Source organism: Marinobacter maritimus, from assembly GCF_007671675.1.
Classification (GTDB): Bacteria; Pseudomonadota; Gammaproteobacteria; order Pseudomonadales; family Oleiphilaceae; genus Marinobacter; species Marinobacter maritimus.
In genome coordinates this window covers 57,672-115,342 of sequence record NZ_VCGW01000005.1, presented here as the reverse complement: position 1 = coordinate 115,342, position 57,671 = coordinate 57,672, and the positions used below count along the sequence as shown (strand labels likewise).

Here is a 57,671-nt window from a genome sequence, read left to right as displayed (position 1 = left end):
ACACCCGTGACTCCCGCATCAAGATGGGCTTTTTGCCCAATACCATAGGGTTTAACTTCAGCAAAGCCATGGGTGATCTGACTCTGGGAGGTCGCTCATCATTCTGGACATCGATCAACGACAGTCTGGACTCGCCAACTGACACTTCTATTGACGTGCGCCAGTTTTACGCCACCGTAGACGGTAGCTTTGGCCAAGTTTTGATCGGTAAAGATTTTGGTCTTTACGCGCGCTCCAACATTTTCCTTGATGAAATTCTGATGGGTTTTGGTTCTCCGGGCGCGGCTGGTGGTGTGTCTTTCGGTAACATCGGTGCTGGATATCCGTACCCGACTCCATCAGCCCAGATAACTTATCGTGCTCCGGAAATGTCCGGCTTAAATGTTGCTGTTGGTGTTCTTGATCCGGCAGACACGGTTACTGGTACAAATGATGAGAATTCTGCTCCGCGGTTTGAGACGGAGATAACCTATAGCACCGATATGAACGGGTTAGGGCTGACCGGTTGGCTCAATGGCCGGTACCAATCAGCCGAAAATGGCGGCATTGAGGTTGACAGTAGTGGTGTCGGCTATGGTGTTAAAGCCTCGTTGGCTGGATTGACGCTAGCAGCATCGGGTTTTACCTCGAAGGGTGATAACCCGGTACTGATTACCAACGGTGCAGTCACTGAAGATGACGCCGATGGTTTTCTGGTTCAGGGATCCTACACCTTCGGCCCCAACCGCGTAGTCTTGTCGTATGGTGAGACTGACGCTGAAATTCTGAACCTTGAAACGGAAAGCACGACTTTGGGCTTCTTTCATGATGTGAACAGCAACTTTAAGCTGGTTGCCGAGTACAACATGTTTGAGGGCGAAAATCGCACAACAGGCACCACCAACTCTGACATCAACACCATCGCGCTTGGGGCCATTGTCACGTTCTAGTCATCGTATTGTGCGGGCGGTAGAGTTGGCGCTCTATCGCTCGCGGCACAAGGATCTAGAACTAAAGTGCTGGTTTTTTGGTGGTTGCATGCAGGCAGGCGTTTGATTTTGCCAATGGAGTAGTCTGATCAATGGCTTACGATCATTTCGGCGCACCCATAAAAAGCACTGAAGTCTCATTGGCGAAGCCGGTGGAGTCCGTAGAATTATGGAGACCTTCTTTTTCTGCGGAAGTAGCCCCGATGCCGCCAGTAACGACAATGTCTGCTGTCCGTGTTGCCAGCACCTGCATTCGCGAGCCGTTTCTGGCTGCGAATGATCTTGCCAGTCAGCTTAATCACCCAGATCTTGGGTGTGTTCTGTTCTTCTGTTCAGCAGAATATGATCTTGATGGGCTGGGCCCGGCTCTCGCCCAGGTATTCCCGGATGTGCGCCTGTCGGGCTGTACATCGGCGGGTGAAATTACCACGCGCGGCTATGATCGTGGATGTATCACGGCGATTGGTTTTGACAGCCGTTTTTTCTCAATTGACTGCGCATTGATCCGGGAAATAGATCGCTTCTCCCTGCAGGATGCGCAAAATGTCATTGACGGCCTGCTGACGAATTGTCGTAACGCCCGAATTGCGCCCATCAAAGGTAATACCTTTGCCATCACCTTGCTGGATGGGCTGTCCAGCCGTGAAGAGCTGGTGCTTGCAACGCTGAACGCGGCACTTGGCAGCATTCCGCAATTTGGCGGTTCAGCGGGTGATGATGAACGTCTTGCAAACACGCATGTATTTTACGACGGCCGTTTCCACGCCGGTGCGGCCATGGTTCTGTTGGTTAACACCCCCCTGGACTTTCGCGTGTTTTCCAGCCATCACATGACTGAAGGCCACGAGAAGCTGGTTGTTACACGCGCCTGTTCTGACAGCCGAACGGTTTATGAATTGAACGCAGAGCCGGCCGCTGAGGCTTATGCTCGTGCCGTGGGCGTAACAGTCGATAAACTGGACCGCACCGTTTTTGCACTGCAGCCATTGGGTGTAAAAGTCGGCGGCCATTATTTTGTACGTTCGATTCAGTGTGTCAATCCGGACAAAAGCCTGACGTTTTATTGCGCGGTGGAGACGGGCATTGTCATGACAGCCATGGCGCCCGAATCTCTGTTGGACAGTGTGCGGGAGCAGCTCGAAATCTCGGAAAGCATGGTTGGGCCGCCGTTGATTACCATTGGTTGTGATTGCTTTTTACGCCGCCTGGAGGCCGAGCTAACCGGTGAAGTCGAGGCGGTGTCTGAGTTTCTACGTCATCACAAGGTAGTGGGTTTTAACACCTACGGTGAGCAGTTCAACGGAATGCATATTAATCAAACGTTCACGGGGGTGGTTATTGGCCAGCCTGATTCCCGTTCCCTCTAACTCCCAGTTGCACCCGGATGCGACTCTGCGTGAGCGCATCGCTACGCTTGAAGCCGATAATGAGCGGCTGCGTAAAATCCGCGACGCGTTAATCGTGCGGGTGGAATCCGGGATGGCAGACAAACCTGCACCCTACGCGGCGTTTGAGCATTCGGTCGTGCTGGCGGAACAGGTGCGCGAGCGCACAGAAGCACTTAATCAGGCAATGGAGGAGCTTCGTGGTAGCAATAAGGCACTGAACCGAGCTCGTGAAGAGGCGGAAACAACCCGCCAGCGCTTGAGTGATGCCATCGAGAGTATTGCCGATGGATTTGTGCTGTTTGACCATCGCCACCAACTGGTGCAAAGCAATAGCCGCTTTCGCAGTTATTGGCGCCATGCCGGTGTTGCGATGCCAACCCCAGGTACCACTATTGAGAGTGTGCGGGAACTGGCGTTTGCGTCGGGTTTGATTGTGGAAGAACACCGCGAGCCCGATTCAGAAGGTGTCGTGTTTCTGCTTTCCAATGATCGTTGGGTGCAAATGACTGAACGACCCACCCGTGAGGGTGGGTTGGTGGTGTTGTATTCGGATATAACCGACGTAAAAAACAGCGAAATGGCCCGTCGCATCAAGGCACTTGAAGAAAGTGAGCACTGGATTCGAGTGGTCACTGACCATGTTCCGGCGTTAATTGCCTACGTTGGCGCAGATTTGAGTATTCAGTTTTGCAATCAGGTTTACGAGGCCTGGTATGGCCGCAACGGCGAGTCGCCCTTGGGTATGCGGCTTGATCAGCTGCACTCGGTGGAACTGTATGAGCGGCTGCTGCCACAGATGCTGGAAGTGTTGGCTGGCCATAGTGTGAACTTCGAGTTCGAAGAAACTGGCGACCAGGGGCAGGTGCGCTTCATGTTGCGTTCCTATGTGCCCAATTTCGATGAGTGCGGTGATGTGGTCGGGTTTTTCGTGCTCATTCGTGACATTACCGAGCGCCGCAAAACGGCCTTGGCGCTGGAGCAGGCTTATGACGATCTTGAACACCGGATCAAAGAGCGCACCTCGGCGCTGACGGAGAGGCCAACAGCCAGCTGCGTCAGGAAATCAGCGAGCGCGCTTCTGCAGAGGCGCGCTTGCAAGAGGCAAAATTGGAAGCCGAGCAGGCAAACCTGTCGAAAACAAAATTCCTGGCTGCTGTCAGCCATGATCTGCTGCAACCCCTGAATGCTGCCAGGCTGTTCACCAGTGCCCTGTTAGAGCAATCGTTTGGCCCGAAAGCCGAAAGCCAGGTGCGTTCGGTCAGCGCTTCGCTGGATGACGTGGAGAGTCTGCTGGGCACCCTGGTGGACATTTCCAAACTGGACGCCGGTGTGATTAAGCCAGATGTGACCGCGTTTGATTTGCGTGATCTTCTCAATAACATCGCCCGCGAATGCCAGCAAATGGCTGTTGCGGAAGGCCTAAGACTCGATTTTGTGGCGTCTTCGGCGATTGTGGAATCGGACTCGCAGCTATTGGCGCGGATTCTGCGCAACTTTTTAACCAACGCCATTCGCTATACTGGCAGTGGCCGGATTTTGTTGGGGTGCCGGCGCCAGAAAGATCACATACTGCTTCAGGTCTGGGACACCGGGCCGGGTATTCCTCAGGACAAACTGAACGAAATTTTTCAGGAATTCAAACGCATCCGACCTGAGGGCTCGCGTCCTGACAAAGGTCTGGGTCTTGGCCTTGCCATCGTGGATAAAATTGCACGCATGCTGGGCCACGACGTTTCAGTGTCGTCGGCGGAAGGGAGGGGGTCGGTGTTTAGTGTACGCGTACCCATGGGCCGACTTCAGCCCAAACGCTTAAGTGCTGCCGGCAAGGGGGTTCATAACGCGATGGCGGATCAGGGCCTGGGCGGCGCAAGGGTTTGGGTGATTGATAACGATCACGCAATTTGTGCAGGTATGAAAACCCTGTTGGAAGGCTGGGATTGTCGGGTAACGGGTGCCACGTCGCTGGCGGATTTGGAGCGCCAGCTAGACCCGGTTGGAAGCCCGGTGGATCTGATCCTTGCTGACTATCATCTCGATAACGATGAGACTGGAGCGGATATTGTTGCCAGCATTAATGGGCGTCGTCGTCATCCGGCCCCAGTGGTAATGATTACTGCGAACTACACCAATGAGCTCAAACAGCACATTCGAGATCTCGGTTATGTGTTGATGAACAAACCGGTCAAGCCGCTGAAGCTCAGAAGTACCCTCAGTCATTTGATTAGTCTGCAACGACGGGAGCCGCGTTAAGTAGCCTCGCCCCCCGCCGTGTGCTTATGAACCGGCCCGAGCATTAACGCTTCAGGTATTCGCTAAAATCCACATCACTGGCGGACAAGATGGCCTGTACTCGGTTGTGCACGCTGAGTTTGCGCAAAATGGCCGATACGTGCGCCTTGACGGTGGTCTCAGCAATATTGAGGTTGTAGGCAATTTGCTTGTTCGACTCTCCTTTGGACATCCGCTCCAGTACCAGTAATTGGCGCCGGGTCAGGGAATTGAGCAGCTCAGGAGAAATGGGGTTTTCATCGTTACGTCTGCGCCGGCTGGCGGCCTCTTTGCCAGAGCGGATAATATCCGAGGGCAGGTACACATTGCCGTTGAGGATTTGCTGAATAGCTTCTGTCATCTGAGCGCGCGGCGATGATTTGGTAATAAAACCCACTGCGCCGTATGTAATGGCTTGCAGCACCACCTGTTTTTCCTCTTCTGCCGAGACAATCACTACGGGAATGGTTGGCGCTTCGTTGCGCAAGGTGATCAGGCCATTCAGGCCGTGCATTCCTGGCATATTCAGGTCCAGTAGGATCAGGTCCAGATCATCATTTTCCTGGGCGACCTTAAGCGCGCTGTCGAGATCGTCGGTTTCAATGATTTCACTACCTTCAAAGCCCGAAGCGATGACGTTACCGATGGCTTCCCGAAAAAGCGGGTGGTCGTCGGCAATCAAAATCTTGAATGCAGGCTCCATGGTGGTATCTACCTGTCTATTTTCAGTATCGGGAACTTTCCCCGAATCGTGAGAGTGGGTTTCGGAACACAATACGGCATTGAGTTGGTTAAGCACGGCAGCCCCCAGTTCAGAAGGTCGTTAGCTCGGCAAAACGGCGCTAAGCTCCGGGTTATTATTGTGATACTTCCATTACACGCCACCCCGGCCCTTAGTTGAATGCGACCATCGCACCAAAAAACAGCCACCAAAGTACTATGCTTGCCCGTCACCGGGGTTCGTATTGTGTAGGAATAAATCTACCACATCGAAAGTCGGGTATGTCTGGACTTGCCGCGGTCGCTTTCCTCATTTTCGCTCAGTGTTTTGGATTGGTCGCGCTGGCCGGGCCGGTCAGGCCGGTTTGCTACTTAGTATTTTAGTTCTTTGTGGCCGGAAGCCGGCGGTGGCCAAAATAACCAGAACCAACGTAACCCCGGTAATCACTCCCCAGGCCAAAGGATTCCACTCCAGATACAGCGAAAACCGAATCGCTTCTATCGCGTGGGTAAAGGGATTGAACTGGCATACCCAATACAGCCAGGGGCTTGCCTCATTCATTTTCCAGAGTGGGTACAGCGCGGAGGACATAAAGAACATCGGGAAAATGACAAAGTTCATCACCCCGGCAAAGTTCTCCAGCTGCTTGATCCACATGGCAATTAACAGACCCATTGCACCAAGCATCAGGCTCGTCAGAATCAACGCTGGGAGTACGGCCAGATAGCCCCAGAGTGGTGGCTCTACATCGACGAACAAAGCCAACATGAGGAAAACATAGACCTGGCCAACCGATACCACGCCCATCGCCAATAATTTGCTGATCAGCAGAAAGGGGCGAGGCAAGGGGCTCATCAAGAGTACCCGCATACTCCCAAGTTCCCGGTCATAGACCATAGAGAGCGCGCCTTGCATGCTGTTAAACAGGATGATCATGCCGCACAGCCCGGGTGCAATGTAGGTCTCGTAGGTAATGTACGTTTGATAGGGCGGAATAATGGAAATGCCAAGGACCGCGCGAAAACCGGCGGCAAACACGACCAGCCAGAGCAGTGGGCGGACCAGCGCACTGGCAAACCGGGTGCGTTGTTGCCAAAAGCGCAGCCATTCACGGAACTGGATGCCGATAAAACAATGCCAGTACTGAGCAGGTGTCATGGCGCGCTTCCCGTCAGTGATTCAAATGTCTCCGCAAGGCTCTTGCTGCCGTCGGCAGAGTAAATTTCGAGGCCTTTCTCGTCTGCCAGTAGCTGGCCCTGGTGCAGAATGAGCACCCGGTCTTGCTGGTGTACTTCATCAATCAAGTGAGTGGCCCAGAGGACCGTCAGGCCATCTTTTTTGCAGAGCCTGCGCACATGATCGTTAAGGGCCCTGCGGCTGGTAACATCCAGCCCGGCGGTAGGCTCGTCGAGCAAAAGCAGTGAGGGACGGTGCAGCAGGGCGCGTGCAATTTCTACCCGCCGCCGGTGACCGCCGTTGAGCTCCCGAACCGCATCGCCCGCCCGGGCAAGTAATCCGAACCGCCGCAGTTCCTGGTCGCCGCGGCTGCGGGCCTCCCTGCGCGAAAGCCCATGAAGGGCGCCGTGATACATCAGGTTTTGCCGAACCGAGAGATCCAGGTCCAGCGCGTTCTGTTGGAACACCACACCTATTTGGCGCATGGCATCAGCTGGCTGCTTTTTCAGAGACTGCCCGGCAAGCAGTATATCGCCCTGTTGCAGTGCCAGCAGTCGGGTAAGCAACCCGAACAGCGTGGACTTACCAGCACCATTAGGCCCTAGCAATGCATGGAAACCTCCGGAGGTCAGAGTGAAATCGACCTCCTTGAGCACAGGCTTATTGCCATAGCGAAAGCTGATGTTACGGGCTTCCAGGGTCATGAATTGGGATCGATGACCACGCCCCAAGGGTAGCGGCCCACCTTGATGGATTTGATGACTTTCAGAGCTTCTACATCAATAACCGATACATCCCCAGACACACCGTTGGTGGTGTAGAGCTGAGTTTCGTCTTTATTCAGATCCAGTTGCCACACGCGGCTTCCGACCAGCAGGTAATCCAGAATTTCGTAGGTTTTTGCGTCGACCACAGCCACGTGATTGGAGGGGCCTAACGCAACAAAAGCGTATTTTCCGTCAGAGGTTAACTCGATACCCACAGGCTGAACTCTGTCTTGGTTGACACCGGGCACTTTGAACGACATTTCGTGAATTTGTTCGAGGTTATCAACGTCAATAATATGCACGGTGCCGCCGATTTCTGCCGAGGCCCATGCAACTTTACTGTCGTTGCTGAATTCCACATGGCGTGGCCGTTGGCCAATCACTATGTTTTTATCAATTTCAAACGTTTCGGTGTTAATCCAGTGCAGCATGCTGGTGGTTTCTGAGGTATTCACCGCCCATTTTCCGTCCGGGCTAACCGCCATGCCTTCTGGTTCGATGCCTACGTCGATCTGGGCCAGAACCTCTTTGGTGGTAACATCTACCACCGTGACAATAGCGTCGTCCTCATTGGCGATATAAAGATGCTTGTTGTTGGGATGCAATGCGAATTGCTCGGGATCTTCGCCGGAGGGCAGGGTGTCGACAATCTTGCGGGTGGCCAAATCCAGCACTTGAACAGTGTCATCGTCGCTGGCGCAGATATACAGTTTGGTGAAGTCCTTTGACAACAAAATACCGCGTGGCCGTGCGCCAACCTCGATGGTGTCGACAACTTGCTGTGATTCCGTATCAATAACAGACAGGGTGTTGTCTTTTTCATTGGATACGTAAGCCAAACTTGCCAAAGCTGGCGCGGATAGCCCTACCAAGGCAGCCAAAGCGGTTTGTCTGAATAGCGATTTCATTGGAGAGCTCCTTGTTGTTCTCGATGGCGAGCGCAAAGGCGGTCAGCCGTTGATACGACACGCGCTTTCTGGCTCATCGAGCCCGAGGGTGTCCATTTCCGTTTTCGGATGAATAAAGCCTTCGATCGGCGCACTCGCAACCAACCCCCTCGGGTGTACCAGCGGAATGGGTTGACGAAGTTGGCCATTCCACAAGCGGTAGGTCAGCTGGCGGCCTTTGAACGCCGCCAGCTGAAAGCGGTCGCTGAAAATAAAGCGGCGAAGACTCTTGGGGTCGGCTTTACCAAGCTGGGTAACGGCTGTTCCCAAAGAGCGAACCGCCGCCCACGCCGCGTAATCTTCGCTTGTCATGTCGCGGCCGGCCAAATCATAAAAACGGCTCTGTAATTGGGCGGCGCCCCAGCTTTCAACAACGCGATGCCAGGCCTCAGGTGACATGCCCTGTGTGCCGACTACCGGCCTTGGCAACCAGGTGTTGAACGGCACGTATTCACCAAAATCACCACGCACATCAGCCACTACCACCGCAGCGTAATCGTTCGCCTGGGTGAACAGTGGCAACTCTTTGGATGCGGTGCGACGCAGATCGGCATCAAAGGTCCAGGGTTTGTCCTCCATGATTTTCACCCCGAAGCGCTTGGCTGAGCGGCGAAATGCGCTGGCCCAAGCCTGGTCTGCCGCGGTGGGTCCAGTAATCAGAAAAACCCGGCTCCAGCGTCGCATTTTCAACCACTGTCCCAGAGCGTCGGTCAGCATTGCGTAGCTTGGAAGAGTGTGCAGAAGATTCGGGTTGCATTTGCTAGCGCGCAGCGCATCGTCTGGGCTACCGGAATTGAATACCAGCGTATCTGTGGCGGCTTTATCCATTATCGCTGTCAATGTGCTGGCAGGCGCATTAATGACAAACAGATCAACCCCTTGTTGCTGCAACGCCTCAAAGGCTTCTACCGCCGCCTGCTCTGATTCGGCCACTTTGGGTGTGAGGGTGTAAGTGTGGCCCATGAATTTCCCGGTGGTGCTGTTATCGTTAATCGCCAGTTCGGCGCCTCGCAGGCCGGCATCCTCGGGCTCGGGAAGCACGTTGGACAGCACCGGACCCTGGTCTGGCGCCCACTGTACATACCCTATCTTCACAGCGATCGTTTCAGAGGCATGAAGTGGTAGCGCGCTCAGAAGGCTAAAAACGAGCGTGACGATCAAAGACGCGGGTCGGAACATGAGGCCCTCCGGGGTTTTTATTGTCTGACCAGCTTAGAGAAGGGAAAAAGTTCCGGGAATATTCAGAAAGTAGCAAACTGGCAGTACTAAAGGACTATTCCGGTCTGAAGCAGCCTGTTTAGCATGGTTGGTAGGGTTTTCAATGTGCTTGAACGGATCAACTAATGACGGCCTTTCGCAAAATTTTTCTGCTGATGCTGGCGCTTTTCACAGCGATTTATGTATTGGGTGCGGTGTTTTATGTGCACCAAGCGCGTTATGACATTCAGCGCGAGCTGACTGCAGTAACCAGTCTGGCGCGCGCGTCAGGGGCGCCGGAAACCTTACCGCCCGGCGTCGCCGAAACCCTGCGCCACATGCGCCCTGCTGAGGTAACCGGGCTATCATCCCGCCAGGAGGTACCCGGGTGGTTTGAATCGATGGTAGTTGGTAACCGTGGTTTCACGGTGGTTAACGGCTGGCGCATTGACCCGGTTGACGAAGCTGAGGAGATCTGGGAAGGATTTTTGCTGATATCAGCATCATATGCCGTGGGCATGGCGCTGTGTTTTATCGCACTGTTCTGGATGGTGAGGCGGGGGATACGCCCACTTGCCAACTTGGCCGGCGCCATGGCTGCTGTGGCCAATGGCAAATTGGGCTCGCGCTTGTCGCGGCAAAGTGTTGTAGAACTGGACGCGTTGGCGCTGCGCTTTAACAATATGGTGGCGGCGCTTGAGAGCGAGCAAAAAACCGTGAGCTGCCTTTTGGAAGAGCTGTTGCAGTTACAAGACAAGGAACGCGAGCACATCGCTCGGGTGTTGCACGATGACCTGGGCCAGTACTTAACCGGCATTCGCGCCCAGGCCAGAAGTTGGGTTTACGACCCTGACTTGAATGAGCGCCAGAGGCAGCAGGCCAGGGATCTGGCAGGGCACTGCGAAACCGTTCAACAACATTTTCGGCACTTACTGCAGGATTTGCATCCGTTGGCGATGGAGCAGTTTGGGCTGGCAGGCGCCATTCGCCATTTGGTGGAGCAGTGGCAACACCTGAGCGGACTGGATTGCCAATTAACCATGGACGAGCAGTTGGCGGAGTTAAGTGGTACTCAACAAACGCATCTGTACCGTTTCTTGCAGGAAGCGTTGAACAATGTGTCGCGGCATGCCAATGCCACTTGCGCCAGGCTGGCGGTACAACAGCATGCCACCGAGCTACACGTTGAACTGCATGATAACGGAGCGGGCTCTGACAACTTCCCCGAAAAAATCGGGCTTGGACTGCGCTCAATGCGCGAACGCGCGCGATGTCTGGGTGGTCGAGCTCAATTTTTAAGTAAGGTCGGTGAAGGCACTCGAATAAGACTGACGGTGCCGTTGGGTCTGGCCCGTGCCAGTGGAGGCATACGATGAAATTGATGATTGTTGACGATCACCAAGTGGTTCGGCAGGGTATCGCCAGCCTTCTGCGCGCGATGATTCCTGGTCTTGCGATCACTGAGGTTGAAAATGGCCAGGAGGCCCTTGGCTGCTATGCACAGATCCAGCCGGATGTGTTGTTGCTGGACATGGGGCTGCCGGACATCTCCGGGTTAGAGGTAGGCCGGCGCATCCGTCAACGCTGGCAAGGTGCAGCTATTCTGTTTTTTACCATGCACGATGAACTGCCTGTGGTACGTCAGGCGCTGGACGTAGGCGGTTTGGGATTTGTGTCGAAAAGCTGCGCGCCCGAGGAGCTTGCTGAAGCCGTCAGGCGGGTGGCTGCCGGTCAGCCGTACATCGAGCATCCTATAGCGACTCGTCTCGCGATGAACAGCGAGCGACCTGTAGACCAGCGTTTGAAAGACATGACTCAGCGTGAAATGGAGGTGCTGCTGATGTACGCCCGGGGTGAATGTATCGCCAGGATCGCCGAAAGGCTCTGTATCAGTAATAAAACGGTGTCGAATCATTTGGCGCTGCTAAAAAGCAAGTTGCAGGTCGATTCGTCAGTGGAACTGATTCACCTTGCCGTGGATGCCGGCCTGGTTCGCTATGGTGGAAGGGGCATGGGCCAAAGGCCCTGACCCTGTGTGGATGTCTTCACCAGTCGAACGGACAGCCGGTGCAATTCTCCATATAAGTGCCCTCAAAGGTCGCGTAGTGAATACGGGTGTTCGTAAGATCAGCTTGCGCCAGATTGGCCAGCCCCAACTTGGCTTCCTGAAGGTTTGCCCCCTGCAGGTTTGCGCCTTGCAGGTTTGCTTTTGGTAACCACGCGATCTCAAAGCTGCTAAACGACAGATTGCTCCCTTGCAGCGTCGCCCCCGCGAATCGTGAAAAGGCAAAGTTGGCGCCGGTGAGGTCAGAGCCGCTAAAATCCGCTCCTTGAGCGAACAGATATTCGCCTTGCATGCCTTGAAGTTCGGCGTTGCGCACTTTGGCACCGCGCATACTCCCCCGGTAAATCTGCAGCCGATAACCGCGGATGCCATCAAGATTGGCGCCGTCAAGGTTTGCACCACGCAGACTGGCGTGATTGAGATTGGCCTCCCTCAAGTTAGCGCCTTTGAAGTTGGCACCGCGCAGATCCATGTTGGAAAGATCGGCGCCCTGAAGATCCGCCCCGGGACATTGGGTTTTCTGCTTCAGCACACAGCCATTGATAATCGGTGGTTGATCTTCCTCGGCCATGTAATCAGCGGCCATAACCGGCGTTATAAAAAGTAGAATAGAAGCACCGATGAGCAGCTTCATAAAACAGACTCCACAGGTAGAGTGGCTGGAAAAGGGCCCAGTGTGCACCACCGGGCCCATGGAAAAGGGGCGGTCAGTTAGATGCTTGTGCCCAGGAAGGTAGCTTGAATACCCAGAACGAGCCGCCCTGAGAAATTGGCTTGGTCAGCTCGGCCATATCGCCGCCCCACAGAGGCACCGCACCGCCGTAACCGGAGGCAACCCCAACGTACTGCTCACCGTCCATTTCCCAGGTAACAGGGGATGAAATGATGCCGGAGCCAGTCTGGAACTGCCAAAGGACGTCGCCGGTTTCCGAGTTAAAGGCTTTCAGATACCCGTCGCCAGTTCCTGTAAAAACCAGCCCACCCTTTGTAGTAAGTACGCCGCCCCACAAGGGCATATTCTCTTTATGCTCCCATTCAATCTCGCCAGTCACCGGGTCCATGGCTCGCAAGATACCGACGTGGTCATCGTACATACGCTTGATACGAAAACCTTGGCCCAAGTAGGCTGCGCCTTTTTTATAGGTGATTTCTTCAGTCCAGTAGTCTTCCTTCCAATGGTTGGCCGGAATATAGAAAAGACCTGTGTCGGGGCTATAGGCCATGGGGTTCCAGTTTTTGCCACCGAGGAACGGTGGCGACACTTCAACGGATTCACCACGGGTTTTCCCTTCTGGCACGGGTGGCGGTCGCTGCCCTTCTACTTCAACTGGTCGGCCATCATCGCCAATGCTTGATGCCCAGGTAATATTGTCGACAAACGGGAAGGCTTTCTTGAAATCGCCGTTGGCACGATCAACAACATAGAAATAGCCGTTACGGTCGGCATGGCCCGTGGCCTTGACCGTTTTGCCGTCTTCGGTGTATTCAAACAGCACCAACTCGTTATTACCGGAAAAATCCCAGGCGTCGTTTGGTGTGTGCTGGTAGAACCATTTCACTTCGCCGGTGGTGGGGTCTACACCTACCTGGCCGGAGGTATAAAGGTTGTCATAGTCCGCCGGATTGCCACCAGGAGATGTGCGCTTCCAGGTATTCCACGGGGCCGGGTTGCCAGCACCAATTATGATGGTGTTGGTTTCGGCATCGAAGCTGGCGCTTTGCCAGGGTGCGCCGCCGCCATGGCTCCAGGCTTCGACCTTACCGGTTTCGGTTGTGGGGTCATCTGGCCAACTGGGTGCGCGAGGGTCGCCGGTGGGCGTGCTCTTTTCACCATTCAAGCGGCCATAGTGACCTTCCACAAAGGGTCGCATCCAGACCTCCTCGCCGGTATCCGGATTGCGTGCATAGAGTTTGCCCACCACACCGAATTCATCGCCAGAAGAGCCGTGTATCAGCAGAACCTTGCCGCTCTTCTGATCTTTGACCAGGGTTGGAGCGCCAGTCATGGTGTAGCCTGCCTCGTGATCGCCAAACTTCTCGCGCCACACCACCTTGCCGGTATCTTTATTCAGCGCCACTATGCCGGCGTCCAGCGTGCCGAAAAAAACCTTGTCGCCGAAGATTGCTGCACCGCGGTTGACCACATCACAACAGGGGCGAATACCCTCGGGCAGGCGATGACTGTACTCCCAGAGCTGTTTACCAGTTTTCGCGTCCAGGGCGAAAATTCGTGAGTAGGACGCGGTCACATAAATAACCCCATCATGCACCAGTGCCTGAGACTCCTGTCCTCGCTGTTTTTCGTCACCAAACGAGAACGACCAGGCCGGAACCAGGCGTTCCACGTTGTCACGGTTCAGTGTGTTCATGGGGCTGTAGCGCTGAGCTTTTGGACCAATGCCGTATCCCAGCACGTCGTGTGTGGTTTCGGCATCGTTGGCAATGTCTTTCCAGGTGACCCCCGCGGCATAGCTTTCGGTAGTGACCAGCCCGGTTGCAGATCCGAGGAGCAAAGCCAGACCGATCCCGTGGATCAGCGGATGTTTTTGACGGTGAATCTTCATACTCATTTCCTCACGTTGTTGTTGTGGTGTCTTCGCTGTTGGTGTTGACGCATTGAGTATTAGCTGCGAGCCGTGAGCGCAGCGACGGCAAAGTTCACTTGATAATCGGGAAAATGCCATGAAAAACCGGGAAAAATGCCCACCTACGTGCTTTGTCGCTGATAACGCAGAAATTTCAGGTGAGGCACTGAAGCTATCGTGCTTTGGCCTTCGCCCTGATTGCCTACGACTAAGGAACTAAGGCGAAGCCCCCAAAGTGGCATTCGGATTGTCGCCCCGGCTTTCTAGACTGGTTATCAGCAACTGGCATCTCATAAGTCCAATCGCCAGCGTACGAGGAATCAACAAAGGTAAGTGCAATGAAAATCTTCTTCTCACTCAAAGCGCTGACAACGGCGGCCCTGCTGGGAACCGCGGGTTTTGTATTGGCGCATGGCAATGTCACCCCGCAGCCAGTGGATACCGGCAACCTTCCTGTTCTGGGAGACGAACTTCTGGCAGAAAACCCGTTCCGTAAGGGCGGCTCACATGGTGATGCAAACTCTCTCGCAGTGGAGATTGGCGAAAGCGCCTATGCTGGCAACTGTGCCGGCTGCCACGGTATCAGGGCGATGTCTGGTGGGTTGACACCAGATTTGCGCGAGCTTACAGAATGGGACGACGAGTACTATATGGGTCGCGTTCAAAATGGTACCGATCGCGGTATGCCTGCGTGGAAGAAAACCCTGGACCAAAATGCTATTTGGGCAATTCGGACCTACGTTGAATCCTTGCCAAAGCCTGAGTAAATGGCGCTGGTTTCAGAATTCAAAAGGGCTGTTTTCGGGTCGGCTATATGCCGGCCTGCCGTCGTTGGGGGAGTGACAATGAAAGCGCTGTTTCGAGTTTTCGCATTGATGCTGCTGTTGCAAACGGGCTTTGCCCAGGAAGTGAACGACGGGAACGCGCTGCTGAACCGGCCCGCAGAGCGCACTTACGACATTATTATTGAGTCCGGTTATTTGAAGGTGGGGGTTTACCAGAATTTCCCACCTTATTCTTACACTGTGAACGGTGAACCGCAGGGTATTGATGTGGAACTTGGCAAGCGCATTGCCGCGGCCATGGGTGTGGATTTCAAAGTGCACTGGATCGTGCCGGATGAAAACCTGGGAGACGACCTGCGCAACAACGTATGGAAAGGCCATTACCTGGCGAAGCAACGCCTTGCCGATGTGATGATGCGCGTGCCTTACGACAAACAATACGCCTATATGCAGGATTCCACCGGCGAATACATGAACGAACAGGTGGTGCTGTTCGGGCCGTACCAGCAGGAAACCTGGCAAATTGCTTACAACCCGAAAAAGATGGACTCGGTGGAAACTGTCGCAATGTTCCAGTACCACCCGATTGGTGTGGAAATTGACACCTTGCCGGATTTCTATCTCTCGTCCGGGTTAAATGGTCGCTTGCGTGAACAGGTGCGCCATTACGCAAACGTTGGGGAAGCCTTCAGTGCCATGCGCGATGGCGAGGTGAACGCCGTCATGGGCATGCGCGCAGAAATCGACTATCAATTGTCAAAAGCCGAAAACAGTCAGTTCAAGCATGCGGGTAATGGTTTCCCGGGTATTAACAAGCAGGTTTGGGATGTGGGTATGGCGATCAAACACACACATCGACAGCTGGGCTATGCCCTTGAGGAGATCGTTGGCAAACTGGTGCAGTCTGGCGAGCTCAGCGAACTATTTTCTCGGTTTAGCCTGAGTTATAGCATCCCCCAATATTATCGGGAGTTCCTGAGCGACGAAGCGATTGCACAAGCTGAGAGTCGGCCCTGAAGTCGATTGTGACTAACGCATTACCCTGGAATTGGACTAAGCCCACGCCTTCAGCGTGGGCTTTTCTATTTGGGTCGTACGACCAAGTGATGAGAAAACCACTGCTGGGGAATCATTGTTGATTCGGCAGGCAAAGCGAAGAATCTGCATAGAGGCGGGAAAACTTCCCGGTTCACCGAAAACCGACAACAAGAGACTCGGAGAGCGCAACCATGAGATTGAACAGATTCGGCATTCGCATTGCAGTCAGCACCCTTGCGTTGGCAGTGTCTTGCGGCGCCCAGGCCGTAACCGACGAAGACATCCTCAACGATGCCAACACGCCAGAAGACGTTGTCACCTATGGTATGGGTACTCAAGGGCAGCGGTTCAGCACGCTTGCAAATCTGAACACAGATAATATCCAGTATTTGCAGCCCGCCTGGGCATTTTCCTTCGGCAGCGAAAAGATGCGCGGCCAGGAATCCCAGCCCCTGATAAAGGACGGTGTGATGTACGTGACCGCCTCCTACTCCCGCGTTTACGCCATTGACGCAAGAACCGGCGAAGAGCTTTGGCAGTACGATGCCCGCCTGCCCGACGGCATCATGCCTTGCTGTGATGTGGTTAACCGCGGCGTAGCCCTTTACGGCAACAAAGTATACTTCGGCACTCTGGATGCCAGGCTTGTGGCACTGAACAAGGATACAGGCAAGCCTGAGTGGATTAAGAAGGTGGCGGACTATCAGGCAGGATACGCCATCACTGCCGCTCCAATTATTATAAAAGGCAAAATAATTACCGGGGTAGCCGGCGGTGAGTTCGGCGTTGTTGGCAAAGTGGAAGCTTACGATGCTGAAACCGGTGACTTGGCCTGGACGCGCCCCACAGTCGAAGGCCATATGGGGTATGTGTATGAGGATGGCGAAAAAGTTGAAAATGGCATTTCTGGCGGCGAAGCCGGGCGCACCTGGCCCGGCGATATGTGGAAGACCGGCGGCGCAGCACCCTGGCTGGGCGGCACTTACGATCAGGATACCGATACGCTGTTTTTTGGCACCAGTAACCCATCGCCGTGGAACTCGCACCTGCGCCCGGGCGACAACCTCTTCTCCTCCTCAAGACTGGCCATTGATCCGGACGATGGCAGCATCAAATGGCACTTTCAGACCACACCCCACGACGGCTGGGATTACGATGGTGTAAATGAGTTGATTTCGTTTAACTACGAGGAAAATGGAAAAACCGTGATGGCTGCGGCCACCGCAGATCGAAATGGCTTTTTCTATGTTTTGAACCGTGAAAACGGTGACTTCATTCGTGGCTTCCCGTTTGTAGACAAAATCACTTGGGCCACGGGGCTTGACCCCAAGACTGGTCGGCCTATTTATGCCGAAAATGGGCGCCCGGGTGATCCTGCGGACATGGATGGAAGCAAAGGCGAAGCCGTTGTAGCTCAACCGGCATTTCTCGGTGGCAAAAACTGGATGCCCATGGCTTACAGCCAGAAAACTGGCCTGTTCTATGTGCCCTCTAACGAGTGGTCTATGGATATCTGGAATGAGCCGGTTTCTTATAAAAGAGGCGGAGCATTCCTGGGTGCCGGTTTCACGATAAAGCCTGCCAACGACGATTACATTGGCGTTTTGCGCGCCATGGATCCGAAAACCGGTGAGGAAGTGTGGCGCCATGAAAACCCGGCGCCTTTGTGGGGCGGCGTAATGACGACAGCGGGTGATCTGGTTTTCACCGGCACACCAGAGGGCTACCTGAAAGCCTTTGATGCCAAGACCGGTGAAGAGTTGTACAAGTTCAATACCGGCTCCGGTGTGGTTGGCACTCCGGTTACGTGGCAGATGGACGGCGAGCAGTTTGTCTCAGTGGCGTCTGGCTGGGGTGGGGCGGTACCGCTTTGGGGGGGTGAAGTGGCCAAAGTGGTCAAGCACTTTAACCAGGGTGGCACGGTATGGACCTTCAAGCTACCAAAGGACCGAGTTGCAAGCCAGTAATCCCAGGGTGCGATGAAATTGGGCGCCAGCAGGCCACGGCCAATATCGGTCGGCTGGCGACTACTACCAAGGGAGGAGTTTTTCGCCCCCATCGCAGCATTCAATGAGTAAGAGTTTGTGTCTACATTGGGTGGGTAAATGCGATAGCCCCCCGTTGGCGAGTAATAAATAAAACATGAGGTTGAAGCCATGATCTACGCACAACCAGGAACAGAAGGTTCCGTCGTTTCTTTTAAATCCCGTTATGGAAATTACATTGGCGGTGAGTGGGTTGCCCCGGTAAAAGGGCAGTATTTTGATAACATTACCCCTGTAACGGGTGATGTGATCTGTGAGATCCCGCGGTCGTCTGCAGAAGATATCGATCTGGCACTCGACGCGGCGCACAAGGCCGCCCCCGCGTGGGGGCGTACCTCGGCTCAGGAGCGCTCCAATATCCTTCTGAAAATTGCTGATCGCATTGAAGCCAATGTCGAAAAATTGGCGGTTGCGGAAACCTGGGATAATGGTAAAGCCGTCCGTGAAACCCTGAACGCCGACATTCCATTGGCTGCTGATCACTTTCGTTACTTTGCTGGTTGCATTCGTGCCCAGGAAGGCCATATGGGCGAAATTGATAACAACACCGTGGCGTACCATTTCCACGAGCCGTTAGGCGTGGTAGGGCAGATTATCCCCTGGAACTTCCCAATACTAATGGCCGCCTGGAAGCTGGGCCCGTGTCTGGCGGCGGGTAACTGTACCGTGCTGAAGCCGGCCGAGCAGACACCTGCGAGCATACTGGTGTTGATGGAGGTTATCGGCGACCTGCTGCCGCCAGGTGTACTCAACGTGGTTAACGGCTATGGCATTGAAGCCGGCCAGGCGCTGGCAACCAGCAAGCGCATTGCCAAAATCGCCTTCACCGGCTCGACACCGGTTGGGTCGCACATCCTTAAATGCGCGGCTGAAAACATCATTCCCTCAACCGTGGAGCTGGGAGGCAAGTCACCGAACATATACTTCTCTGACGTAATGAAGGCCGAGCCTGAATTCATAGACAAGTGTGTGGAAGGTCTGGTTCTGGCTTTCTTCAATCAGGGTGAAGTGTGTACCTGTCCTTCCCGAGCCATTGTGCAGGAAGACATGTATGACGAATTTATAGAAAAAGTGGTCGCCCGCACCAAGGCAATCAAACGTGGTAACCCACTGGACACCGACGTACAAGTAGGCGCTCAGGCCAGCAAGGAACAGTTCGACAAGATCATGTCGTACCTTGAAATTGGCAAGCAGGAAGGTGCCCAGGTGTTGACCGGCGGTGGCCGAGAAAACCTGGAAGGCGATTTTGCTAACGGTTTCTACATCCAGCCCACGCTGTTTAAGGGCGAAAACAAGATGCGCGTGTTCCAGGAGGAAATCTTCGGCCCGGTTGTGGGGATAACCACGTTCAAAACTGAGGAAGAGGCGCTCGCCATTGCTAACGATACCGAGTTTGGTCTGGGTGCAGGGGTTTGGTCCCGTGATACCCATGTTGCCTATCGTATGGGTCGCCAGATCCAGGCTGGTCGGGTGTGGATGAACTGTTACCACGCGTACCCGGCCCACGCCGCTTTTGGTGGTTACAAGAAATCCGGAATTGGTCGCGAAACCCATAAGTTGGCGCTGGATCACTACCAGCAAACCAAGTGTATGCTGACCAGTTACGACATTAACCCGCTGGGCTTTTTCTGATTGTAATGCTATCGGCCAGCTCCTCCACACAGGTTGGTTGGTAAACTGCACAGGGAATGTGCGACTTCTTTCCCCGGCGTCTGTCGGGGAGTTTTTGTGGAGACCCCTGCATTTGTGTCGCTCTCTTTTGGCCCTTCGTGGGCCTTTTTTGCTTTTTGGGATTGCTGATGCATCGCTCTGCCCCCTTTAGCTCCTGCCAAACTGCAACTAAAGGCGACCTGAAAACAGTGCGAAAGTACCATGTTGGTGGCTTTCGGCTGCCTTTACGATGGAGTTTGGGGATGCGGTGATCATCACCGAACGTTTCCTGATGCCCAAATAATCATGACAAAAGAGGTGAGCATTATGTGGACAAAGCCAGCTTATGAAGACCTGCGTATCGGTTTCGAAGTCACTATGTACTTCGCTAATCGCTGAAGACTGAAGCGGCCGGTGCCTGGGCACCGGCCGCTTTACTTTCGGAGCTTCTGCTTATGTATCTTCAGGTTCTTGGTTCGGCGGCAGGTGGCGGTTTTCCTCAATGGAACTGCAATTGCGCCAATTGCGATGGCTTGCGAAAGGGCACTATTAACGCTCGTGCACGTACACAGTCGTCCATTGCCATCAGTGAAGACGGTGAGCGTTGGATTCTGTTCAACGCCTCCCCCGATATTCGTGCTCAGTTGGCATCGTTTCCAGCTATGCAGCCAGCGCGCGCCCTGCGTGATACCGGTATTGAGGCTGTGGTGCTGATGGACAGCCAAGTGGATCATACGACGGGCCTGTTAACGCTGCGAGAAGGGCTACCACTTGATCTATGGTGTACGGCGCAGGTACACGAAGACCTCAGTTCCGGCTTTCCGCTGTTCCCGATGCTGGCGCACTGGAACGGTGGGTTGCGCTGGCAAGAAATCCCGCTTGATGAGGGCGCGCCAGAAGCCTTTGTTGTTCCTTGCGCCCCGAATCTGAAACTGACGGCTATTCCCCTGTTGAGTAATGCGCCGCCGTATTCGCCGCGAAGGGATCAGCCGCACCCTGGCGATAATATTGGCATTTTTATCGAGGACACACGTACGGGTAACACTGTGCTATACGCTCCCGGGCTAGGTAAGCCCGATGCGAACATTCTGCAGTGGATGCGCAAAGCCGACGTTTTGATGGTGGATGGCACGGTGTGGCACGACGACGAAATGATCCGCCAGAAAGTAGGCACCAAAACCGGTCAGGCCATGGGCCATCTGGCCCAGAGTGGCCCGGGTGGGATGATTGAGGTACTGGATTCTGTGCCCGCCAAATATAAGATTCTGATCCACATCAACAACACGAATCCGATTCTGAATGAAGACTCTGATGAGCGAGCGCAATTGATTCAGCACGGCATCGATGTGGCTTGGGACGGAATGCATATTGATCTGTCGGAGAAGCTATGAGCGCCATCGTCAATACTGCCATGAACGCGACAGAGTTTGAGCGAGTGCTGCGCAGCAAGGGGCAGTATTACCATATTCACCACCCGTATCACCGGGCCATGTATGGCGGACAATGCAGCCCTGAACAAGTCCGGGGCTGGGTAGCCAACCGGTATTATTACCAGATCATGATTCCGCGTAAAGACGCCGCCATTATGGCTAATTGCCCTGATGCCGAGGTTCGCCAACAGTGGTTGCAACGCATTCTTGATCACGATGGTCACAACTCAGATGCAGGCGGCATCGAAGCCTGGTTGTGCTTGGCAGAGGCTGTAGGGCTTACCCGAAAAGAGGTGATTGACCAGCGTCATGTGCTGCCAGGTGTGCGTTTTGCGGTAGATGCCTACCTGAACTTTGCGCGCCGTGCCAGTTGGCAGGAGGCAGCGTGTTCGTCTCTAACGGAACTGTTTGCACCGGAAATTCACCAGTCCCGTCTGGACAGCTGGCCGCAGCATTATCCGTGGATAGACGATTCTGGTTACCACTATTTCCGCAAGCGCCTCTCGGAAGCCCGTCGCGATGTGGAGCACGGCCTGGCGATTACGCTTGAGCATTTCACCACCGCCCCCGAGCAGGCCAGAGCCCTGGATATCCTGCAGTTCAAGCTGGATATTTTGTGGAGCCTTCTGGACGCACTCACGATGGCTTACAGCCATAACACACCACCGTTTCACACGGTGACAGATCAGCAAATCTGGCACCGGGGGCTGTAATGGCAAATCTTGCAGAAAACGCGATCAAAACCACAGACATTCCTCGTTTTCGTCGTGGGTTCCGGTTCCAGTGGGAGCCCGCACAGAGCGGTCATGTGTTGCTGTACCCTGAGGGTATGGTGAAGCTTAACGAGAGCGCCGGTGCGATACTGGGTGAGATCGATGGCCAGCGTTGCGTGCAGGATATTGTGGCTGAGCTAGAGGCAGCGTTTCCTCAAACCGGTGCTCTGGAGGCCGACGTGATCGAATTTCTGGACCACGCCAGGCAGCAACACTGGATTGAACTCTCATGACTTCTCTGACCTCCAGTTTGACAGGACAGAAGCCAACCGGCATCGGCCCCCCGTTGTGGCTGCTCGCCGAGCTGACCTATCGTTGCCCTCTGCAATGTCCTTACTGCTCAAATCCCCTGGATTTTGCCCAGTCCGAGACTGAGCTCAGCACTGAGGAGTGGGTCAGGGTTCTGCGCCAAGGCCGTGAAATGGGCGCGGCACAACTGGGGTTTTCCGGGGGCGAGCCGCTGGTGCGCCAGGATCTGGGCGAGTTGATCGCCGAGGCACGTCATCTGGGATATTACAGCAACCTTATTACGTCTGGCTTAGGGCTGACCCAGGCCAAAGTCGAGTCATTTGCCGAGGCCGGGTTGGATCATATTCAGGTTAGCTTTCAGGCGTCCGATCCGGAATTGAATAACGCCGTTGCAGGCTCTCGCAAGGCATTTGAGCAAAAGCTGGCCATGGCCCGTGCGGTGAAAGAGGCAGGGTACCCCATGGTTCTCAACTTTGTGATTCACCGTCATAATATCCATCAGATGAATGACATAGTTGCGTTGTGTGATCGCCTGGGCGCAGATTACGTCGAGCTGGCCACGTGTCAGTACTACGGCTGGGCTTTCAAGAATCGTGAAGGGCTGATGCCGTCGCGGGCACAGCTGGAAAAAGCCGAGCATGAAGTGAATCAGAATCGAGCCCGCCTTTTGGATGAAGGCTCGGCCATGCAGCTGATTTTTGTTACTCCCGATTACTATGAAGAACGCCCAAAACCGTGCATGAATGGCTGGGGCAGTCTTTTTTTGACGGTGGCTCCAGACGGCACCGCCTTACCCTGCCACAGCGCTCGCCTGCTGCCGATCGACTTCCCCAATGTGCGCGATAAAGACTTGAAGCACATCTGGTACGAAAGCTCAGGTTTTAATCATTATCGTGGCGACAGCTGGATGCCAGAGCCGTGTCGGTCCTGTGATGAGAAGGAAAAGGATTTTGGTGGCTGTCGTTGCCAGGCATTTTTGCTTACCGGTAATGCCGATAACGCCGACCCGGTGTGCAGTAAATCGCCTCATCACGATCGCATTCTGGCCGCGCGCCAGGCCGCTGACCATGCTACCGCAGGTATAGAGGAGCTGACCTATCGCAACGCCGGCAACTCCCGTTTGTTCTTTCGCAGCTGAGTCGCCCGTCGGGTTATTGAGTGCGGCTGAGGCGTGCGCTGGTTATATCCAACGCAGTGGCTTGGTCGCTTCGCAAACCGGTGTATTCTGGCTGCAAAGTGACCCTGACACTGGCGCGAATCAGGTTTGGCGGATACGTGACTTGGCTTCGACCCCATTGGCCACGCCCTACCTGAACATTCGCAGCCGGGTGAATGGGTATGGTGGCGGTGCATTGGCGGCGGCTCCGGAGGGCGTGTACGTAGTCACTGACGATCAGCACATCTGCTTTATTACCAGCGAAGAAAGCAGCAGCCAGGTGCTGACCACCGATGCGGCGGCGTATGGCGGGCTGGTGTCAGACCCGTTGCGACAGCGTGTGCTGGCGGTGCGTGAAACGGGTGAGGGAGTTGCAGAGGGTCGACAGCAACTGGTGGCGCTGGTGCGCACGGGTGAGTTGACGGTGCTGCATGAAGGTGAAGACTTTTACGGTGCGCCGGCACTCACAGCTGATGGTAAAAAGATTGCCTGGGTGACCTGGCAATTGCCTGATATGCCTTGGTTACGTACTCGCCTGTGGACAGCAAGTGTTACTGAAAGCGGCACGTTAGAGCATGTTCAGAGTCATCCGTCGCCCAATGAAGGTTCTATTCAACAGCCAGTTTTTTCCGGTCAGGCATTGTGGGTTTTGTCTGACCATGAAGGTTGGTGGCAACCCTGGCAGGTGGATTATCAGAGCGCAGAAAGTGGTTGGTTAAAAGCTGCGGCTACGCCCGAACGAGATCATGCCAATGCGCCCTGGCATCTCGGTGAAAGTCACCACTGTCCATTACCTGGCGATTGTTGGGCCCGGATCCGTTATCACGACGGATACGGTGAGTTATGGCTCACTTGCCCAGGCTACCCAGAGCCGGTGCGCATTTCGTCTGAGTTTAGCGATTTTCGCAGCTTGTGCACTGTTAACGGCATGCTTTACGCGATTGCAAAGTCGCCACATCGCCTCGATGCGGTTCTTCGGATTGATCCACCCAGCGCCCAGGCCTGTGTTATTGCGGGTGGGGAGCCTGCACTGCCCGGGCACACTCTCGCGCGCCCCCTCGCATTTAGAGTGCCCGCTGCCAGTGCGGAGCTGGCGCCTCCCCAGGGTTTTCTATATGCGCCACTGACGGCGGGTAATCAACCGCCAAAATTGATTCTCATAGCCCATGGTGGGCCTACCTCTGCAGCCTACCCGGTGTTCAACCCTCAGATACAATTCTGGTGCCAGCGGGGCTTTGCCGTAGCCGAGGTGAACTACCGCGGCAGCAGTGGATTCGGCCGTGCCTTCCGCTTAGCCCTGGCAGACCGGTGGGGTGATTTGGATGTAGAGGACATGGCGCGCGCAGTGGATTGCCTGGTTGGCGCCGGTCGGGCAGACCCCGAGCGGGTATTTATCCAGGGTCGTAGTTCTGGTGGCTACACGGCTCTGATGGCATTGAGCACGGATCAGCGCTACAGCGCCGGTGCCAGCTTGTTTGGTGTCACTGATCCGGCCCGGTTGCGACGTATGACACACCGCTTTGAATCCGGCTACCTGGATTGGCTTTTAGGCGACCCCGAGGAACATCCACAACGCTGGCAAATGCGCACGCCCAGGCTGCGCGCGGCAAAAATGGTCGCGCCAGTGATCTTTTTTCAGGGAGGGCAGGACAAAGTGGTTGTGCCGGAGCAAACCCGCGCCATGGTGTCAGCAATGCACAAAGCCGGACAAGCCCCGGAGCTGCATTGGTTTCAGGACGAGGGCCATGGCTTTTTACAGCAGGCGAATCAGGCCGCCATGCTTGAGCGACTCTATCGCTTTTATCAAAGGCATAGCCGAAAGGCCAGTGAATGAACACAAAGCTTGAGTTAAACTCTCAACTATTACGATAAAAACAAATATAACGTTGAGTTCGTTTTCATGGGTCATGACATATCTGCATTAAGAAAATTTGTCTCGCCAGAGATCGTATTTGGAGCTGGGTCGCGCAAGTCAGTTGCCAACTTCGCCAGCAATTTCGGTGGGAAGCACGTGTTTTTGGTGTCAGACCCAGGTGTTTCGGCAGTTGGCTGGGTGGGCGAAATCGTTACCTTACTGGCCGATGTAGGCATACGCACTACCGTCTATACCGGGGTTTCTGCGAATCCCCGGGTTGATGAGGTCATGGCTGGCGCAGAGCTCTACAAATCCTCAGAGTGTGACGTGATTGTTGCCATAGGAGGCGGCAGCCCCATGGACTGCGCCAAAGGCATTGGCATTGTTGTCAGTGATGGTCGGCACATTCTGGATTTTGAGGGAGTGGATACCATCGACCACCCACCGCCACCGATGATCCTGATTCCAACAACCGCCGGTACCTCAGCCGACGTGTCACAGTTTGCGATCATTTCTGATCCCATACGTCGCTTCAAGTTTTCCATCATAAGTAAAGCGATTGTGCCGGACGTCTCGTTGATCGATCCGGAAGTGACCGAAACCATGAGTAGCTATCTGACCGCCTGCACCGGGGTAGACGCTCTGGTTCATGCCATTGAAGCCTACGTGTCTACCGGCAGTGGGCCACTGACAGACTCACATGCACTCGAAGCCATCCGTTTGATTAACCGTAATCTGGAGCCGTTGGTAGCGAATACTGCAGATCCGTATTTGCGCGAGCAAATCATGCTGGCTTCCATGCAGGCCGGCCTGGCATTCTCCAACGCAATCCTCGGGGCTGTGCATGCGATGTCACATAGCCTGGGAGGTTTTCTGGATTTGCCCCATGGTTTGTGCAACGCCATGTTGTTAGAGCACGTGGTGGCTTATAACTTCCGTTCTGCGGAGGAGCGTTTTCGCCGAGTTGCGGAGGCTATGGATATCGATACCCGCGGTATGGGCCGGCCGGAAATTCAGAAACGACTGATGAACCGTATCATCCTGCTCAAGCGCACCGTCGGCCTGGAAGCGAAGCTCTCTGAGTTGGGTGTCAGCGTGTCTGATATCCCGTCCCTTTCGGGATTTGCCTTACAGGATCCGTGTATTTTGACAAATCCCCGTAAGTCGTCACTCAGAGACGTTCAGGTTGTTTATGAAGAAGCCCTCTGAGCGAACGGGTGATTATGGCATTAGTGACCTGCTGGGGCTTGGCAGTCAGTCTGCCCGCAAGAACTACTATCCGGCACTGCAAAAGCAAATAGAGGAGTTGGAGCAGGAGCGAAACCGCTACAAGTGGCTTTTCGAAATGGCGCTACACGGCATTTTTCAGGGTGATCTACGGGGCGGTTTTTTAGCCTGCAACCCGGCCATGGCCAAGATTTGCGGTTACTCAAGTCCTCAGGATCTGCAAGCCCGTGTTATTCGTTTGCGTGAGCAGCTTTTTTGCAGTGCCAGTGAGTTCGATACGCTGCGTCAGGAATTACTTGATAGTGGCAGTATAAGTGCGCGCGAGATTCGCCTGTCTCGTGCCGACAATACAGCCGTTGACGTGGCGATCACCCTGTTAAGAAGGCCCGATTTAGGCCCGGAGGTGGTTGAGGCATTTGTGGCCGATATATCCGAGCGGGTTCAGGCGCGAAAAGAACTGGTGCAGATTAACGCCGATCTTGAATGCCGGGTAAAAGACCGCACCCAAGCGCTGCAGGATGCCAATGTAGGATTGCATTTCCAGATAGCCGAACGTGAAAAGGCTGAGCGTGAGTTGGTAATTGCTGCAGAGGCTGCGGCGGATGCGAATCGTAGCAAAGACAAATACCTGGCAGCGGCCAGCCATGACTTGCTGCAGCCTCTGAACGCGGCGCGTCTGACTATTTCGGCACTCCAGGATAGCGCCCTGCCGGCAGAAGAGGCGAGGATGGTACATCAGGTGCACCGCGCTCTGGAGGGGGCAGAGGATTTACTTGCAGATCTGTTGGATATATCAAAACTGGATCAGAAGGCAATGGTGCCGGACTTGGCCTTGACCGACATCGCTGCTTTGGCCAAGGGGCTGGGTCAGGAGTTCGAATCTGTAGCGGCGAATGCTGGCATCGGACTAAGAGTGCGCACAATTCCGGCGCTGGCGAAAACAGATCAGCGCATGCTCACGCGGATTCTACGCAATTTGCTGAGTAATGCCTTCCGCTATACTCGCAGTGGACGTGTACTGTTGGCTTTGCGGGCCCGCCACGATAGCCTGCGTATTGAAGTGTGGGATACCGGTGTAGGCATTGAAGAAAGCAAATTACAGGATATTTTCACGGAATTTCACCAGCTCTTGCCGCAGGGAACGGGAGGACGCCAAGGTGCCGGGCTTGGTTTGGCCATTGTTGACCGTATGGTGTCGGTGTTGGGCTACCAGATGGACGTTGTGTCACGGCCCGGGCGAGGCTCACGATTTTCGCTACAGCTACCGATTGAGAGGCACACGGTTGCCAGCAAAATCGAGCAGCCTTTAGCTGCGGCCCTGACTGGCTTTGCTGGCACGCGGGTATTGGTGATTGATAACGAGCCAGCCGTGCTTGAGAGTATGAAGCTATTGTTGGAGCGGTGGGGCTGTTTAGTGATTACCTGCCCTGACGAACACCAAGCTCTGGAGTACCTTCAGCAGGCAGAAGACCTGCCGGCTGCGATGCTGGCCGACTATCATCTTGATGATGAAAAAACAGGCTGGCAGGCGATTGAGGCTGTACGCACGTTATTGGGTAAGCGATTGCCTGCGGCGCTGGTTACAGCAGACTGCAGCTATGAACTGCGCAAGCAGATGCGAGTGCATCATTTGCCTATCTTGAACAAACCGGTAAAGCCCAATCGCCTGCGGGCATTGCTGACAAGTTTACTTTCCGAGAATTAGCACAATGCCCTTGCCAGTAGGAGTCGTACTGTAAGCGAGGAAGCGTGGATTACCGGCCGCAGAAATCGACCAACAAAAGAAGGCTGAACTCAATCCCAGTAGGGCGGATTGCCAAAGTAACCATCGATAAAATCAACGAAACTCCGGACCTTGCTCGCCAACAGCTGTCGGTGTGCATACACCGCGTAGAGCCCCATGGTTTCGGGTTCGTACTCCTGCAGAATAACCTGCAGCTTTCCTTCCTTGATTGCCGGGCCTGAGATAAACGTAGGCTGCAAGGCGATCCCTGCTCCGGCAATAGCGGCTTCGACCAGCACATCCCCGTTGTTGCTGGTCATACCGTTACTGTCGTTCTGGCCGTTGTTTTGCAGCCACCGATGTAGGGGTTGACTGGCGTCCAGCTCGATGTAGCTGTAACGCAGGTAACGGTGGCCCTGAAGATCTTCGAGGTGTTGCGGAGTGCCGTTTTGTTTGAGGTATGCAGGTGAGGCGCACACCACTATCCGAATCGGTGCAATCCGTTTGGCGATCAGTGAAGAGCTTTTCAAGTGGCCGATCCGCAGGACGACGTCGAACCCCTCCTCAACCACGTCTACCTTCCGATCGTTCAGCTGCAAATCGATGCCTACGCCCGGGTGAGCCTTCTGAAACTCGCTCAGCAATGGCGCCATATGGCGGATAGCGAAGGATACAGGCGCACTGATTCGTAGCACGCCCCTGGCTTCGGTTTGCAGGTCTCCAATCTGGCTCTCCATGTCATCAATGTCGTGCAGCACCTGTTGCGCTCGCTGATGATAGCTGGTGCCCGCCTCAGTCAGGTGAATCTGCCGGGTAGTGCGATTGAGCAGGCGTACACCCAAGTGTTGCTCAAGCTGGGAAACGTACTTGCTGACCAGCTGTGGGGACATGTCGAGCTTGTCGGCAGCGCGGGTGAAGGCGCCTTCATTCACCACTGTAACGAAGGCGCGCATGGCCTCGATACGATCCATAGGTTCATCCTGGCTTTGTAAACTTTTCAATTATCAACAAATTGTTGATAGTGAACCAATGGTTGCCATCTTATTCTTCTGGATAGGCGATAGTAAAGTAGGTTCATCATCTGGAGCACAGCTTCAGGAGGAAACCAACAGGTCACTATTCGAGGAATTATTATGAACTCCAAACTTGCACAAGCACTGTTCAATTCCAACGGCGGTTACGCGTCGCTGATTCTTCGGGTACCGGTTGGTCTGATTTTGGCGGCACATGGCGCGCAGAAACTCTTCGGCTGGTTCGGTGGCTATGGTCTGGAAGGAACCGGGCAGTGGATGGCCAGCCTTGGCCTGGAGCCGGGCTATCTGATGGCTTTGATGGCGGGCGTTGCGGAGTTCTTCGGTGGACTGGCATTGGTGCTGGGTCTGTTGACGCGTCCGGCTGCACTGGTTACGGCATTTGCCATGCTGGTTGCAATTTTCGCTGTGCACATTGGTAACGGACTCTTCATGGCTAACAATGGCTACGAGTTTGCCTTGACCCTGTTCGTGGTGACCTTGGCTCTCGCCATTCAGGGCGCTGGACGGTTTTCACTGGACAGGGTGTTGCTGAAGCGCCTGCCACTCTCAAAAATCTAACCCATTATCAATGCCCGCATGGCAATCTGCCAGCGTCTTCACACACAGTAGTCAGCATGAGGCCTTTCACCAGAAATTGTTTACCATGATTGAGTGGTGCAAAAAGTACCAAACAACACATTTAAAGGATCAGATTGATCCAAAGGAGAAAGAGCAATGAAGATATTGGCCATTAGCGGCAGTTTGCGTAAAGGTTCCTTCAATACCCAGCTACTGAAAACGGTTGCAGAGTTTGTCGATCAAGACACATCAATCGAAGTGTTCGATCTTGCTGATGTGCCACTCTACAACGGCGATCTGGATGGTGACACCAAGCCAGCACCGGTGCAGGCTTTGCTGGAAGCTATCGCCAGTGCCGATGGTCTGTTGATCGCTACCCCGGAATACAATTACAGCGTCCCCGGTGTACTGAAAAATGCCATTGACTGGGCCTCGCGACCGGCATTTAAGTCGGTTATATGCGGCAAGCCTACCGGCGTGATGAGTAGCTCGATGAGTACTATCGGTGGCGCCCGCGCTCAGGTTCATCTGCGTGACGTTCTGCTGGCAACCCTGACGCCGGTGTACCTGGCGCCGGATTTTGCCTTGGCCTCTGCGCATACCGCTTTTGATGAGAATGGTCGTTTGGTTGATGAAGGCACCCGCAACTTTCTACAGAAGTACATGACAGGCTATACCCAATGGGTGGCTAATCAGAAGGGCTGAAAGTTACGTGGTAGATGGAGGATTCAGTTGATGACGCGCTCCACCGGAACGCTCAGTGAGCACACCGCTCAGCCGGTATTATTTATTCCCCACGGCGCCGGCCCCTGTTTTTTTATGGACTGGAATCCGCCCGATGCCTGGGGCGGCATGGCCGCCTTCCTGAAGGGGATAGTAGCGACTTTGCCGTCCCGTCCGCGTGCCATCCTGCTGATCTCTGCGCACTGGTTGGCACCGGAATTCAGTGTAACGGTGGGCGCAAAACCCGAGCTGATTTATGATTACTACGGGTTTCCCGGGCATACCTATGAACTTACATATCCGGCCCCCGGAGCACCGGAACTGGCTGAGCGTGTATCGGGTCTGTTGACGGCTGCAGGGCTGACCAGTTGTCAGGATAGCCAGCGCGGTTTCGATCACGGCATGTTTATACCGCTGAAGCTGATGTTCCCCGATGCCGATATTCCCGTGGTGCAACTGGCTCTGCGAAACAGCCTCGATCCAGCGACGCATCTGGCCGCCGGAGAGGCTTTGCAGGCACTGCGTAACGAGGGTGTACTGATCATTGGCAGTGGCATGAGCTTCCACAATATGCATGGCTATGGTGATGCAAGCTTCACACCACTCTCGGAGGCTTTCGATGACTGGCTCACTCAGGCCGTTGAGGCCGATCCCAGCCAACGCCAGGCAGCATTGCTAGACTGGGCTAACGCACCCTGTGCCCGTCAATGCCATCCGCCGGGCGGTGAGGAACACCTGATGCCGCTTATGGTGGTAGCCGGCGCTGCCGGCCAGGACGTTGGCCAGAAGGTCTATTCGGAACAGGTGTTAAAAACACAGCTTTCAGCCCACCGTTTTGGCTGAACAGGTGGAGCGCAAAGTAAATGAGGGTCGTTCTGAAAAGATCGTCCTGATACGGCAAAAACAGAATGTTCTTACAGCCACGAGCCACATTAAACGGGAGATCCTGCAATGATTGAACTTCGCCCCCACAGTCAACTCGGCGGCGCTCACCATGGCTGGCTGGATACCCGCCACCATTTTTCGTTTGCTGAATATTACGACCCTAATCGCATGCACTGGGGAAATCTCAGAGTCTGGAATGACGATACCATTGCCCCGCGTTCGGGTTTTCCACGCCATCCGCATCGCGACATGGAAATTATCACCTATGTTCGCAAAGGTGCCATTACGCACCAGGACAGTCTTGGCAACAAGGGCCGCACTGAGGCCGGCGATGTTCAGGTGATGAGTGCCGGAACAGGCATTGCGCACAGCGAGATGAACGAAGAAGACGAAGCTACTCAGATCTTCCAGATCTGGATTATGCCCAATGAAGCCGGTCTGCCACCGACCTGGGGCACCAAGCCGTTTCCAAAGACTGAGGGCGGTGGATCTTTCGTTACCCTCGCCAGTGGTATTCCCGGCGATGGTGAGGCTTTGCCGATCCGAACAGATGCTCGCATGGTAGCAGCAACCCTGACGGCAGGTCAGAGTGCCGAGTACCACATCGCTGCAGGGCGCAAGGTCTATCTGGTGCCAGCAACCGGCAAGATCGAAATAAACGGAGTGACAGCTTCAGCCGGTGACGGCGTTGCGATCAGCGACGAACGACTGCTGAAGGTCAGTGCCCAGGAAGACAGCGAAATTGTGCTGATGGACGTGGCATAAGCAAACAGTTCTCTGCTCAGGCTAACCACCCCAGGATCTGGTCATGCACAACTTTATTGTCGAGCAGGTCCAGATGGTTCAGCTTTTCGAACACGCGGCAGTCTTCCGGGCGGATCGACAGTTTTTTCAAATCATCAGAATGCTGCCCCTTGGCACTGTCGAGCCGAACCAGGAGATCCCCCAGCATCGTGCTTGGGAAATCAGACATATGTTTGCCGATCGTCGCGGCTATGAAATAGTGTCGAGTTCCTTCGCGCAGTGGTATCGGTTTGCGATAGTCCGGGTGAAAGTCATCCTGATCGATGCCCTCCCAGTCCTCGTCGAGCAAATTGCCATGCCGCAGATCCTTGATGCCCGCGCTGGTGTGCCTGCCGAGCGCGAACGGGCTGGCGTAGCGGAACTGGTTCATAACGAAGGTCAGCAAATGTCCGGCCTTGGCCAGTGCTGCGCCGTGATGGGGTGAGCCGAGGTAAAGTGCATTTTTCAACCGTCTGGTCCAGAGCAGATCAAGTTCATTGCCGTACCAGCAGGCGCTGCGGATAACGAGCCCACCCATGCTGTGGCCAATCAGGGTCAGCTCCTCAACTTCAACCGGCCAGGTTTCAATCAGCCGCTGCAATTGCTCGCTCAGTTTCTTGCCATTGCTGGAGATATGCCTGCCTGTGTTGTAATTGAGATACAGCGGAGTGAAACCATGGACCCGCTGTAGTTCTGTACCCAGATTCCCTTCATTGTGTCCTTTCCAGTATTCATGAGAGAGACATAGGCCGTGAACCAAAACCACGATCCGAGAGCTGGCGTCTGGAATCCTGTCGCTGACACTTGCTGAGCCAGGGAGCACTTTCTCGCCACAACTGTTTCTGAAATGCATGCTGATCGCCAGAGGATTGTTGCTGGCTTCCAGATGGTCTCCGCACATTCCGTTCAGTGCAGCAGCGACTTTCACGCTTTGCGGCGAAAGTGATGGCTCTTCTTGCGCTGATAGCCCATCAAGTGACCGATGCAGCCCCTGTTGCAGCATGGAGGTGGTGGACTGAATGATCTGGTAGGTCTGGCCCCGCTTCACCTCGGGCGGCTCTCCCGTGAGATCCCGTAGCCGGTTCAGTGGATTTACCTCTCTCGCAATCGTGCGATGCATTTTTTCGACGATGTCAGTAACGCCACCCGTAACATCCAGAAGCAGTTGAGCCGAACCCTGTAACGACTTGATTGATACCATTGTGCATTCCTCAGCGTGCTCAGACAGTTCTGACTTATGGATACGGGGTATGCGTTGCAACCTACTACAAGGTCGCATTTCTAAGGTTCAAGCGCATGCACAATCGGTGTAAATATTATGGCGAGTCCCGTGGCTTTGTCCGTGAGCTATTCGCTGTATACTGCGTGCATCAAGAACGACCTGCCGTTAGGGGAAATCAGTTTGTCTGGCGAGACTGTAAGCTACGGATTGGAAAGCATCGTCCTGCACCATTCCTTCAAGCAAGTGAAGGGACGAACCATCAAAATCGACTGCCGTGAACGAACGCATCTGGGTGGTGTGAACGGCGCCGGTAAAACCTCTGTGCTGGCGCTTGTTCCGGCTTTTTTTGGCGAAGAGCCAGAGCGCATAGTAACCAAAGCGTCGGGCAAGCTGTCCTTTCTGGACTATTACCTGCCCACCTTCCAAAGCCTTATTATCTTTGAGTACCGGCGCCATACGGGGCTCTATTGTTCTGTGATGTATCGTCACTCTCAGGGAAAGCCCTGTTACCGGTTTGTGGCCGGGTCAGCCGAGGAAACCTTCTTCTCGTCAGAAGTGAAGGAGCTTCTTCAAACCGGCGCCAGCGCAGATGACGTGTTCGCAGCCCTTCGGAGGCGCGGCACAACTGTCTCCAAAAATATCGATACGATTACCAACTACCGGGCAATTATCCAGCGCAATCAGAAGTTGCTGAAGCGGCTTCCTGCGGATGCCCGATCACTGCGTGCGCTGGCTGCTGAATTCGGTTTGGGTGACAGCGACACCCAGATGACCAACATTGAGCGGCTTACGCACGTGGTGTTGAACAAGCACCGGCTCCTGAGCAGTTTCAAGGCGATGATCTGCGAAACGCAGTTTGAAAACATCCATCAGCACGCCAAGCCCCGGGCCATTGATCGCAAAGATCTGATTGCCGACATACAGAGCCTTTCTGCCTTTGCGAGTGAGGAAGAGAAAATCCGTGAATGTCTCAGAAAAGATGCGGAACGCCGTGCGATACTTGAGCAAGCGGACAAAACCGTCGCCAATTTGTTTGTTACCGTGGAGGAAGCCCGGGAGAAAGCGAGTGAGCTGGGCCTGCAGAAGGAGCGGCTTGAGGCACAGCGAACAGACCGGCGGGCGGAGTTTGAGGATACAGATCGCCAGCTTGCTCGCCAGGTTACTGATCACAACGCCGATTTCGAAACTCTTGATGCACAAGTTGCGGCTCTGCACCAACAGAACGACAAATACGAGGCTGATGGCCTGTCTGATTTGGCCCAGAGCTTTGACAACCTGGCCGATTATCGCCAGCGCCTGGCGACCGTACAGGCTGATTACGACAGTCTGACAGGCAAGGCGTCTGCCATTGAGAGCGAGTACGAGCTTGAGAAGCAGAATATCCAGCGCGAGCATGAAAAGCATCAGGCCCAGCGGCAGCAGCGCTTGCGGGAGGCTGGTGACGCGCTTACCTCTGCGAAGCACGCATACGATCTGAAACTGAATTCCATCAAAACGAACCAGGTTACTGCGCTTTCTGAATACAAAGATGCCCGGTCGGTAGAGCGGTCGGAGCTGACGAACGAACAAGCGCGCTTGTCGGCGCTCAAGGAAAGTCCGGGTCAGACGGACGCGGAGCAGCAGGAAATTGCCGTTGCGGAGCAAGCTTCCGAGGAAGCGTCCGAGCAGGTCGCGCAGGCGCACGAAAATCGTCTGGAAGCCGGCCGCAAACGAGATCAGGCTGATCGCGACTGGAAAGCGGCTCAGGATCAGGTTCAGCACATGGACGTAAAAGTTCAGGAGCTGGAAGACCGGTTTAACGAGTTGCAAAGGCAGATCACTCCGGAAGATGGTACCTGGCTCTCTCAGCTACGTGCTCAGGACCCGGAGTGGGGCAGTCGCCTGGCGAAGGTTGTTAATCCACAGCTGCTGCACAGAAAAGACCTGACGCCTACCCATGATCCTGATGCCAGTGGCAACGCTGTTATGGGCTGGCGGCTTGCCCTGGATGCGTTGTCAATTCCAGATTTTGCCGCCTCAGAAGATGCGTTGCAGGAGCGCAGCCGAAGCATAGACGCAGATCGCCAGGTGGCCATCAAACAGCGGGCGGAAACCGAGCGTGAAACCCAGCGCCGGCATGAAACCTACAAGGAACGCGCTGCAGCCGCCGATCGGCTGGAAACAGAGTTCTCGCTGGTTGAGCGCACTCGCAGCAACGCCCAGAACAAGCTGGCCAATGCGCGCCAGCGTGTTAAAGAGGCGCAGGTAGCCCGGATTGCAAAGATCACAAACGATCTGGAAGCGGTTCAAAGCAGGCTTAAGGCCTTCGACGAACAGACGGGTGAGGGTATTCGGGATGTTGAATCCGGCTTTCAGCAGCAGATACTGGATATACGGGGCCATTGGGCTGAACAGGAATCCGAGCTTCAAACCAGTATCGAGCAACAGAACGAGCTGATTGCGTCGGCAGAGACCGACTACAAAATACGCCTCAGGAAAAAGCGCCAGATATACGACCAGCGCCTGTCTGAGGAGGGCATTGACCCCAAGGTGGTTCAGGAGGCGAGAGACGCGCTTGCAAAACTCACCGAAACAGTCGAAAAAATTGTTGCGTCGGAAGATCTCGTGCGCGGATATCGGAAATGGCGCGAACAGGAATGGCGCAAGGTTGAAGCGCTTACCGAGCAAGCCAATCAGGCCCGGATGCAGCGCGAGACTGCGGCTCGAAAGCGCGAGGAAACAGAGCGTTCGTGGAAGGAGCAAGACAGCAGGCTGAAAGTCTCGATTGGTGAGCACCAGAGCGCCATCAAAGCGCTGCGGGATCAAACGGAAGCTGCAGAGGGCGTTCTCAAACACTTCCAGGGAAATACACTCGCTGAAGGCTTCCCGGGTAATATCGCCGATCTCACCCAGGAGCTTCAGGGTGCCTACCAGAAGCTGGAGCAGTTGCGTAAAGAAGTAGTGGGTACGTTTGATCAGGCTACCGCCATTCTGAACCGGTATGACAACACCCAGATTCAGCAGGCCTGGCAGAAGCTATCGGCCCATCGGCGCGGCCAGATGACCGGCGACGTGCTGGACCATGAAGAAAGCTTCAAGTTGGCGCGGGTTCCGGATTTGCGGGAGTTGCTGGATACCGACATACCCCAGTTGCGTGATGCGCTGATTGACCAGTTTGTGTCGGAAGCTGGCAGTCTGGTGAAGTATTTCGACAGCCTGGAAGTGATGGCCCGTGAAGTGAAGGCCGTTTCCAGCCTGCTGAAACGAAAGATCAACACAGACCAACAGATTGAAAGCCTTAGCGATATTCAGGTTGTGCTCGAACCCAGAATCTATGAGGACGAAACCTGGCAGCCCCTGAAGGAATTCGTGGCGCAGTGGCAAACCTGGATTCACATGAACCGCCGCTCACTGCCAAGCGATGCAGTTTTGAGGCGTTTCAAGCTGGTAACGGACACCCTGAGTGACGCTAAAGTGAAGGACAGTGTCGAATCGATGATCGACATGCGTCTGGAGATGAAAGAAAACGACCGGCAGGTGGTGATTCGCACCGATGCGGATTTCCTGTCAGCCAGTTCGACCGGCTTGACTTATCTGGCAATCATGACCGTGTTCATGGGTCTTACTCGCTACCTGTGTCCGGATCTCAATACCCGCATTACCTGGCCGATTGATGAGCTGGCCACGCTCAGCCCCAATAACATTTCCCATCTGGCCGATATGCTGGAAGCCAACAATCTGACCATGATCTCGGCCTGCCCGAAACTGGACAGAAGCCTGCGCAAGTTCTTTGAGAACAAGATCTCGCTCAAACAGGGCCGGATTCATACTTACGAATCTTCCGAGGGCGACGGAAAGCATGCGGAGATGTTCGCCAGCGTTAGCCAAGGTGGGCAGGCAGCAGAAGAGGTGACAAGCCATGAGTAGTCCGTTATTCGAGCGAACCGTCACGGCCCTGCTGCAGGAGCGGGTTATCTGTGAAGTCAGTGATGACGAGCTATACAACTACCTGCTGTTGCCGGCCAATCAGGATTCCGTGAATCGCTTCCTGGGTCAGATCAACCGAACGCTTCGCCAGACCAGCGCTCATGACGCTTTTGTTTGTGCCTACCTGGATACCTCGGATGCGGACACCAAAGATGCGATTCGCCATCAGTTCCGGGACGTTGCCAACAACCTTGAAGCGTTTGTGCAGTTTCTTCGGCTTGTAATGATGCTGGAAGCGAACGATCGCCCGGTTTTACCCGGCGATAAGCTCTCTGAAGGCGCCATACTGGACCGCATCGCGGCGGCACCGGCGCTGGAATCAAAACTCAGGTCGCTAGCGGAAAAAAAGGTATTTCACACCAAGCGTTCGGATTCCGCAGGACAGATTCGCGCGGTGCTCTCCAGTCTCGAGAAAATGGGGTACCTGAAACCCATTGGCACCAGTGGAAGCCTTTATCGGGCTACCGGCCGTTGGAGCTGGTTGTACGACGCCATGACGTTCATCCAGACCCACGAAGGTATCCAGGGATCTGACGAAACAGATTCCGAGCAGATGAGGCTGCACTGATGGCTCGCGCTCAAGACGCTCACGGCACGCTCCGGGCTCTGGCCAAATACGGCGAGGCGATTCTGGAGGCGCACCTTAAAAATGGCAACCGTATTCCGGATTCGGATGACAACCTCGGCTTGATTGAAACCCTTGAGCACCACCGCTTGGTGTGGCGCATTGGCGAATCAGAAGATCTGCAACTGAAAAAGGTGCTGGTTCAGTTTCTCGATCACATCACCGAGTCGGAGAGGCGGCGCTACGCGAGTGCCCAGGTACACATTCTCTGGCAGCAACTCAGTGAGCTGTTCCAGGAATACAAAGAGGCCAAGAAGCGGTCTGCTCTGAGCGACATCGATCGGCTGGAAGGTGAAATCAAGGAATGCCTGGCAGATGTGATTGAAGACATCCGGAATGCTACGGAAGCCTTCGCGACCTATATCAATACCGGCTTTGCCTACATCACAGACCTGAATCTGCGCATTCGTGAAAACGAGCGGGTTATTGAGCGAGCAGGTCGGCTGATCACCTTGTTCGAGAGCTTTCGTATCCCGGAACTGGCGGAGCAAGCAGGTTCCGACGCCTTTCTTAAGCGCCTGTTGCTGAGGCATTTGCCAGCTACCCTGGAATCCTCGCAGAAGAACCTTTCCTATGCCCTGAACCAGCTACGCAAGATGCTGGTGCGCATGCGCGAAGACCAACGACTGAGCCGGATGGTGGGTGCCTTTGAGGCGCATTTTATTAATCACCGGGGATTCGAGCCTTCCATCGATCATCTGGATTTAAGGCATGTTCCGGACTTCCTCAATACGGTAGCTCCTTTCCGGATACGCGGCTTTGGGGATATCTACGATTCTTCTGACGACCTTGAGCTGATCGAGCTTGCTGCAAAGGCCCGAACCGTTCCCGTTGAGACTGAAGGCAAGCCAGTTCCGGATGATGTGGATACCGTCAGCTTTGACGTGGCGGGTGAAACTGAAACCGAGGAAGACGATCCGGTAGAAGAAGCCATCGAAGAGCTGATTCAGCTGGTCGTAGACGGCGCTCTGGGCGAAGGAACCATCCTTGCCTCCGAAGCACTTGCCAGTACAGGCCTGGGGATCGATAAAGCCGACTGGCTACAGGCCATCGTCTCAGAGGTTGAATCTTTGCCGGACGGAGACCAGAGATGCATTGAGGTGATCTACCATCAGATGGCGCATCGGACGTACCCGGACAACCTGATGGTTTCTGACCTGACTCTGAGGCATAACAATGCCGGCTGAGATTTCTGCTATTGAACATCTGCTAAAAACGGCCAGGTTAAAGGTTAAGCGCAGTCAGGTGTGGGAACGGATTTGCGCAGAGAATGGAGTAGGGCAGATTATCGGCAGAGAGATTCACTTTACTGCCGCTGAGAAGCAGCGTCTCAGAGAGTATGTTCAGGCCGAGCATGGGATAGACCCGCAATTCGATTCCCGCGCCGGTGGCCGGATGGCTATGGCCCGTCAGAACGCCAGTGAAAAGCTCAGCAGTGATTCGGTTTTTGGTCACCTGATTGTACTGGCGACAGCCGGTAGTGCGAAAGTGAGGGTCAACGGCGAAAACGTCCAGACGCCCCGAGGCAGCGTGTCCAGTGTGCTACCGGACTGTCTGGATACCGATTATCTTCAGTCCCAGAAGCTGGTGATCGTTGAAAACGGAGGTGTTATGCCCTTTTGGGGGGACCTTCAACTGCCGGACTGCTGGAAGGACTCGGTGATTCTCTACCGTGGCCATCGAGAGAATGTTCGCTCCGTAGCAACAATTGCCAGTAAGCAGCCAGCAGACAAGCTGGCCTGGTTTTTTGATTTCGATCCGGCTGGGCTGGCACTCGCACTTGATCAAGGCAGGGGAAGCGCCTTGGTGCCCGTTAAATGGCGCGAGCTTGGCAGGCATACACCGTTTAATCAACCGAAGACCCATCGCAAACAGTCCGTTGCTCTTAAAAGGTTGAAAGACCGAGCCGCTGGTGAGCTTCTGGCCATCGCTGAACATATGGCGAATGAGGAGTTGGCGTTGATGCAAGAGCATCTGGCACAGCGACAAATGGCTTTAACAGCTTTGCCTTTAGGGTGTTTGCCGGTATCACCAGACAGCTTCATTAGTTGAACGTGAGTGCTATGGATCCCAAATCCGTTTGCTATCGCTTTTGCCTCGAAATACAACCCCGATAAATCATCTATTACTTTTTTTCCCTCCTGCAAGAGCCGCTTTACGACTTTTTTTAAAAAAAAGTGCCGGATAATCAATGACCCGCATGATCGGGTCACTTTGTTACCGCTTTCTGACGAAATATTGACGATTTATTAACTTTATTGATGACGGACTTCACATCGACAATCGTCCGCGTTTTGTAGAATTTAACAAATTCGACGATATATTGGTGTGAAAATTATATGAAACGCGTCATTAAAATGTCAAAGGCATGGATCGCCGCGTTTGCTTTGGGGGCCTTGCTTACAGGATGCGGCGGTGGCTCTGATTCTGCCAGTACAAGCTCGGCCTCTGGTGGGAGTGGCTCAGATGCAATGAGCTCCCAGCCCACATTTCCCGATAGTTCCGGTAGAGAGAAATCTGCGGTCCTTAGCTGGAACGCCCCCGACAGCCGTGTCAACGGTGATGGCATCAAAATGGCTGAGCTGGACAAGTACATTATCCGCTATGGTCAGGACGTCGATAACCTGGATCGCGAGGTGGTTATTTCCGATGCGCAGGTCGATGCCCATATGACCCATAAAGTGACCGGCCTGGACGTTGGAAACTGGTACTTCACAATTCAGGTGCAGGATAACAACGGTTTGTTGAGCGCTCCGTCCGCGGTCGTTGACAAGGAAATTAAATCCTGACGAATGCTCTTCCAGAGCCGTCGATGAGCCCCGCTTGCAAGGGGCTTTAAGGCATCGGATCTGCAATCGGAAGTTTAAGTGTAAAAGATGAGCCTTCCCCTGGGCTGGAGACCACGTAAATTTCACCCCGATGTTTTTCTATTACCGTTTTCACAAACGACAGTCCAAGCCCTGTGCCGTGAATGCCTGCCAGCTCACTGCTTTTCTGACGGCGGTAACGGTCAAACAGGTGCGGCAGTTCGTCCGGGTCGATACCTGAACCCTCGTCTGCGATCGTCAGGCAGGCCTGATGCCCCGCACGGAAAACCTGCAGGCTCACGGCTGAGCCTGCAGGGCTGTATTGCACAGCATTGGTCAGTAAGTTGATAACCGCCCGCTCAAGTAGTTCTGCATTACCTCTTAACCACAGATCTTCCGTACCTTGAAGCTGTAATGAAATGTGCTTTTCGACAGCTTGCTCGCTTACGCTGTCACGGGCATTTTCAACAATGGCGAGAAATTCGCACTCATAAAAGCGGGTCTCCGTCAGTTGCTCGGCGCGCGCGAGTTGAACAAACTCCTCGGCCAGATGGTAGCTTCGTCTTGCCAGTCGCCCCAGCTGTTCCAGTTGGTTTTGGTCAATATTTGTGGGGTCACGCTTCAGCTGTTCGATGAGAGCGAGTTGTGACACCAATGGCGAACGAACATCGTGGGAAATAAAGTCAATGGCCTCTCGGTGCTGGCGCTGTTGCTCACGAAGTTCGGAGATGTCGGAGATGTTGGCAATAATGCCGTATTGATTGCTGTCGGGAAGAGCGAAAGGCGCAAAATGAATAAGGAAGTCCTTATCCCGGATATTGAGATCCACCGTCCGGCTTTGCAGCAGCGTGAGGGTTTCAGAAACCGTTTCATGCCAAGGCGGGGTTTCGCGGGGGTCGTGACCTTCAAGAAGTCGTGTCAGAGGAAGTCCGCCCAGGCTCGGCATGGGCTCTCCGAACCATTCTTCAATATGGCCGTTGGCAAAACGGATAATGCCCAGTTCATCCGTCACAATAATGCCATCCGGCATGCGCTCAAAACTGCGGCGGATAAACTCCTGCATATGATTCAGGCGTTCGGTGGCCAGTTTGACGCGCTCGATACGAGCTGAAATATTTTCGCTTGGCCTGAGTTTTTTTGTTGCAGGGCCGGAGGTGGAAAGTTTCAGACGGCGCAGGTAACGCTGTATGGCGTCCCTGCTCAGATCGTTGGGCAGAGTCAGGCCGAGCGTATAGCAGCTGTTGCCGCGGTTCAGCTGGATCCAGCTCCGGTTTCCGTCGTTTCTCCAGAGCCCGGGTTCCAGGTTCACCGGAACATCGGCCAACTTCAGGTTGCGAATGGAGAGAATGTCGCTGCCTTCCAGCAGTATCCAGCCTTGCGGCTGAAACAGTGCCTGAAAATGCTCGAGAAGTTGTGTTGGCGGGCGCTTTGACGGGTCAGGCAGTGCCACTCTGGGGCTGCGAACCAGCGCATCCAGCTGTCGGTTGAGGAACTGATTGGTCATGGCCAGGCGCAGGCCGCTGGCGATGGGGAACGCAAACAGGGGGATGATCAGCGCACGTGCGACGGGAAGCCACACCTGAAACGCTGCCAGTATCACTATAGACAGACCAAGGAGAGCGGCCCCGGCCAAGGCGCACGCAATCAGTGTGCGGGCAGGGCGCATGCGTGGCAAAAGAACCGCCAGTGCCACGAGTGTGATAAGAGCCAAAACTATGCCGGCCCATTCAGGGGCCGGTTTGACAAGAAGCCCTTGCTGATTCGCGGAAAATGCATTGGCGTGAAATTCCACCCCGGACATCGGCCGGCTGAGGCCAGAGAAAGCCGTTGGCAGAATGTCTCCCATACCGGCCGCCGTGGCGCCAACAAAAACAGTTTTTCCGCCAAACACATGTGGTGCCGGGGGGGTGTTCAGTACATCGCTGTAGGAGTGGGTGGGCAGTGTTCCGGCACCACCTGCGAGGGGAACAATCCGATACTCATCTCGCACATTGATAAATGAAGGCAGGCCATTCAGTTCGCGTTGTCTGGAGCTTACACCGGAGGCTGCGAGCGAAAGCGCAGGCCACAGATGGCGCGTCATGCCGTTCAATAGATACAGCCCCCTGGCAATACCATCGCGATCCAGTTCAACGTGCACGTGACCGAGGCCTGCAGCAGCCGAGATCAGGCCACCTGCAGGAAACTGTTCACTCAACATAAAACGTGAGCTTGGTGGCGAGAGGTACACTGGCAGAACAACCTTGCCATGGGCTCGCATGGCGCGCTCAAGCACAGCATCATCCGGAGAGGGCTCGGTAAACAGAACGTCGAATACGATAGTTTCGGCACCGGCCTGGCGCAGTTTATGGATAAGGGCGGCGTGGGTTCGTCGTGGCCAGGGCCAGTGGCCTTGCTGCGCCAGACTAATATCATCAATAGCAACGATCGCTACATCGCGGGATGCGACGGTTGGGCTGGCGAGCATGACGGAATCGAGAAGCCAATAATCAATCCGTTGTGGTAGTGCTGTTGTCTCTACCAGCACGAACATCAACAGGAGTGTAAGGCCGAGCGTCCCCGGAGTCGTTTTAATTGGCAGCCAATCCCGGGTCATGAGTCCTGCTGTAGGTGCTTATCGATCAAAGTGTTATTCCAGGTACAGCTCCCTTCCTGGTCCCCAGCGGCTTTGCAGCGGCCCGTCAGAAAGCGCTTTCAGGCGCACAAAATACCGCCTTCCGGGAATAAGACGCAAGGCCGCTGTGGTATCTGGCAGTGTAGCTTCCTTTATGATGTTGTTGAAGCGGGGTTCTTCTGCAAGCTGCATCCGGTAATTGGTAGCGGTATCAACCCTCTCCCAGAACACACGAACCTGGCTGTCGATGTAATTGATACTGATAATGCGTACCGGCGGCAGGGTCCCGTTTACAATCAGTTTGCGTGGCTGCGTTGTTGCCACTGAATTTCCGCCAGCTTCTGTCACTACGCGCCAGTAATACTGGCCAGGGCTCAGCGGGCGGGAAGGCAGGGCGGTTGTGCCTGGCGCCCATTCACTGGTCGCAACCAGGTTCCGGAAGGCTTCATCTTCGGCAATTTCTACCCGGGCCACTTCGTTCTCACCATTCAGAGTCCAGCGGAACTCGGGCATATCGTCATTCACGCTGCCTTCGTTTTCTGGTTCCAGCAGGTTGGCGGTGCGGGCCTGCAAATCGACCTCTATCGGCAGTATGCCGGGCATTCCAGCCATACCTTGCGCATCAAACGCTGCCAGATGAATTTCATACTGGCCATTGTCCAGGCGGCTGATGTCAAAGCGGCTGTCGTTGATTTCACGGCTTTCAACCCAGCGCCCGCTCTCTGTTTCGAAGATATCCAGCCGATAGTTGGCCGCAGGTTCTCGCTTCCAGGTCATCTCTGCCGGCAGTTGGGTAAGTACCGGGGGGAGTGGGTTGATTTCCGGTGCGGGTGGCATCCTGCGGATGCTCAGCTCGCGAGTGCTGTTACTGGCAACTGTTGCGCTGTAGCCGGCAGGAATTCGCTGAGTCCGGTTCGGCGCGCCGAAATCAACCACCCCTTCGGTAACCTGCAAACTGGTGCCCTCAGGCCCGGTTTGCAGTGAGAATGCGGTGCCGCGGACGGCTGCGACGGCAGATGGGGTTTCAATCTCAAAGCGGGCGCCCCCTTCAATGACGGGCTTCACCCGGGTGTGCACCTCTCCCCTGTCAAGTCTTAGCCGCGTGTCTATCATGCCGGACTTGCCGTACTGTGTCAGGCGGTTGAAGATCAGCCGGGAGTTCGGGGAGAGTCGTACTTCTGAACCATCAGCCAGGGTGATTGTTGCGGCTCCCGCAGCGGAAAGCACTTCATCGCCTACTCGTATCAGCGTGTCTTTGGTCAGCGGTTTTTTGCGGCCATCAATACCGGATATCACGTGAACGTTGCCAGAAACCGACGTGGCGCGTGCAGGGTCGGGCTGCCTTTTAAGCCAGGACAGAGGAATGCGTATACGATCGCCTTCTCCAAGCGTGGCTGGGTTTTCAATAGAGTTATATTGAAGCAGCCGTCCCGCGCTGACGTTTCTAACCAGAAGATCGCTGGCAATTTCCGAAAAGCTCTCACCGGATTTCAGGGTATAGATCCACTGGGGCGCTGCGTCGCTGGCTGAACTTGCGACCGTTGTGGCCGAGCCGCGGGTAATTGAAAGTTCCGCGCACACAGGCATGCCCAGTGCCAAAAGAGCCAGCAACAGCAATGCTTTGGTAGCAACCGGTGTGCGGTGTTCAGCCATTCGATGTTTGCACTTCCTGATCTGCTGCCTGGGTTTCCACAATGTTGTCGCTCGTGGATGTGGCTTGCATGGACTCAAGTCGATAGCCGCGCTGGTAAATCGTTTTAATTCTGAAACCGTTTTCCGGATTGAGGCCCAATCGACGTCGCAGACGGCTCATGTGCGTGTCGACGGTTCGGGTATTGATATCCCGGGTAAGCCCCCAGACCCGTTCAAGAAGTACTTCACGGGTTAGCAGACGACCCTGATTTTGAAACAGGAACAAGGTCAGATCGAAATCCTTGTCGGTCAAGGTGAGCGTTTCACCATGGAGTGCAATGGTTCTGTGCTGGATATTGACCTCAAAAGGCCCATAGCTAAGGACTTCTTTTTCACTATCCGGATTGGCGCGGCGCGCCAGAGCATTGATACGTGCCACCAGTTCTGCCGCACGCGCAGGTTTTGCGATAAAATCGTCCGCGCCCGCGTCCAAAGCCTCGACAATGTCGGATTCGCTGTCACGCTGGGTGAGAAATATCACGGGAATGGGCCAATTGATCTGTGCTCTCACACTTTTTAGCACATCAATACCAGTCATATCCGGAATCTGCCAGTCAAGAATCATCAGGTCATAGCTGCGGTGCAGTGCTGCGCTGAGGAAACTCTGGCCGGTGGGGAAACTGTCGCAGTGATGGCCACGCTCAGACAGAATCGACTGAATGTGCTGCGCCTGTTCTTGTTGGTCTTCAAGCAGAGCAATGCGCATTGCGCCTCTCCTGGAGTAAATAGTGTGGGTGCAATCCTGTATCACTCTGCGCGATAGGGGATTCCCTTCCATATCAGCCAATTATCACAAAATGCACCATGGCATTCCGTTTCGTTATGTAGACTTGCGTAAACGGGTTGCTGGTTTACCGTCGTCGTCATCCAGTGTTTGTCGGCAGGCAGGAAAATTACTGCAGCCCCAGAACCAGCCTTTTTTGCCTTTTCGCCGGACCAGAGGTGAAAAACAGTGGGGGCAGGGGATGGGTTTTTGCTCGGTTCCGTCCTCTGGTGCGGCATTCTCAATGGGGCGTGTTCCACGACAGTCGGGATAACGGGTGCAGGCGAAAAAACGGCCAAATTTGCCGTCTCTGTCGGTCATCGGAGCGCGACATTTTGGGCAATTGGGAGCATTGCTTTGCGGCCCGGTATCGGGCGCATCGGCAGCCGGGCCAATGAACCGGCGAATTTCCGCCTTGAGAGTTTCGAGGAATTTCCGGGGGTCGTCCTCGCCCCTGCGGATACCTTCCAGGGTTGCTTCCCAAACGGCCGTTCTGTCTGGCTTGCTGACAGACTCTGGCAGCGCACTGATCAACGCTTTCCCTTTATCGGTCGCTCGGATGTGGCGGCTGTCCCGATACAGATAATCCCGTTTGAACAGCGTGTCTATGATGTTCGCACGGGTGGCTTCTGTACCAAGGCCGTCTGTCTCCCGCAGGGTTTTTCGCAGCTCTGTATCGGTTACAAATCGTGCAATATTCGTCATCGCCGATAGCAGGGTTGCGTCGGTGAAGTGCTGGGGCGGTTGGGTTTTGCGCTCTTTTACGGTGCTGTCTTCGCAGAATACCGGCTCACTCTTGTTCAGGCGCGGCAACGGCGGCTTTTCTGTCTCTTTGTTGCTGTCCCGGAGTTTCAGTTCCAGAGTTTTCCAGCCCGGCTCCAGCACGGCGGTTTCTGTGGCACGAAACCGGTGCTCTGTTACCCGAATGGTAAGACGGCCCTCGCGATGTATAGCGTCTGCAGAAAACTGCATCAGGTAATAGCGGCTGACAAGACCGTAAATTTTCTGTTCTGCGTCAGTGAGCTTGCCATTGGCTGCGGTGCGGCTGGTGGGAATAATGGCGTGGTGAGCATCAACCTTTTTGTCGTTCCATACAGCCGTTCTGCGGCTGAAATCAGCTTTACCGCACGCCTCTGCAAGCTCGGGCAGGACCCGGGCAATTGCACCAGTGACCTGCTCGCGCTGAGCAAAATGGCCTTCAGGCAGATACCGGGAGTCGGAACGGGGGTAGGTGATCAGTTGGTGTTGTTCGTAAAGATTCTGAGCGGTGTCCAGTACGTCTTTCGCCCCCATGCGGAACAAACGGCCGGCTTCGATCTGCAGGGCGGACAATGAAAACGGTAAAGGCGGGGCCTCGGGCCGGTCGCGGAAGCGGGATTCCACTACAGAACCTGGCCGACTCTGAACGCTCGCGGCAATCTGCTCGGCGGTTGCGCGATCCAGAAGGCGGTTCTCTTCGTCCAGATAATCCTGGAACTGTTCGTCGGGGAGCCATCGTGCAGTGAAGGATTGTTGGTCTGCTTCTTCTTCCTGCGCCTTGAAACGGGCTTCTATGCGGAAGTAGGGCTTGGGCTCGAAGCTTTCGATGGAGTTGTCCCGCTCAACGACCAGTCCGAGCACTGGTGTTTGAACGCGACCGACAGAATAAACACCCTTCTGCCCTTGTTGTTGGTAGCTCAGGGTATAAAAGCGGGTGAGGTTGATGCCATAGAGCCAGTCGGCCCGCTGCCGGGCGAGTGCGGAATGTGAAAGCCTGCGAAATTCCAGATTGTCTCTGGGCTGCTGAAGGGCTTTCGCAACTGCGGCTGGAGTCAGGTCGTTGATGAGTACCCGTTTTACCGGCGCCTTGCTGCCGAAATAACGTATGACTTCATCAACCAGTAGTTGGCCTTCTCTGTCCGGGTCTCCGGCGTGGACGATGGTGTCTGCTTGCCTGATCAGGGATTCCAGAACGTTGAGCTGCTGGCGAACGCTGTCTTTTGGGGTTACCTGCCACTTGTCGGGGAACATGGGGAGGTCGTTCTGGCGCCATGTTTTCCAGACCGGGTTGTAGCTGGCGGGTTCGGCGGGCTCCAGCAGATGGCCGATGCACCAGCTTACGGTGGCGGTTTCAATGCCCGTGCCGCAGCGGATCCAGCCCTGGCCTTTTTGGTAGGGGCCGGGGAGGGCGGCGGCTATTGCTCTGCCGAGGCTGGGTTTTTCGGCGATGTACAGGAGCATGGTTCGGGTATGGTTTTGTCCGGGGTTGAGTGGGAGGGGAATGTGGCTGTTTGGTCGTTGGGTGTCAAGGTTCGGGGGCTCGCTCCTTCTGTAGTAGACTGTTGCTTTGGAGTTAGTGGGTGTGGGGCTGGCCTTTCCAAAACACGCCGTGAACCCATCCATGGGGGCTTGGTGTTGCCATCCTTGGCAACACACAGTTTTGGAAAGGCCAGCCCCACACCCACTTCGTGCTCCGAGGTGTCGCCACTGCATATAGAGCAAGTTTTGGGAGTTATCAGGTTATGAAAATGCAGAATACAATTGAAACCAAGCTGAACGAGGTGTTTGACGCCAGCATTCTCCTGGTTGAGAACGAAAGTCATAAGCACAGTGTGCCGCCAAACTCGGAAACGCACTTCAAGGTGACAATGGTATCGCCAGCCTTTATCGGGCAGATGAAGGTTAAGCGGCATCAGGCTATTTATAAGCTGCTTTCCGAAGAACTGGAGATGGCCGGTGGCGTTCATGCGTTAGCGTTACATCTATACTCTCCAGAGGAATGGGAGGCTTCTGGGCAAGTTGCGCCCACATCGCCGGATTGTATGGGTGGTTCCAAAGCGGATTCTCAGTCGGCGATTTCAGGCGCTCAAAATCAGAGCGGAGGGCATTCATGAGCCAGTTTTTTCAGATTCATCCAGAAAACCCGCAAAAGCGGTTGATCAAGCAGGCTGTTGAGATTCTTCGCAGTGGCGGTGTAGTTGTGTATCCCACTGACTCTGGTTATGCCCTTGGTTGCCATTTGGGTTACAAACCAGCTGCGGACAAGATCAAGCGGATTCGCAAGCTGGATGACAAGCACAATTTTACGCTGGTGTGCCGGGATCTCTCGGACATCGGGACCTATGCCAAGGTGGATAACACTCAATACCGACTGTTGAAAACCTTCACGCCCGGGCCTTACACGTTCATCCTGGATGCGACGAGTGAAGTGCCCCGGCGATTACAACATCCCAAGCGACGTACTATTGGGGTACGGGTGCCGGATAATGCCATTGTTCAGGCACTGTTGGCTGAGCTTGGCGAGCCCATTATGAGCAGCACGTTGATTTTACCGGGCGAGTCGGACCCTATGACAGATCCCTATGACATTCGGGATACGCTGGAACACGAGTTGGAGCTGATCATTGACGGTGGTTTTTGCGGTATGGAGCCCACTACGGTGGTGAACTTTACCGGCGACGTGCCAGAGGTTACCCGAGTGGGGAAGGGCGACCCGGCGCCGTTTGATGTTTGACGCTCAGGCCCGGGCGTTCAGGTTGAAAGCGTAGGCTCCCCGGTTCGCCCCAGCTTCGAACGGGTCAGTTGGGGCTGAACGGCGCAGGGTATCGTAGCGATGAACGAGATCCTGCAGGCCGTTGAACTGCTGGTTTTCACTGATCAGTGTATCCAGCAGTGAATTGCTAACGCCGTAGGCCTGGTTAAGCTTCAGAGCGTTATCCATGAAATGCAACGTCGGTTCGTTGACGCTCAGCCGATTGAAAGCATCCGTAAAGTTCTTGTTCACATTCAGATCATTCTCTATGCGAGTGCGGGTTTCTTCCGCCAGATTTCCGCCTACTTCAACTTTCCCGCTATCGTTTTTACTGACGCTTATTGCCGAGGCCGGGTTCAGGTTGTATTCGGCAAGTTTGTGCCGCAGCGTTTCCCTGATAAAGGCAAGGTCCTGCCCTACCGTTTGCTTGTAGTCCGCCAGTGGTAATTTCTGTGATTTCAGTCGGCCTGTTTCATCTACGGTGTTTCCCGATGGTGTGAATCGATCGTCGCCGGGGCCTGCGGGTTGCAACGCTTCCGCGCTGCCCGCGCCTTTGGTTTTTTGTTGCTCGGCTCCCGTTGCCGGACTCTTTTCCAGACTCTGCTGGAAGCGAGTGCTCGCCTGAATCAGGGATGTCAGAAGTGACATGGCGTTTAGTCCTCCGTTGGCCCGCAGTCGGCGTGCCAGAAAAATGCTCGTTGAAACGTTATAAAGCACATTTCGGGCCACGTGAGGGAAAGGCATCATTCTGATCTGCATCAGTAAAAAAATGACGCATATGGGTAAAGTTACTCGCCACTTTGCCGTCACTTACAGGGAGCCTCTGAGGAACCCCGGTTTATTATGAAAAAACACTATTCCATCCGTTTTCTTTTACTCGCAGCTCTGGCAGCCGGGTTTTCACTCATTCTGGTGTTTACCGTGCTTTACAGCGCGAGTGCCCAGCGTGATCACATGGAGGAGTTCAGCCACAAATACGTGGATGGCTTGGCCAAATCGTATTTTGACGGCCTGAATACCATGATGGTGACCGGCACGATCAGCAATCGTGAGGTGTTACGGGCCAAGGTAATGGCTCCGGAGGATGTGCTGGACGTAAGGGTGATCCGGAGTGATCAGCTGAACGGGATGTTCGGCGGCGGTACGAAAGCCGAACAGACGCGTGACCCAGCGGATAAGCAAGCCCTGAAGGGTGAACGGATCGAGCGCTATTCAAGCAACGATGATGGTCGCATTTACACGCTGATCGAGCCGGTTATTGCGCGGGAAGACTATCAGGGCGTTAATTGTCTGGGTTGTCACCAGGCACAGGAAGGTGATGTGTTGGGTGCAATCCGGGTGGATTACTCCCTCGCGGAGAGTGACGACCGCCTGCATCAGCAGTTGCTGGCCAGTGGCGGTATTCAGGTTGTTATTTTTATTGCCGTATTTTTCCTGACCGCGCTTGCCTTGAGCCGGCTGGTGTTCTCCCGGTTACGTCGGCTCCAGGTTCGAATGGATGAGATATCCGGAAACTCCGATCTGACGATTGAGCTGGATGTTTCCCGCAACGATGAGATTGGCTCGGTATCACTGGCCTTCAATCGCATGATGGCGAAAATCCGCAAAAGCATGCACACGGTGATGGATAACGCGGCCCAGGTTGAACAGGCAGCTCGGAGTATCGCAGCAAAAGCTGAAACCACCGGCCGGGAAGTAATGGCACAGAAGGACAATACGGATCAGGTTGCCAGTGCAACGACAGAAATGGCTGCGTCGGCCGTTCAGGTACGGGAAAACGCCAATCACACCACTCGCAAGTCTGCAGAAACAGCGGAATCAGCTAATAGCGGTGAGCGTCTGGCACGTAATGCGGTGGAAGGTATCGAAGCCCTGAATACGGAAGTGCAGGGTGGTGCCAGGCGAATAGAAGACCTTAATCAACGTACCAGCCAGATGGCAACTATGTTGGAAGAAATCTCCAATATTGCGGATCAGACAAACCTGCTGGCGCTGAATGCGGCTATCGAGGCCGCCAGGGCAGGGGAACAAGGCAGGGGGTTCTCGGTGGTTGCGGACGAAGTTCGTGCACTGGCAGCGCGTACGCAGGTTTCTACAGAAGACATCCGTAAAACAATTAACGGGCTCAAAAGCGAGGTGGTTGATTGTGTGGCTGTCATGCGTCATGCCTCGGATATGACGGGCCATCAGGTAGAGGCGATTCTGAAAGTGGAATCCGAACTACAGAGCATTGCTTCGGCTGTGCGTGAAATCACCTCTCTCAATCAGGAGATGGAAAGCGCAGCAAACGAACAGAGCGATGTGTCGGAGGCCATTAATCAGAACGTTATCGAGATCAGTCGCTCCGCAGAGCAGGCATCAACAGATGCACAGGAAACGGCTGATATAGCAGGAGACCTGCTTGTGATGGCTGAAACGCTCAGAGAAACCATAGAGCAGTTCCGGTTGACCAGAGCGAAAAGCTAACGGGAGGGCCTCTAAAGGAAAGGCCCGCCCCGTAACCATCACCCGAAGTTCAGCCCTGCCGGGTGACGTTAATGATCTTGAGATGGATATTGTTACGGCCACGGATCGGCCACTCGATTGAGTCACCCACTGCAAGCCCCAGCAGCGCAGAGCCTGCCGGCGCCAGAATTGAAATCTTGCCCTCACCGGTGCCCACCTCATGGGGGTATACCAGGGTCAACTCCTGCTCTTGGCCGCTATCCTCATTCTGGAAGCGAACCTTGGAATTCATCGTTACCACGTGGTCTGGCATTTCCGCGAGCGGCACCAGTGTGGCCCGGCTCAGCTCATCATCCAGGCCATCCGCAACATCGGAATCACCCTGCTTTTCGATCAGAGTTGTCAAACGGTTGAAATCTTCTTCAGCAACCAATACGTCCGGCATATCAGCCATAGCAATCTCCAGAAAATAAAATAATAGCTCGGAATTTCAGAATTCGGGCGCCGAATCCGGCGGTTTTAAAGCGGACTCAGCGAGAAAAGAGAAAGGCGGACAACACACCAGCAGTGTCTGCCCGTTGGCGGACACTGAAACGGTAGAAAGGAATGGTCTCTGAGAAAAGCGTTCTCACAGGCTCACCTGATGCGTCGTTTCTGATTAATTAAAGGAAAAGCGGTAACTTGGCCGCTTTGATCAATTTATAAGCTTTTGCCGGGTTCCACAAGTGGGCGTGCGGAAAACGTGAGAAATAAAGCGCATAACGCCAGATTTGTTAGACTGACACCTTAGACGATTCATCCACAGACTGCATCAGGCAAGGAATTACCTACCATGTCCAAACTGTATCCTTCCGTCGACCCCGATGGGTTGCTGGAATACTCCGTGGTATTCAATGATCGCTCGCTCAACCACATGTCTGCCCCCTTTCAGCAAGTAATGCGGGATATTTCCTCCACCCTGCGGCAAGTTTATAACGCCCAGGGCGCAGTTATTGTTCCCGGTGGCGGCAGTTTTGGTATGGAGGCTGTCGCTCGTCAGTTTGCCAATGGCGAACAGTGCCTTGTGGTTCGCAACGGCTGGTTCAGCTATCGCTGGTCGCAGATACTGGAAGCGGGCCGAATCACCGATAAAATAACCGTACTTCAGGCCAAGGCTCTCGGCGATGGGCCTCAGGCCGCTTACGCACCGGTTCCAGCGAAAGAGGTCGCGGATTGCATCAGGGCTGAAAAGCCTGCTGTTGTGTTTGTTCCTCACGTTGAGACCGCTGCAGGTATTGTGCTGCCAGACGACTACCTGAAAGCCATTGGTGATGCAGTAAACGAGATCAATGGCCTGTTTGTGCTGGACTGCGTAGCTTCCGGTGCATTATGGGTTGATACCAAAGCCTGCGGCGTGGACGTTCTTATCACCGCGCCCCAAAAAGGTTGGAGCGCCTCACCTTGCGCTGCTCTGATCACACTGAGCGAACGTGCTATCACTCGCATGGAAGAAACGACCAGCAGCAGCTTTGCGGGAGACCTTCGCAAATGGTCGCAGATCATGCAGGCCTATGAGTCCGGGAACCATGCGTATCATGCAACCATGCCCACCGACACCCTGGTCATACTTCGTGACGCCATGCTCGAGACGTTGAAAACCGGCCCGGATCTGCTTTACAAGTGCCAGGAGGAACTTGGCAAGCAGGTGCGTGAGCTGTTTGACAGTGCTGGTTTCAAAAGCGTTGCCGCCCCGGGCTTTGAGTCACCCAGCGTGGTGGTTTTGCATACTGACGACATCAACATCCACAACACCAACCTGTTCCGCGAGCAGGGCCTGCAGACCGCAGCTGGCGTGCCGCTGATGTGTGGTGAACCCGAGGGTTTCCGGACTTTCCGCATGGGGCTGTTTGGCTTGGAAAAGCTGAACAATGTGGATCGAACGGTGGAGAATCTGAGAGTGGCGCTGGAGGCGATTCAGGGCTGATGCGAGAGTTGCGCGTTCTGCGGCCTTGGCTACTTTTTGGCTTGTTGGTCGTGCTGGTTATTCTTCTTACCGCTCGTGATGACCTGCGACAGAACGCGGCTAAAAGCAGCGAAAGTGCAATCCGCTATGTCGTCTTTGATATGTTGGGCTGGTCGCCGAGGGAGGTCTTTATTTGGCGTTTGCGGTTGGCAGGCCTGGTTGATAGCCCGTTGGGCCAGCAATGGATCGGCGCGGTTGAGCGGGCGAACAAGTCGCCCTTTCAAGTGGGCGATCAGTACCGGGCCTCTGAAGCCTTTGCAGATGACCGGGTTGAGGCGCATGTTTTTCAGGTGACGCTTGAGCGGGGAGAAAAGCTGATATGGCAACTCTCTCGCTTGGATGCCTCCGGTGATCGCTTATACGCCAGTCTGGAGCATCGTGAACGCGAGGGCCAAGGCTGGTCAACTGTCGCGGAACTGAGTGCAGACGGAGCAACATCGAGCTCGCTTGTGTCCCGGTCGGGCGACTACCGGATTGTTCTCCAGCCAGAGTTATTCGCCAGGTTAGAGTATTCGCTGGCTATCGCCAGTGGCGGCTCCTTGCCATTTCCGGTAGAAGCCGCGTCGCAGCGTGACATAGGCAGCAGTTTTGGCGCACCTCGCGATGGCGGTGCCCGAGAGCATCACGGCGTGGATATCTTTGCGGACAGGGGAACGCCGGTCCGCGCGGTAATGGATGGCCGTGTCCGAACCGGTACCGGCGGCATCGGTGGCAACCACGTATGGCTATCGAGCGGCCTGCTGGGGCTCGGCGGTGCCCGCTACTACTATGCCCACCTGGATTCATTTGCAATTGAATCCGGCGACAGGGTAAAAGAGGGTGAGATACTCGGATACGTTGGCAACACCGGCAACGCCAGCAATACGCCGCCTCATCTTCACTTCGGGATTTACTCAGGTGGCCCGGTGGACCCGGCACCGTTTCTGAAGCCTGAGCCAGTGTTGCCTGAGCGCTAATCCGCAGGTTCGCTATAATAATGTTATCGAAACCATCGATATCCGTGTATTTAAATGCAGCCTAATGACCAAGAGGAATGCCTGTGTCTCTCTCAAGTCCCCAAAAATATGAATCCAAGTGCCATTCCAAACACCAGGTTTCAGACAGGGCCTTTCGTGAGCATTCGCGTTTGTTGATGCGATGTCTTGCCATCGTTTTGTTTTGTGCAACGGGCGCAGTGTCGGCGCAGGATCCGGTGGTGGTTTCTTCGAAAATCGACACGGAGGGAGGCGTCCTCGGTCAGATGATTCTGCAACGCCTGGATGGCGGAGGTATTCCGGTGGAAAACCGGCTACAGCTTGGCAGCACCAGCATTGTACGCAGTGCGATCAAAGCCGGAGAAATTGATCTGTATCCCGAGTACACCGGCAACGCCGCGTTCTTTTACGACAAAGCAGACAGCCCGGTCTGGACGGATGCCGCAAAGGCTTACGACATGGCAGCCGAGCTTGACCGCGAAGCTGAGGGTATTGTCTGGCTCACCCCGGCGAACGCCAACAACACCTGGGCCATGAGCGTGCGCGGTGATTTGGCGGAAAAGAACAACCTCAAAACCCTGGAGGATTTGGCGGATTATATAAACGCTGGCAAGCCCTTTAAATTTGCGGCCAGCGCCGAGTTTGTGGAGTCGGCCAGCGCCCTGCCTGCGTTCCAGAAGGCCTACGGATTCAAGCTGACGTCTGATCAGCTCCTGATTCTCTCTGGCGGAAACACCGCAGCGACCCTGCGGGCGGCAGCAATCAATTCCAATGACGTTAACGGGGCTATGGCCTATGGCACCGATGGCGGGCTCAATGCTTTGGGCCTGAAAGTAATGGAAGACACCAAAAGCGTGCAGCCGGTCTATCAACCGACACCGATAGTCAGAGGAAGTGTGTTGAAGGCGTATCCTGAAATACGCCCGCTGCTCAAGCCGGTTTTCGAATCGCTTGATCTGGAAACTCTGCAAGAGCTAAATGCAAAGGTGGCGGTTGAAGGCGCGCCTGCAGATGCGGTGGCCCGGGACTATCTGGAAAGTCTTAGTCTGGACTAATCCGTGCCGTCAACGACAATGCTGCCGAACCGTGTGCTATCAAACCGTGTGCTATCTAACCGTGTAGTACTAGCGCTAGCACTGGCTGCGTTTGGATGTGTATGGCTGCTGAATCTCGGCGTGGTTCAGCCTAACCGTATTGTGACCGGAACCGGGTACGGGCTTTATGCCGCAACCGGTTGGCTTGGTGCGGGCATTGTTTCGTCTCTGCTTCTCGTTGTGGTTGTGCTCGCAACAAGGCCTGTTCACAAACGTTACGAGGTGCTGGCAGCGTTGCTGACGGTTGCACTGATGACGCTGCCGCTGCTGCTTGAGGTATTTGCGCTGCACAAGCTGCCAACAGATTCTGCTTATGCACGGATTGGTATAGGTGCCGGGTTCTGGTGTTTGGCATTTTTTCTCGCCCTGATACTTTTGGAAACACTGGGCCAGCTCAGAGCCTCCCGCCGTTTTCAGTTATCAACAGTGCTTTTGATTGTCGCTGGCTGGTGGCTCTGCGCCAGCCGTGAGGGGCTATCCAGCCTGTCTCTTATCCGCGAGTATACCAATCGGGCGGATCAGTTTGCCCAAGCCTTAGCCGTACATTTGTCATTGTCCCTCAGTGCCGTTGCCATCAGTGCTGTGCTCGCTTTCGCCCTGGCGCTTGCCATGGTGAGGCGTGAACGGATGCGACGGCCGCTGCTGGGGCTGGTCAGTTTTATGCAGACCATCCCGAGCCTCGCGCTTTTCGGGCTGCTAATTGCGCCTTTGGGAGCATTGTCGGCAGCCTTTCCATTTCTTCAGGCTCTGGGCATAAGGGGCATTGGCTGGGCGCCGGCGCTGCTGGCGTTGATTGCCTATAGCCTGCTGCCGATGGTGCGCAATACCTATGTTGCTCTGATCGAAGTGCCTGAGTCTGTTGTTGACGCTGGGCGTGGAATGGGAATGAGCGAGCGACAGATATTTATGCAGGTGAAACTCCCCCTCGCCCTGCCGGTCATTATTGAAGGCGTGCGGATTACCACCATACAAGCCATTGGTCTGACCGCTGTCGCCGCGCTGATCGGCGCGGGAGGCTTCGGCACTTTTATCTTTCAGGGGCTGGGTCAAGCCGCCATGGACTTGGTACTGCTTGGTGCCTTGCCTACTGTGTTTCTTGCATTAGCGGCCGATGCAATCTTGTCTGCGTTGAAGTTTAAGGAGGCATCAAGGTGATTGAGCTGAAAGGTGTCACTCGGCGGTTCGGTGATGCCGTGGCGGTTGATGATATAGATCTGACCATAGAGACCGGCGAAGTCTGCGTGCTTGTGGGCAGTTCCGGCTGCGGTAAATCCACCACGCTGCGGATGATCAATCGTCTTTTACCCAGCACCAGCGGCGAAATTCTTGTGGATGGCGAGGATATTAACAAAGTGGACCCCGAGGCTCTGCGACTGAATATGGGCTACGCCATCCAAAGCACCGGGTTGTTCCCCCACTGGACTGTCGCTCGCAATATTGGTGTGGTGCCCAATCTACTCAAATGGCCAGCCCGCAAACGTGATGAGCGCGTAAATGAACTGCTGATCCTGCTGGGTCTGGACCCGGCAACCGACGCCATCAAATACCCTCATCAGCTCTCCGGTGGTCAGGCACAACGGGTAGGCGTGGCGCGGGCACTGGCGGGCGACCCGAATATTCTTCTGATGGACGAGCCCTTTGGTGCACTGGATGCCATTACACGGGAAAACCTGCAGCAGGAGATGTTGAGAATCCAGAGACAACTTAATAAAACCACGGTTTTCGTGACCCACGATATTGACGAGGCCTTGAAACTGGCTACCCGCATCGCCGTGATGGACCAAGGGCGGATTATCCAACACGACACGCCCGAAGCGATCCTTCGGCGGCCGGCATCAGCCTTTGTGGAGAACCTCATTGGCAAAGGCGATCGTGGCCTTAAGCTTCTGGCTTTGCGCACGGTGGGCGAGTTGATGGAGGGGCATTCACAGCCTCGGGAGCCGGAACCTGGTGCCGACGG

At 54.8% G+C, this 57,671-nt stretch carries 48 protein-coding genes and 1 pseudogene (2 of these 49 cut by a window edge); 34 read left to right on the top strand and 15 right to left on the bottom strand.

Annotated features, from left to right (window positions below; translation table 11 throughout):
• From FFI90_RS17060 to FFI90_RS17050, 3 genes and pseudogenes are all read left to right on the top strand, one after another.
• Positions 1–929: the 3' portion of a porin gene (locus tag FFI90_RS17060; RefSeq protein ID WP_144779744.1), read on the top strand. It extends 172 nt beyond the left edge of the window; 929 of the gene's 1,101 nt are visible here — the last part of the coding sequence; its start codon lies off the left edge, out of view; it ends in the stop codon at positions 927–929.
• Positions 930–1,171: 242 nt separating this feature from the next.
• Complete coding sequence (nosP, locus tag FFI90_RS17055; RefSeq protein ID WP_425463114.1) at positions 1,172–2,335, top strand: nitric oxide-sensing protein NosP; 1,164 nt, start codon at positions 1,172–1,174, stop codon at positions 2,333–2,335.
• A pseudogene (locus FFI90_RS17050) lies at positions 2,307–4,606 on the top strand (hybrid sensor histidine kinase/response regulator). The gene nosP and the pseudogene FFI90_RS17050 overlap by 29 nt, the downstream one beginning before the upstream one ends.
• A 43-nt stretch (positions 4,607–4,649) precedes the next feature.
• Here the strand turns inward: FFI90_RS17050 and FFI90_RS17045 are convergent.
• From FFI90_RS17045 to FFI90_RS17025, 5 genes are all read right to left on the bottom strand, one after another.
• Positions 4,650–5,327 (bottom strand): response regulator transcription factor, encoded by a 678-nt coding sequence (locus tag FFI90_RS17045; protein WP_144779958.1) that lies wholly within the window; start codon positions 5,325–5,327, stop codon positions 4,650–4,652.
• Positions 5,328–5,699: 372 nt separating this feature from the next.
• Complete coding sequence (locus FFI90_RS17040; RefSeq protein ID WP_144779740.1) at positions 5,700–6,503, bottom strand: ABC transporter permease; 804 nt, start codon at positions 6,501–6,503, stop codon at positions 5,700–5,702.
• The gene (locus FFI90_RS17035; RefSeq protein WP_144779738.1) at positions 6,500–7,225 is read right to left on the bottom strand and encodes an ATP-binding cassette domain-containing protein; all 726 of its coding nucleotides are present in this window, start codon (positions 7,223–7,225) and stop codon (positions 6,500–6,502) included. The genes FFI90_RS17040 and FFI90_RS17035 overlap by 4 nt, the downstream gene beginning before the upstream one ends.
• Complete coding sequence (locus tag FFI90_RS17030; protein ID WP_144779736.1) at positions 7,222–8,196, bottom strand: YVTN family beta-propeller repeat protein; 975 nt, start codon at positions 8,194–8,196, stop codon at positions 7,222–7,224. The genes FFI90_RS17035 and FFI90_RS17030 overlap by 4 nt, the downstream gene beginning before the upstream one ends.
• Before the next feature lie 42 nt (positions 8,197–8,238).
• A complete protein-coding gene (locus FFI90_RS17025) occupies positions 8,239–9,414 on the bottom strand; it encodes an ABC transporter substrate-binding protein (RefSeq protein WP_144779734.1) in 1,176 nt (391 codons plus the stop codon).
• 164 nt (positions 9,415–9,578) lie between these two features.
• Here FFI90_RS17025 and FFI90_RS17020 point away from each other — a divergent pair, with 164 nt between their 5' ends.
• Together FFI90_RS17020 and FFI90_RS17015 are read left to right on the top strand one after the other, a co-directional pair.
• Positions 9,579–10,808, top strand: coding sequence for a sensor histidine kinase (locus tag FFI90_RS17020; RefSeq protein WP_144779732.1), 1,230 nt, complete (start codon positions 9,579–9,581; stop codon positions 10,806–10,808).
• Positions 10,805–11,461 (top strand): response regulator, encoded by a 657-nt coding sequence (locus FFI90_RS17015; protein ID WP_144779730.1) that lies wholly within the window; start codon positions 10,805–10,807, stop codon positions 11,459–11,461. The genes FFI90_RS17020 and FFI90_RS17015 overlap by 4 nt, the downstream gene beginning before the upstream one ends.
• A gap of 16 nt (positions 11,462–11,477) precedes the next feature.
• Here FFI90_RS17015 and FFI90_RS17010 read toward each other — a convergent pair whose 3' ends face one another.
• Together FFI90_RS17010 and FFI90_RS17005 are read right to left on the bottom strand one after the other, a co-directional pair.
• Positions 11,478–12,131, bottom strand: coding sequence for a pentapeptide repeat-containing protein (locus FFI90_RS17010; protein ID WP_144779728.1), 654 nt, complete (start codon positions 12,129–12,131; stop codon positions 11,478–11,480).
• A 73-nt stretch (positions 12,132–12,204) separates the two neighbouring features.
• Complete coding sequence (locus FFI90_RS17005) at positions 12,205–14,067, bottom strand: methanol/ethanol family PQQ-dependent dehydrogenase (RefSeq protein ID WP_425463112.1); 1,863 nt, start codon at positions 14,065–14,067, stop codon at positions 12,205–12,207.
• Positions 14,068–14,420: 353 nt separating this feature from the next.
• On the opposite strand from FFI90_RS17005, the gene pedF reads away from it, so the two are divergent.
• The 12 genes from pedF to FFI90_RS16945 all read left to right on the top strand — a co-directional run bounded on the left by pedF (position 14,421) and on the right by FFI90_RS16945 (position 27,995).
• Positions 14,421–14,849 (top strand): cytochrome c-550 PedF, encoded by a 429-nt coding sequence (pedF, locus tag FFI90_RS17000; RefSeq protein ID WP_144779724.1) that lies wholly within the window; start codon positions 14,421–14,423, stop codon positions 14,847–14,849.
• Positions 14,850–14,927: 78 nt separating this feature from the next.
• Positions 14,928–15,884: a substrate-binding periplasmic protein gene (locus tag FFI90_RS16995; RefSeq protein WP_144779722.1), complete on the top strand. Its 957-nt coding sequence runs from the start codon at positions 14,928–14,930 to the stop codon at positions 15,882–15,884.
• Positions 15,885–16,096: 212 nt separating this feature from the next.
• The gene (locus tag FFI90_RS16990; RefSeq protein WP_144779720.1) at positions 16,097–17,872 is read left to right on the top strand and encodes a PQQ-dependent methanol/ethanol family dehydrogenase; all 1,776 of its coding nucleotides are present in this window, start codon (positions 16,097–16,099) and stop codon (positions 17,870–17,872) included.
• A gap of 189 nt (positions 17,873–18,061) precedes the next feature.
• A complete protein-coding gene (exaC, locus tag FFI90_RS16985; protein ID WP_144779718.1) occupies positions 18,062–19,582 on the top strand; it encodes an acetaldehyde dehydrogenase ExaC in 1,521 nt (506 codons plus the stop codon).
• A gap of 345 nt (positions 19,583–19,927) precedes the next feature.
• A complete protein-coding gene (gene pqqA / locus FFI90_RS16980) occupies positions 19,928–19,999 on the top strand; it encodes a pyrroloquinoline quinone precursor peptide PqqA (RefSeq protein ID WP_007153157.1) in 72 nt (23 codons plus the stop codon).
• Positions 20,000–20,055: 56 nt separating this feature from the next.
• Positions 20,056–20,991 (top strand): pyrroloquinoline quinone biosynthesis protein PqqB, encoded by a 936-nt coding sequence (gene pqqB, locus FFI90_RS16975; protein WP_144779716.1) that lies wholly within the window; start codon positions 20,056–20,058, stop codon positions 20,989–20,991.
• The gene (pqqC, locus tag FFI90_RS16970; RefSeq protein ID WP_144779714.1) at positions 20,988–21,743 is read left to right on the top strand and encodes a pyrroloquinoline-quinone synthase PqqC; all 756 of its coding nucleotides are present in this window, start codon (positions 20,988–20,990) and stop codon (positions 21,741–21,743) included. The genes pqqB and pqqC overlap by 4 nt, the downstream gene beginning before the upstream one ends.
• The gene (pqqD, locus tag FFI90_RS16965) at positions 21,743–22,036 is read left to right on the top strand and encodes a pyrroloquinoline quinone biosynthesis peptide chaperone PqqD (protein WP_144779712.1); all 294 of its coding nucleotides are present in this window, start codon (positions 21,743–21,745) and stop codon (positions 22,034–22,036) included. Before pqqC ends, pqqD begins: the two co-directional genes overlap by 1 nt.
• On the top strand, positions 22,033–23,190 hold the full coding sequence (gene pqqE / locus FFI90_RS16960; protein ID WP_144779710.1) for a pyrroloquinoline quinone biosynthesis protein PqqE: 1,158 nt from the start codon (positions 22,033–22,035) through the stop codon (positions 23,188–23,190). The genes pqqD and pqqE overlap by 4 nt, the downstream gene beginning before the upstream one ends.
• A gap of 142 nt (positions 23,191–23,332) precedes the next feature.
• Positions 23,333–25,042, top strand: coding sequence for a S9 family peptidase (locus FFI90_RS16955; protein ID WP_246123648.1), 1,710 nt, complete (start codon positions 23,333–23,335; stop codon positions 25,040–25,042).
• Positions 25,043–25,108: 66 nt separating this feature from the next.
• Positions 25,109–26,272 (top strand): alcohol dehydrogenase-like regulatory protein ErcA, encoded by a 1,164-nt coding sequence (gene ercA, locus FFI90_RS16950; RefSeq protein ID WP_144779706.1) that lies wholly within the window; start codon positions 25,109–25,111, stop codon positions 26,270–26,272.
• Positions 26,256–27,995 (top strand): PAS domain-containing hybrid sensor histidine kinase/response regulator, encoded by a 1,740-nt coding sequence (locus tag FFI90_RS16945; RefSeq protein WP_144779704.1) that lies wholly within the window; start codon positions 26,256–26,258, stop codon positions 27,993–27,995. The genes ercA and FFI90_RS16945 overlap by 17 nt, the downstream gene beginning before the upstream one ends.
• An 89-nt stretch (positions 27,996–28,084) precedes the next feature.
• Here FFI90_RS16945 and FFI90_RS16940 read toward each other — a convergent pair whose 3' ends face one another.
• Positions 28,085–28,984 carry a LysR family transcriptional regulator gene (locus FFI90_RS16940; RefSeq protein WP_144779703.1) on the bottom strand — a complete coding sequence of 300 codons (900 nt, stop codon included), beginning with the start codon at positions 28,982–28,984 and terminating at the stop codon, positions 28,085–28,087.
• 162 nt (positions 28,985–29,146) lie between these two features.
• Here FFI90_RS16940 and FFI90_RS16935 point away from each other — a divergent pair, with 162 nt between their 5' ends.
• The 4 genes from FFI90_RS16935 to FFI90_RS16920 all read left to right on the top strand — a co-directional run bounded on the left by FFI90_RS16935 (position 29,147) and on the right by FFI90_RS16920 (position 31,978).
• Positions 29,147–29,605, top strand: coding sequence for a DoxX family protein (locus tag FFI90_RS16935; RefSeq protein ID WP_144779701.1), 459 nt, complete (start codon positions 29,147–29,149; stop codon positions 29,603–29,605).
• Between the two features lie 156 nt (positions 29,606–29,761).
• Positions 29,762–30,310, top strand: coding sequence for an NADPH-dependent FMN reductase (locus FFI90_RS16930; RefSeq protein ID WP_144779699.1), 549 nt, complete (start codon positions 29,762–29,764; stop codon positions 30,308–30,310).
• A 30-nt stretch (positions 30,311–30,340) separates the two neighbouring features.
• Positions 30,341–31,171 (top strand): DODA-type extradiol aromatic ring-opening family dioxygenase, encoded by an 831-nt coding sequence (locus FFI90_RS16925; RefSeq protein WP_144779697.1) that lies wholly within the window; start codon positions 30,341–30,343, stop codon positions 31,169–31,171.
• Positions 31,172–31,279: 108 nt separating this feature from the next.
• Positions 31,280–31,978: a pirin family protein gene (locus tag FFI90_RS16920; RefSeq protein WP_144779695.1), complete on the top strand. Its 699-nt coding sequence runs from the start codon at positions 31,280–31,282 to the stop codon at positions 31,976–31,978.
• A gap of 16 nt (positions 31,979–31,994) precedes the next feature.
• Here the strand turns inward: FFI90_RS16920 and FFI90_RS16915 are convergent, their stop codons facing one another.
• Complete coding sequence (locus FFI90_RS16915) at positions 31,995–33,197, bottom strand: esterase/lipase family protein (protein ID WP_144779693.1); 1,203 nt, start codon at positions 33,195–33,197, stop codon at positions 31,995–31,997.
• A gap of 117 nt (positions 33,198–33,314) precedes the next feature.
• Between FFI90_RS16915 and FFI90_RS16910 the strand changes: the two genes are divergently transcribed.
• From FFI90_RS16910 to FFI90_RS20360, 5 genes are all read left to right on the top strand, one after another.
• On the top strand, positions 33,315–37,124 hold the full coding sequence (locus FFI90_RS16910) for an ATP-binding protein (RefSeq protein ID WP_144779691.1): 3,810 nt from the start codon (positions 33,315–33,317) through the stop codon (positions 37,122–37,124).
• The gene (locus tag FFI90_RS16905; RefSeq protein ID WP_144779689.1) at positions 37,117–37,752 is read left to right on the top strand and encodes a condensin complex protein MksE; all 636 of its coding nucleotides are present in this window, start codon (positions 37,117–37,119) and stop codon (positions 37,750–37,752) included. Before FFI90_RS16910 ends, FFI90_RS16905 begins: the two co-directional genes overlap by 8 nt.
• Positions 37,752–38,996, top strand: coding sequence for a hypothetical protein (locus FFI90_RS16900; RefSeq protein ID WP_144779687.1), 1,245 nt, complete (start codon positions 37,752–37,754; stop codon positions 38,994–38,996). Before FFI90_RS16905 ends, FFI90_RS16900 begins: the two co-directional genes overlap by 1 nt.
• Positions 38,986–39,861: a DUF7281 domain-containing protein gene (locus tag FFI90_RS16895; RefSeq protein ID WP_144779686.1), complete on the top strand. Its 876-nt coding sequence runs from the start codon at positions 38,986–38,988 to the stop codon at positions 39,859–39,861. The genes FFI90_RS16900 and FFI90_RS16895 overlap by 11 nt, the downstream gene beginning before the upstream one ends.
• 305 nt (positions 39,862–40,166) lie before the next feature.
• Entirely contained in the window at positions 40,167–40,598 is a 432-nt protein-coding gene (locus tag FFI90_RS20360; protein WP_246123646.1) for a fibronectin type III domain-containing protein, read from the top strand.
• 46 nt (positions 40,599–40,644) lie between these two features.
• Here the strand turns inward: FFI90_RS20360 and FFI90_RS16885 are convergent, their stop codons facing one another.
• The 4 genes from FFI90_RS16885 to FFI90_RS16870 all read right to left on the bottom strand — a co-directional run bounded on the left by FFI90_RS16885 (position 40,645) and on the right by FFI90_RS16870 (position 47,905).
• Entirely contained in the window at positions 40,645–43,212 is a 2,568-nt protein-coding gene (locus tag FFI90_RS16885) for a CHASE2 domain-containing protein (RefSeq protein WP_144779683.1), read from the bottom strand.
• 33 nt (positions 43,213–43,245) lie between these two features.
• Positions 43,246–44,883 (bottom strand): FecR domain-containing protein, encoded by a 1,638-nt coding sequence (locus tag FFI90_RS16880; protein ID WP_144779681.1) that lies wholly within the window; start codon positions 44,881–44,883, stop codon positions 43,246–43,248.
• On the bottom strand, positions 44,876–45,628 hold the full coding sequence (locus FFI90_RS16875; protein WP_144779679.1) for a response regulator transcription factor: 753 nt from the start codon (positions 45,626–45,628) through the stop codon (positions 44,876–44,878). The genes FFI90_RS16880 and FFI90_RS16875 overlap by 8 nt, the downstream gene beginning before the upstream one ends.
• A 114-nt stretch (positions 45,629–45,742) precedes the next feature.
• The gene (locus FFI90_RS16870) at positions 45,743–47,905 is read right to left on the bottom strand and encodes a DNA topoisomerase III (RefSeq protein WP_144779677.1); all 2,163 of its coding nucleotides are present in this window, start codon (positions 47,903–47,905) and stop codon (positions 45,743–45,745) included.
• Between the two features lie 281 nt (positions 47,906–48,186).
• Between FFI90_RS16870 and FFI90_RS16865 the strand changes: the two genes are divergently transcribed.
• Positions 48,187–48,558 carry a BolA family protein gene (locus FFI90_RS16865; protein ID WP_144779675.1) on the top strand — a complete coding sequence of 124 codons (372 nt, stop codon included), beginning with the start codon at positions 48,187–48,189 and terminating at the stop codon, positions 48,556–48,558.
• Positions 48,555–49,178 carry an L-threonylcarbamoyladenylate synthase gene (locus tag FFI90_RS16860; protein WP_144779673.1) on the top strand — a complete coding sequence of 208 codons (624 nt, stop codon included), beginning with the start codon at positions 48,555–48,557 and terminating at the stop codon, positions 49,176–49,178. The genes FFI90_RS16865 and FFI90_RS16860 overlap by 4 nt, the downstream gene beginning before the upstream one ends.
• Before the next feature lie 3 nt (positions 49,179–49,181).
• On the opposite strand, the gene FFI90_RS16855 is transcribed toward FFI90_RS16860, so the two are convergent.
• Positions 49,182–49,844: a hypothetical protein gene (locus FFI90_RS16855; RefSeq protein WP_144779671.1), complete on the bottom strand. Its 663-nt coding sequence runs from the start codon at positions 49,842–49,844 to the stop codon at positions 49,182–49,184.
• Positions 49,845–50,039: 195 nt separating this feature from the next.
• Between FFI90_RS16855 and FFI90_RS16850 the strand changes: the two genes are divergently transcribed.
• Entirely contained in the window at positions 50,040–51,662 is a 1,623-nt protein-coding gene (locus FFI90_RS16850; RefSeq protein ID WP_144779669.1) for a methyl-accepting chemotaxis protein, read from the top strand.
• A 49-nt stretch (positions 51,663–51,711) separates the two neighbouring features.
• Here FFI90_RS16850 and rnk read toward each other — a convergent pair whose 3' ends face one another.
• On the bottom strand, positions 51,712–52,095 hold the full coding sequence (gene rnk, locus FFI90_RS16845; RefSeq protein WP_144779667.1) for a nucleoside diphosphate kinase regulator: 384 nt from the start codon (positions 52,093–52,095) through the stop codon (positions 51,712–51,714).
• 378 nt (positions 52,096–52,473) lie between these two features.
• Here rnk and FFI90_RS16840 point away from each other — a divergent pair, with 378 nt between their 5' ends.
• From FFI90_RS16840 to FFI90_RS16820, 5 genes are all read left to right on the top strand, one after another.
• Positions 52,474–53,604 (top strand): aminotransferase class V-fold PLP-dependent enzyme, encoded by a 1,131-nt coding sequence (locus FFI90_RS16840; protein ID WP_144779665.1) that lies wholly within the window; start codon positions 52,474–52,476, stop codon positions 53,602–53,604.
• Positions 53,604–54,599 carry a M23 family metallopeptidase gene (locus FFI90_RS16835; protein ID WP_144779663.1) on the top strand — a complete coding sequence of 332 codons (996 nt, stop codon included), beginning with the start codon at positions 53,604–53,606 and terminating at the stop codon, positions 54,597–54,599. Before FFI90_RS16840 ends, FFI90_RS16835 begins: the two co-directional genes overlap by 1 nt.
• Before the next feature lie 176 nt (positions 54,600–54,775).
• Positions 54,776–55,672, top strand: coding sequence for a glycine betaine ABC transporter substrate-binding protein OsmF (osmF, locus tag FFI90_RS16830; RefSeq protein ID WP_144779954.1), 897 nt, complete (start codon positions 54,776–54,778; stop codon positions 55,670–55,672).
• A 3-nt stretch (positions 55,673–55,675) separates the two neighbouring features.
• Positions 55,676–56,866, top strand: a complete 1,191-nt coding sequence (locus tag FFI90_RS16825; protein ID WP_246123644.1) for an ABC transporter permease — start codon at positions 55,676–55,678, stop codon at positions 56,864–56,866.
• Positions 56,863–57,671, top strand: partial view of an ABC transporter ATP-binding protein gene (locus tag FFI90_RS16820; protein ID WP_144779661.1) — the 5' portion only. It continues 139 nt past the right edge of the window; 809 of the gene's 948 nt are visible here — the first part of the coding sequence; the start codon lies at positions 56,863–56,865; its stop codon lies beyond the right edge, outside the window. Before FFI90_RS16825 ends, FFI90_RS16820 begins: the two co-directional genes overlap by 4 nt.

Bases quoted from the DNA above. Each gene is read 5' to 3' on its own strand.
- FFI90_RS17025 (WP_144779734.1), bottom strand. From the start codon at position 9,414: ATGTTCCGACCCGCGTCTTTGATCGTCACGCTCGTTTTTAGCCTTCTG.
- nosP (WP_425463114.1), top strand. From the start codon at position 1,172: ATGCCGCCAGTAACGACAATGTCTGCTGTCCGTGTTGCCAGCACCTGC.
- FFI90_RS17005 (WP_425463112.1), bottom strand. From the start codon at position 14,067: ATGAGTATGAAGATTCACCGTCAAAAACATCCGCTGATCCACGGGATC.
- FFI90_RS16835 (WP_144779663.1), top strand. From the start codon at position 53,604: ATGCGAGAGTTGCGCGTTCTGCGGCCTTGGCTACTTTTTGGCTTGTTG.
- FFI90_RS17010 (WP_144779728.1), bottom strand. From the start codon at position 12,131: ATGAAGCTGCTCATCGGTGCTTCTATTCTACTTTTTATAACGCCGGTT.
- exaC (WP_144779718.1), top strand. From the start codon at position 18,062: ATGATCTACGCACAACCAGGAACAGAAGGTTCCGTCGTTTCTTTTAAA.
- FFI90_RS16905 (WP_144779689.1), top strand. From the start codon at position 37,117: ATGAGTAGTCCGTTATTCGAGCGAACCGTCACGGCCCTGCTGCAGGAG.
- FFI90_RS16995 (WP_144779722.1), top strand. From the start codon at position 14,928: ATGAAAGCGCTGTTTCGAGTTTTCGCATTGATGCTGCTGTTGCAAACG.
- FFI90_RS16850 (WP_144779669.1), top strand. From the start codon at position 50,040: ATGAAAAAACACTATTCCATCCGTTTTCTTTTACTCGCAGCTCTGGCA.
- FFI90_RS16945 (WP_144779704.1), top strand. From the start codon at position 26,256: ATGAAGAAGCCCTCTGAGCGAACGGGTGATTATGGCATTAGTGACCTG.
- FFI90_RS16920 (WP_144779695.1), top strand. From the start codon at position 31,280: ATGATTGAACTTCGCCCCCACAGTCAACTCGGCGGCGCTCACCATGGC.
- osmF (WP_144779954.1), top strand. From the start codon at position 54,776: ATGCGATGTCTTGCCATCGTTTTGTTTTGTGCAACGGGCGCAGTGTCG.
- FFI90_RS16865 (WP_144779675.1), top strand. From the start codon at position 48,187: ATGAAAATGCAGAATACAATTGAAACCAAGCTGAACGAGGTGTTTGAC.
- FFI90_RS16900 (WP_144779687.1), top strand. From the start codon at position 37,752: ATGGCTCGCGCTCAAGACGCTCACGGCACGCTCCGGGCTCTGGCCAAA.
- rnk (WP_144779667.1), bottom strand. From the start codon at position 52,095: ATGGCTGATATGCCGGACGTATTGGTTGCTGAAGAAGATTTCAACCGT.
- FFI90_RS17035 (WP_144779738.1), bottom strand. From the start codon at position 7,225: ATGACCCTGGAAGCCCGTAACATCAGCTTTCGCTATGGCAATAAGCCT.
- FFI90_RS17040 (WP_144779740.1), bottom strand. From the start codon at position 6,503: ATGACACCTGCTCAGTACTGGCATTGTTTTATCGGCATCCAGTTCCGT.
- FFI90_RS16870 (WP_144779677.1), bottom strand. From the start codon at position 47,905: ATGCTCCTGTACATCGCCGAAAAACCCAGCCTCGGCAGAGCAATAGCC.
- FFI90_RS17045 (WP_144779958.1), bottom strand. From the start codon at position 5,327: ATGGAGCCTGCATTCAAGATTTTGATTGCCGACGACCACCCGCTTTTT.
- FFI90_RS16860 (WP_144779673.1), top strand. From the start codon at position 48,555: ATGAGCCAGTTTTTTCAGATTCATCCAGAAAACCCGCAAAAGCGGTTG.
- pqqB (WP_144779716.1), top strand. From the start codon at position 20,056: ATGTATCTTCAGGTTCTTGGTTCGGCGGCAGGTGGCGGTTTTCCTCAA.
- pedF (WP_144779724.1), top strand. From the start codon at position 14,421: ATGAAAATCTTCTTCTCACTCAAAGCGCTGACAACGGCGGCCCTGCTG.
- FFI90_RS16885 (WP_144779683.1), bottom strand. From the start codon at position 43,212: ATGACCCGGGATTGGCTGCCAATTAAAACGACTCCGGGGACGCTCGGC.
- FFI90_RS16875 (WP_144779679.1), bottom strand. From the start codon at position 45,628: ATGCGCATTGCTCTGCTTGAAGACCAACAAGAACAGGCGCAGCACATT.
- FFI90_RS16895 (WP_144779686.1), top strand. From the start codon at position 38,986: ATGCCGGCTGAGATTTCTGCTATTGAACATCTGCTAAAAACGGCCAGG.
- FFI90_RS16840 (WP_144779665.1), top strand. From the start codon at position 52,474: ATGTCCAAACTGTATCCTTCCGTCGACCCCGATGGGTTGCTGGAATAC.
- FFI90_RS17030 (WP_144779736.1), bottom strand. From the start codon at position 8,196: ATGAAATCGCTATTCAGACAAACCGCTTTGGCTGCCTTGGTAGGGCTA.
- FFI90_RS16925 (WP_144779697.1), top strand. From the start codon at position 30,341: ATGACGCGCTCCACCGGAACGCTCAGTGAGCACACCGCTCAGCCGGTA.
- FFI90_RS16880 (WP_144779681.1), bottom strand. From the start codon at position 44,883: ATGGCTGAACACCGCACACCGGTTGCTACCAAAGCATTGCTGTTGCTG.
- FFI90_RS17020 (WP_144779732.1), top strand. From the start codon at position 9,579: ATGACGGCCTTTCGCAAAATTTTTCTGCTGATGCTGGCGCTTTTCACA.
- FFI90_RS16855 (WP_144779671.1), bottom strand. From the start codon at position 49,844: ATGTCACTTCTGACATCCCTGATTCAGGCGAGCACTCGCTTCCAGCAG.
- FFI90_RS16930 (WP_144779699.1), top strand. From the start codon at position 29,762: ATGAAGATATTGGCCATTAGCGGCAGTTTGCGTAAAGGTTCCTTCAAT.
- pqqE (WP_144779710.1), top strand. From the start codon at position 22,033: ATGACTTCTCTGACCTCCAGTTTGACAGGACAGAAGCCAACCGGCATC.
- FFI90_RS16935 (WP_144779701.1), top strand. From the start codon at position 29,147: ATGAACTCCAAACTTGCACAAGCACTGTTCAATTCCAACGGCGGTTAC.
- FFI90_RS16915 (WP_144779693.1), bottom strand. From the start codon at position 33,197: ATGGTATCAATCAAGTCGTTACAGGGTTCGGCTCAACTGCTTCTGGAT.
- FFI90_RS16940 (WP_144779703.1), bottom strand. From the start codon at position 28,984: ATGGATCGTATCGAGGCCATGCGCGCCTTCGTTACAGTGGTGAATGAA.
- FFI90_RS17015 (WP_144779730.1), top strand. From the start codon at position 10,805: ATGAAATTGATGATTGTTGACGATCACCAAGTGGTTCGGCAGGGTATC.
- pqqD (WP_144779712.1), top strand. From the start codon at position 21,743: ATGGCAAATCTTGCAGAAAACGCGATCAAAACCACAGACATTCCTCGT.
- ercA (WP_144779706.1), top strand. From the start codon at position 25,109: ATGGGTCATGACATATCTGCATTAAGAAAATTTGTCTCGCCAGAGATC.
- FFI90_RS20360 (WP_246123646.1), top strand. From the start codon at position 40,167: ATGTCAAAGGCATGGATCGCCGCGTTTGCTTTGGGGGCCTTGCTTACA.
- pqqC (WP_144779714.1), top strand. From the start codon at position 20,988: ATGAGCGCCATCGTCAATACTGCCATGAACGCGACAGAGTTTGAGCGA.
- FFI90_RS16910 (WP_144779691.1), top strand. From the start codon at position 33,315: ATGGCGAGTCCCGTGGCTTTGTCCGTGAGCTATTCGCTGTATACTGCG.
- FFI90_RS16990 (WP_144779720.1), top strand. From the start codon at position 16,097: ATGAGATTGAACAGATTCGGCATTCGCATTGCAGTCAGCACCCTTGCG.